Source organism: Streptomyces antioxidans, assembly GCF_000968685.2.
Taxonomy (GTDB): Bacteria; Actinomycetota; Actinomycetes; order Streptomycetales; family Streptomycetaceae; genus Streptomyces; species Streptomyces antioxidans.
Genome location: NZ_LAKD02000094.1, coordinates 1 through 42,545, shown reverse-complemented (window position 1 = coordinate 42,545; position 42,545 = coordinate 1). Strand labels below are relative to the sequence as shown.

The window sequence follows — 42,545 nt, the reverse complement described above, 5'->3', positions numbered from 1 at the left end:
CGGATGCCGCGGCCAACCTCCATGAGCTGACGCGCGATCTCGACCTGTCCGCGTTCGTGCTGTTCTCCTCGACCAGCGGCACCGTGGGCGCCGCCGGTCAGGCCAACTACGCCGCCGCGAACGCCTTCCTGGACGCGCTCGCCGAGCGCCGCCGGGCCGAGGGGCTGTCCGCCACCTCGGTGGCCTGGGGCCCGTGGGCCGAGGGTGGTATGGCCGCCGACGACGCGCTGGAGCAGCGGATGCGCCGCGCCGGGGTGCCGCCGATGGCGGCGGACCTGGCCATCGCCGCGCTGCAGCGCGCGCTGGACCTGGACGAGACCGCGGTGACGGTCGCGGACATCGACTGGGAGCGGCTGGCTCCCGGCTTCACCGCGTCCCGGCCGAGCCCGCTGCTGCTGGAGCTGCCCGAGGTGCGTACGGCGCTGGCGGCCGAGGGCGGCCGTACCGCCGGTACGGGCGGTGACGGCGCGGACGAGTCCTCGCTGGCCCAGCGGCTCGCCGGGGTCCCGGCGGCGGAGCGCGAGCGGATGCTGCTCGACCTGGTGCGCTCGGCCGTGGCCGATGTGCTGGGCCACTCCGACGCGGAGGCCGTCGAGGCGGACCGGGCCTTCCGGGACCTGGGCTTTGACTCGCTGACGGCGGTGGAGCTGCGCAACCGGCTGAACACCGTCACCGGGCTGCGGCTGCCGCCCACCCTGGTGTACGACTACCCGTCGTCCTCGGCGCTCGCCGCCCACCTCCGTACGGAGATCCTGGGCGAGGAGGGCGTGGCCGCTCCGGTGACCGGTGTGCCGTCCACGGCGGTGGCCGTCGCCGACGATCCGATCGCGATCGTCGGGATGGGCTGCCGCTTCCCGGGCGGGGTGCGGTCGCCGGAGGAGCTGTGGCGGCTCCTGGTCTCCGGGCGGGACGCGGTGACGGGCTTCCCGGCCGACCGCGGCTGGGACCTGGAGGCGCTGTACGACCCGGACTCGGCCACCGAGAACACCAGCTATGTCCGCGAGGGCGGATTCCTGGCGGACGCCGGGGAGTTCGACGCGGCGTTCTTCGGGATCTCGCCGCGTGAGGCGCTGGCGATGGACCCGCAGCAGCGGTTGTTGCTGGAGACGTCGTGGGAGGCGTTCGAGCGGGCCGGGATCGATCCGACCACGCTGCGCGGCCAGCAGGTCGGCGTGTTCGCGGGCACCAACGGCCAGGACTACATGTCGCTCGTCCTCCACTCGCCGGACGGCGGCGATGGCTTCATGGGGACGGGTAACGCGGCGAGTGTGATGTCGGGTCGGGTGGCGTATGCGCTGGGTCTTGAGGGGCCTGCGGTGACGGTGGATACGGCGTGTTCGTCGTCGTTGGTGGCGTTGCACTGGGCGATTCAGGCGTTGCGGGCGGGTGAGTGCTCGTTGGCGTTGGCTGGTGGTGTGACGGTGATGTCGACGCCGGGTTCGTTCGTGGACTTCAGTCGGCAGCGTGGGTTGGCGGCTGATGGGCGGATCAAGGCGTTCGCTGCGGGTGCGGATGGTACGGGGTGGGGTGAGGGTGTGGGCATGCTGCTGGTGGAGCGGCTGTCGGATGCCCGGCGTCATGGTCATGAGGTGTTGGCGGTGGTGCGTGGCAGTGCGATTAATCAGGATGGTGCGTCGAATGGGTTGACGGCGCCGAATGGTCCGTCGCAGCAGCGGGTGATTCGTCAGGCGTTGGCGGGTGCGGGGTTGTCGGCGTCCGAGGTGGACGCGGTCGAGGCGCACGGTACGGGTACGACGCTGGGTGACCCGATCGAGGCCCAGGCGCTGCTCGCCACCTACGGCCAGGACCGAGAGGAGGGCCGACCGCTGTGGCTCGGCTCCATCAAGTCCAACTTCGGCCATACGCAGGCCGCGGCCGGTGTCGCCGGTGTGATGAAGATGGTGCTTGCGCTGCGCCACGGTGTGCTGCCGCCGACGCTGCACGTGGACGAGCCGACGCCGCATGTCGACTGGTCCGCCGGTGAGTTGGAGCTGCTGACCGAGGCGCGGGAGTGGCCGGAGACCGGACGCCCGCGCCGGGCCGCGGTGTCGGCGTTCGGCATCAGCGGCACCAACGCCCACACCCTGCTGGAGCAGGCCCCGGAGCCGGAGGAGCGGCCCGCCGCCACCCCGGCGGTGGAGCTGCCGACGGTGCCGTGGGTGCTGTCGGGCAAGTCCCCGGCCGCCGTACGCGGGCAGGCCGAGCGGCTCCTGGCCCACCTGGGCGGCGAAGCCGCACCGGCCGCCACCGATGTGGCCTACTCGCTGGCCACGACGCGCGCCGCCCTGGACCACCGGGCCGTGCTCACCGCGGGCGGCGGGGACGGGCTCCGGGCCGGTCTCGCGGCGCTGGCGCGCGGCGAGTCCGAGGTGCCGGGCCTGGTCGAGGGCTCGGTGACCGGTGGCAAGGTGGCGTACCTGTTCACCGGGCAGGGCAGTCAGCGGCTGGGGATGGGTCGTGAGTTGTACGACGCCTTCCCGGTGTTCGCGGACGCGCTGGACGAGGTGTGCGCGCACTTGGACGGACACCTGGAGAGGCCGCTTCGTGAGGTGCTGTTCGGGGATGACGCGGCGGTGCTGGATCGGACGGGGTTCACTCAGCCCGCGCTGTTCGCGGTTGAGGTGGCGTTGTTCCGGCTCGTTGAGTCGTGGGGTCTGAAGGCGGACTTCCTGTCCGGGCATTCGATCGGTGAGGTGGCCGCCGCGCATGTGGCGGGTGTGCTCTCGCTGGCGGACGCCGCGAAGTTGGTGGCGGCGCGTGGGCGTTTGATGCAGGAGCTTCCGGCGGGTGGTGCGATGGTGGCGGTGCAGGCGTCGGAGGACGAGGTGGCGCCGCTGCTGACCGACCGTGTCTCGATCGCCGCGCTCAACGGTCCGGCCTCCGTGGTCATCGCGGGCGACGAGGACGCGGCCGTACAGATCGCGGCGTCGTTCGAGGCGCAGGGCCGTAAGACCAAGCGGCTCACGGTCAGCCACGCCTTCCACTCGCCCCTTATGGACGGGATGTTGGAGGCGTTCCGGGAGGTTGCGGACGGGCTTGCGTACGAGGCCCCGCGCATTCCGATCGTCTCCAACCTCACCGGGGACGTGGTCTCCGCCGAGGAGATCACCACCCCCGGCTTCTGGGTCCGCCATGTCCGCGAGGCCGTCCGTTTCCTGGACGGCGTACGGACGTTGGAAGCCCGGGGCGTCACCACGTATGTCGAGCTCGGCCCCGACGGTGTCCTCACCGCCATGGCGCAGGACTGCCTGGCCGAGCCCGACGCGGCCGAACTGCTGCCCGCGCTGCGCAAGGGCAGGCCGGAGGCGGAGGCGGTGACCGGCGCGCTGGCCCGGCTGTACGTCCGTGGCCAGGCCCCGGACTGGGAGGCGTTCTTCGCCGGTACGGGTGCCCGGAAGGTCGCCCTGCCGACGTACGCCTTCCAGCGCGCCCGCTACTGGGTCGACGCCCAGCTGAGCCTGGACGAGGTGGCCTCGGCGGGGCTCGGCTCGGCCGATCACCCGCTGCTGGGCGTGGCGGTGGAACTGCCCGACGCGGACGCGTACGTGTTCTCCGGTCGGCTGTCGCTCGCCTCGCACGCCTGGCTGGCGGACCACACGGTCGCGGACACGGCCGTGCTGCCGGGCTCCGCGCTCGTGGAGCTGGCGGTGCGCGCCGGGGACCATGTGGGCTGTGCGCTGCTGGAGGAGCTGACCCTGGACGAGCCGCTGGTCCTGCCGGAGCGCGGCGGGGTGCGGCTGCGGGTGTCGGTCGGCGAGCCGGACCGTGACGGCCGCCGCCCGCTGGCCGTGTACGGGCGCGATGAGCGCTCGGCGGACACGGACCGGCGGTGGACCCGGCACGCCGCCGGTGTGCTCGCGTCCGGCGAGGCGCAGGCGGGTGGCGCCTTTGTAGGCGGCGGTGCCGAGTCGCTGTCCGTCTGGCCGCCCGCGGACGCGGAGGCGGTCGACACCGATGAGCTGTACGCGGGCATGGCGCGCGCCGGGCTGCTGCACGGCCCGGCGTTCCAGGGCCTGCGCCGCGCCTGGCGGCGTGGCGAGGAGGTGTTCGCGGAGGTGGGTGTCGCGGAGGAGCGGCGGCCCGAGGCGGCCCGCTTCGCCCTGCACCCGGCCCTGCTGGACGGTGCGTTGCAGCCGTTGGCGCTGGACGCGGGCGGTGCCGTGGTGGCGCGCTCCTGGCGTGGGGTGAGCCTGTACGCGGTGGGCGCCGAGGCGCTGCGCGTACGGCTCGCGCCGACCGGGGACGGCGCGGTGTCGATGGTGGCGGCCGATGAGTCGGGCGCGCCGGTGGCGTCGGTGGACGCGCTGGTGACCGGGGCGCTGGAGGTGGACCGGATCGCCGGTGCGGGCGCCTCCGACCGCCATGAGTCGCTGTTCCGCATCGACTGGGCGCCGGTGGCGGCTGATGTGCTCCCGGACGCCGCGTCGGCGGGCTTCGCCGTCATCGGCGGCGATGAGCTCAAGCTGAGCGTGGCCCTGGAGACGGCCGGGTTCCGCGCCACGGTCCATGACGACCTCGGCTCGCTGAACGCGGCGGTCGAGGCGGGCGGGCCCGCGCCGGACACCGTGCTGGTGCCGTTCCCGCCGGAGCCGGGCGCCACGGAGGGCGGCCTCGCCGCCGGTGCGCACGCGGCCACCCACCGCGTCCTGGCCCTGGTCCAGGAGTGGCTGAACGGCGGTCGGCCCGGTGCGGCCCGGCTGGTGGTGGTCACCCGTGGCGCGGTAGCGGCGGCCGGTGACACGGCGGTGACGGACCTGGTGAACGCCCCGGCGTGGGGTCTGCTGCGCTCCGCGCAGTCGGAGAACCCGGGCCACTTCGTCCTGCTGGACGTGGACGGCGAGATGTCGTACCCGGCGATCGCGACAGCGCTGGCCTCGGACGAACCCGAACTGGCCCTACGCGCCGGCACGCCCTACGCCCCACGCCTGACCAGGATCGAGCCAGCCAAGGCAGCCGGGACCAGCAAGCCCATCGACCCCGATGGCACCGTGCTGATCACCGGGGCCACCGGTGGCCTCGGCAGGCTGTTCGCTCGCCATCTGGTCACCGCCCACCGGGCGCGCCATCTGCTGTTGGCCAGCCGTAGCGGTCCCGCCGCCGACGGGATGGCCGAACTGGTCGCGGAGCTGGCCGCGTTGGGCGCGCGGGCCACTGTCGTCGCGTGTGACGCGGCCGACCGGGAGGCGTTGGCCGGGCTGCTGGCCGCGATTCCCGCCGACCGTCCGCTGACGGCCGTGGTGCACACCGCGGGCGTCCTCGATGACGGCGTCATCGACCTGCTGACGCCCGAGCGGGTGGACGCGGTGCTGCGGCCCAAGGTCGACGCGGCCGTCAACCTCCATGAGCTGACCCGCGATCTGGACCTGTCCGCGTTCGTGCTCTTCTCGGCCGCGGCCGGGACGCTGGGCGGCGCGGGCCAGGGCGGCTACGCGGCGGCGAACGTGTTCCTCGACGCCCTCGCGGGACACCGCCGCGCCACCGGCCGTACCGCACAGTCCCTGGTCTGGGGCATGTGGGCCGAGGAGCGCGGCATGGGCGGCAGGCTCGGCGCGGCCGACCAGAAGCGGGCGGCGCGCGGCGGGGTGCTGCCGCTGTCCGCCGAGGAAGGGCTCGCCCTGTTCGACGCGGCCCACGCCGTGGCCGACGAGGCGGTCCTGGTGCCCGTACGGCTGGAGATGGCGACGCTGCGCGCCGCCGCCAGCACCGGCGAGCTGCCGCCGCCGTACCGCGGCCTGGTGCGCACGCCGGTGCGCCGCGCCGCGGCGGGTGGCCCCGCCGCCCCCGAGGCCGTGGCGGACACCGGCGAGGGCACCCTGGCCCAGCGGCTGGCCGGGCAGTCGGAGGCCCAGCGGCAGCGGACCGTGCTGGACCTGGTCCGCCGTCAGGTGGCGGCCGTACTGGGCTACGCCTCGAAGGACCAGGTGGGCGCCGAGCAGGCGTTCAAGGAGCTGGGCTTCGACTCGCTGACCGCCGTCGAGCTGCGGAACCGGCTCAACGCGGCCACCGGGCTGAAGCTCACTGCCACGCTGGTCTACGACTACCCGACCCCGGTCGCGCTCGCGAGCCACCTGCGCCAGGAAGTGGCGCCGGAGGCCGAGGGCCCCGGAGTGTCCGTACTGGAGGAGCTGGAGCGGCTGGAGAACAGCCTGTCCTCGCTGACACCGGATGAGCTGGCCTCGGTGACGGAGGACGAGGCCGCGCATGCGAACATCGCGGTGCGCCTGCAGACGCTGCTGGCGAAGTGGAACGACGTGCGACGCACCGCGGACGACGCCGGGGCGGACGCCGAGGCGGAAGCGTTCGAAGAGGTCAGTGACGACGAGCTCTTCGACTTCATCGACAAGAGGTTCGGTAACGGCTGAAGCGCGGCGGCACCCTCATCCGGACCCCCCGACGATCAAGAGCATTGCGAATAGGTGAACGTCCATGGCGACTGCGAACGAAGCCAAGCTCCGCGAATATCTGAAGAAGGTCACCACCGACCTCACCGCCGCCCACCGGCGGCTGCAGGAGGCCGACGACCAGGCCCATGAGCCGATCGCCATCGTGGGCATGAGCTGCCGCTTCCCCGGAGGGGTCAGCAGCCCCGAGGAGCTGTGGCAGCTCATGGCCTCCGGCGGCGAGGGGCAGACGGAGTTCCCGGCCGACCGTGGCTGGGACCTGCGGAACCTCTTCGACTCCGACCCGGACACCCCGGACACCACCTACACCCGCGAGGGCGGGTTCCTGAGCGGCGCCACCCGGTTCGACGCGGCGTTCTTCGGGATCTCGCCGCGCGAGGCCATGGCGATGGACCCGCAGCAGCGGCTGCTGCTGGAGACCTCGTGGGAGGCGTTCGAGCGGGCCGGGATCGACCCCGCGTCCCTGCGCGGCAGCCGGACCGGTGTCTTCGCGGGCATGAACGCCTCCGACTATCTGACGGTGGCGATCGACGCCGACGACGACTTCGGCGGCCACCTCGGCACCGGCAACGCCAGCAGCGTCGTCTCCGGCCGCCTCTCCTACGTCTTCGGCCTGGAGGGCCCGGCCGTCACCGTGGACACGGCCTGCTCCGCGTCGCTGGTGGCGCTGCACCTGGCCGTCCAGTCGCTGCGGCTCGGCGAGTGCTCGCTCGCGCTCGCGGGCGGCGTCCACGTGATGTCCACCCCGGGTCTGTTCATCGAGTTCAGCCGTCAGCGCGGGCTGTCCGAGGACGGCCGCTGCAAGGCGTTCTCGGCGGACGCCGACGGCTTCGGCCCGGCCGAGGGCGTGGGCGTCCTGCTGCTGGAGCGGCTTTCTGACGCCCGCCGCCTGGGCCACGAGGTGCTGGCCGTGGTGCGCGGCTCCGCCGTCAACCAGGACGGCGCGTCCAACGGTCTGACCGCGCCCAACGGCCCGTCCCAGCAGCGCGTCATCCAGCAGGCGCTGGCCAACGCGCGGCTGTCCACGGGCGACGTGGACGTCGTGGAGGCCCATGGCACGGGCACCTCGCTCGGCGACCCGATCGAGGCGCAGGCGCTGCTGGCCACCTACGGCCAGGACCGGACCGGGGAACAGCCCCTGCTGCTCGGCTCGGTGAAGTCCAACATCGGCCACACCCAGGGCGCCGCGGGCATCGCCGGAGTGATGAAGATGGTGCTGGCGATGCGGCACGGGGTGGTCCCCGAGTCGCTGCACATCGCCGAGCCGTCCCCGCACATCGACTGGTCCTCGGGGAAGATCGCGCTGGTCAGGTCGGCCACGCCATGGCCCGAGACCGGCCGTCCGCGCCGCGCCGCGGTGTCCTCCTTCGGCTTCAGCGGCACCAATGCGCACACCATCGTCGAGCAGGCGCCCGCCGAGGAGCCGGGCCCGGTCGAGCTGGTGTCCAAGCAGCCGGGTGTGCTGCCGTGGGTGCTCTCCGGCAAGAGCGAGGCGGCGCTGCGCGCCCAGGCGTGGCGGCTGCTGGACCGGCTCCACGACGAACCGGCGCTGCGCCCGGTGGACATCGGCCTGTCGCTGGCCACCACCCGTGCCGCGCTCGACCACCGCGGTGTGGTCCAGGGCCGGGACCGCGAGGAGCTGATGGCCGGGCTGACCGCACTCGCCGAGGGCGGCATGGCCGCCGGTGTGGAGCGGGGCGCGGTGGTTGCTGGGCAGACGGCGTTCGTCTTCCCCGGGCAGGGGTCGCAGTGGGTGCGGATGGGCGTGGGGCTGATGGACGCCTCGCCCGTCTTCGCGGCCCACATCGAGGAGTGTGCGGCGGCGCTGGCGGAGTTCACCGACTGGTCGCTGGTCGATGTGTTGCGCGGTGCGGAGGGCGCGCCGTCGCTGGAGCGGGTGGATGTGGTCCAGCCGGTGCTGTTCGCGGTGATGGTGTCGCTGGCGGAGCTGTGGCGCTCGCTGGGTGTCGTGCCCGCCGCGGTGATCGGTCACTCGCAGGGTGAGATCGCCGCCGCGTATGTGGCGGGAGCCCTGTCGCTGAAGGACGCCGCCCGTGTGGTGGCGCTGCGCAGTCAGGCCATCGGCCGGGTGCTCGCGGGCAAGGGCGGCATGGTGTCGGTGGCGCTCCCGGTGGCGGAGGTGCGCGAACGCATCACACCGTGGGGCGAGGGGCGGATCTCCATCGCGGCGGTCAATGGGCCGTCGTCGGTGGTGGTTTCGGGTGAGCCGACCGCGCTGGAGGAGTTGCTGGCGTCGTGTGAGGCCGATGAGGTGCGGGCGCGCCGGGTCCCGGTGGACTACGCCTCGCACTCGGCCCAGGTCGAGCTGTTGCGCGAGGAGCTGCTGGGGCTGCTGGCGCCCGTACAGCCGAAGGACGCCCAGGTGCCGTTCCTGTCGACGGTGACGGGGGAGTGGGTCGAGGGTCCGGAGCTGGACGCGGAGTACTGGTTCACCAATCTGCGGCGCACGGTTGAGCTGGAGGGCGCGGTCCGGCGGCTGCTGGACGAGGGCTTCGGCGTGTTCATCGAGTCCAGCGCGCATCCGGTGCTGACGATGGGGGTGCAGGAGACGGCCGAGGACGCGGGCCGTGAGGCCGCCGCGATCGGGTCGCTGCGCCGTGACGAGGGCGGCCTTGACCGCTTCTGGGCCTCCGTCGGCGAGGCGTGGTCGCGCGGCGTGGCCGTGGACTGGGACGCGGTGTTCGAGGGCACCGGCGCCCGCCGCATCGAGCTGCCCACGTACGCCTTCCAGCAGCAGCGCTACTGGCCCGAGGCCGCGCCCGCGCGGGCGGCCGGGGAGAGCGGGCACAACGCGGTGGAGGCGAAGTTCTGGGCCGCGGTGGAGGCGGAGGACTGGCAGGCGCTGGCCGCCGAGCTGACGGTCGAGGGCGATCAGCCCATGAGCGCCGTCCTGCCCGCCCTGGCGTCGTGGCGCAAGCAGGCCCGTGAGCAGTCCACGGTGGACGGCTGGCGCTACCGCGTGGCGTGGAAGCCGCTCGCCGAGGAGCGGTCCGCGCGGCTGACCGGCGGCTGGCTCGTCGTCGCCCCGGACACCGAGGACACCTGGACCGACGCCGTGGCCGGTGTGCTCGCCGAACGCGGCGCCGACGTACGGCGGATCGCGGTGGACACCACCGTCGACGGCCGGGAGGAGCTGGCCGGGCGGCTGCGCACCGCCCTCGCCGAAGCCGGAGCCGAAGGCAACGCCGAAGCCCACGGCGCCGCGTTCGCCGGAGTGGTCTCGCTGCTGGCCCCGGCCGGGGACGCCCACCCCGAGCACGCCTCCCTGCCCGCCGGAACCGCCGCCCAGCTCGCGCTGGTCCAGGCCCTCGGCGACGCGGGGATCGGCGCGCCGCTGTGGTGCCTCACCCGCGGCGCCGTCTCCGTGGGCGGCGCGGACCGCCCGGCCGCGCCCGAGCAGGCCCTCGTCTGGGGCCTTGGCCGGGTGGCCGCGCTGGAGCACCTGGAGCGCTGGGGCGGCCTGATCGACCTGCCCGACACGCCCGACGAGCGCGCCCTGACCCGGCTGGTGGGTCTCCTCGGCTCCGGCGGCGACGATGACCAGGCCGCGATCCGTGCCACGGGCGTCTTCGGGCCCCGCCTGGTGCGCGCCCCGCTGGCCGACACCTCCGCCGTACGGGCCTGGAAGCCGACCGGCACCACGCTGGTCACCGGCGGTACGGGACGGCTCGGCGCACAGGTCGCGCGGTGGCTGGCCCGCAACGGCGCCGACCACCTCGTCCTGGTCAGCCGCCGGGGCCCGGACGCCCCGGGCGCGGTCGAGCTGGAGGCCGAGCTGACCGGGCTCGGCACCAAGGTCACCCTCGCCGCCTGCGATGTGACCGACCGCGCCGCGCTCGCCGACACCCTCGCGGCCATCCCGGCCGACCAGCCGCTGACGGCCGTCGTGCACACCGCGGCCGTCATCGACGACGGGGTGATCGAGGGGCTGACCCCGGACCAGGTCGAGCGGGTGCTGCGGCCGAAGGTGGACGCCACGCGCCAGCTGCACGAGCTCACCCGGGACCTGGACCTGACCGCGTTCGTGCTGTGCTCACACTTCTCCGCCACCTTCGGCGCACCCGGGCAGGGCAACCAGGCGCCCGGCAACGCCTTCCTGCACGCCTTCGCCGAGCAGCGCCGCGCCGACGGGCTGCCCGCCACCGCGCTGACCTTCGGCCCGTGGGGCGACGGCGGCACGGTGGACGGCGCCGTCGGCGACCGGATGCGCCGCCACGGCATCAACGAGATGGCGCCCGAGCCGGCCACCGCCACCCTCCAGCACGCGCTGGACCGGGACGAGACCGCGCTGACCGTCATCGACATGGACTGGCGGCGCTTCACCCTCGCCTTCACCGCCGACCGGCCGCGTCCGCTGCTGTACGACCTGCCCGAGGCCCGCGAGGTCGTCGAGGAGATGGCCGCCGCCGAGACCGACGACCCGGGCGCGGCCGGTGCGGCCCTGGCCGGGCAGCTCGCAGGCCTGCCGGAGACCGAGCGGGAGCGGGTGCTGCTGGACCTGGTGCGCAGCGCGGTGGCCGCCGTGCTGGGCCACTCCGGCGCCCAGGCCATCGAGGCCGGGCGGGCGTTCAAGGAGCTGGGCTTCGACTCGCTCACCGCGGTCGAGCTCCGCAACCGGCTGGGCGCCGCGAGCGGGCTGAAGCTGCCCCCGAGCCTGATCTTCGACCACCCCACCCCGGCCGCCGTGGCCGCCTATCTGCGGGCCGGGATCGCGCCCGACGAGGCGGCCGACGGCACCGCGGTGCTCGACGAGCTCGACAAGCTGGAGTCCGCGCTCACCGGCACCGCGCCCGACAACATCACCCGGGCCCGGATCACCATGCGGCTGCAGTCGCTGCTGGCGAAGTGGCACGAGTCGGACGGCACGGCGGTCACCGCCGAGCCCGCCGCCGCGGCGGCGCCGGAGCGCCCGGCGAAGGAGACGGTGGACGCGGAAGAGCTCCAGTCGGCCAGCGACGAAGAGCTCTTCGCATTCATCAACAAGGGCCTCGGAAGGGCTTAATACTCCAGCTGCAACACCGTCGAGTTTGGCCTGGTGGTGACGTGTCAAGGGGGTTGAACGACGCAACGGAACCCGGTGGATTAACTTTCGACCAAGAGAGTTGATCCACCGGGTTCCGTTGTAGGAGCAGTCTGTCATCACCCGCGAGATCGCGGTTGCTTACCGAGGTGAGCCGTGAATGTCGGCTTTGGGAGTCAGTCTGCCCAGTAGTCAGACAGCATCTCCCCGGGCCATGTCGGTTGGCGAACTTCGCCACGGGGCCCCATTTCCTTAAAGTACGGGGCCAGGTCGTAGATCGGGCTTCCGTCGACCGCGTCCAAGTCCGTGACATGGAGGTCAAGACCTTCGGCCTTCAGCAGCCGCGGGAAAGACTGGGCGAGCTGGTTCGGGCGGCGATGGTTGCGGTGTGCGAACGTGCCGGTCGCTGGCCACCGAGGGTCGTTCCGGGGGCTCCGTGCATGGAAAGCGACGTCACCGGGAGAGGCCAAGTGGAACTGCCAGACCACCAGGAGGTGTGAGAACTCCTCCAGACCTTGGACGACCTCGACGGGGAAGTCCGGGTTCAGGCGGATGATCGCCGTGCCGGTCCAGTGGTCGTCGGTCGGCTCTGTGCGCCCGCCGACGACTGTGCCAATGGGCGTGATCTCCAGCGACTTCATGCGCTTCCCCTTGATCGGGTGGCCACGATGTACTCAATCTACTCGGGCCAAGTATGAGGCGGCCCGTGCGTCCAGCTCGGCTACAACGGGGATTCCACGATGCCGGTACGGCGAGAGCAGTTTGCGCACGTCGTAGACCGCCTGCCGGGCCCGTCCGGAGTAGATGCCCTCTTCCATGGCGTCGAGGAGTCCGCTCCAGGTGGCGCAAGCCTCCTCGACGCTTCTGTTGGCGATCTGTGTGGCTCCCAGGTAGCCGAGTGTGACCGCATGAGTGCGGCGAAAGGCGGCCCCTCGGGTACGGATGCTCTGGCGGAACTGACGGATGGCTCCCCCACGGTCGCCGCAGTCGCGCAAGGTGCAGGCGGTCTCGTGAGCCAGTGCGGCGCCTGAGAAGAAGAACGTGCGGTGTGGTTCGTGGATGCCGTCCCGAGCCGAGGCAAGGTCGTCCTCGGCTTTCAGCAGCGACTGTGCTGCGGCCTGTTGCTGGCCGTTTGTGGCGAGGCCACGAGCGTGGACGACACCGAGCAGGGCGCGCTCCCTTGGGGTAGCCGCAGCGTACCGCTGGCCTTCCAGAGAGGCTGTGGACAGCTCTAGGGATTCTTTGAAGAACCCGAGGTCAAGAGCTTGATGAGCCATGGCACGCAGAATGTGACCGACCAAGGGAGGATTGTCCGCCCGCGCAGCTAGTTTGGCTGCCAGGACGAAGTACCGCTGCGCAACGGCGTGCTCCGCGTTGTCAAACGCCATCCAGGCGGACAGGTAGGCCAGCTCGCCGGCTGCCGAGAACATATCGCGCCTGACCTGATCACTGGGGAACTTGCCCTGGAGGAAATCAGCGACATCAGAGTGCAGGTACTGCACGACCGCCGTGCGCCCGTGGCCGCCGCCACGCTGCTGGTCCATGCGGGAGAATGCCACCGTCAGCTCTTCAACCATGGTGACATCCCCGCGCCCCACCTGCTGCTGCCGGGGCGTTGTCCGTTGCGACGCCTGGGTCATCGCCTGCCACCATCGCTCTCCGGGCAGGGTGAGAGGAGCCACGGAGTACACAGCGCCACCTATGAGCTTTCGGCGGTCCGCATCCAAGTCAATTCTCCCCAGGTCGGTCAGAACGATCAGAGGGTCGACATCCCAATCCAGCGTTCCCTGCGCAGGTGAATGGGGGCTAGCGAACCCGAGCTCATCTGGCGTGATGGCACGCTTCAATCGCCGAGACAGTGCCTGGCACAAGATAGCGGGCGCTGCGCCGGAAGGTTCCGTCCCTCCCACCCACATGCTGACATGCGACCGCCCGATGCTCGTGTAGTCGAGCAGCTTGTTCTCCTGGGCCACCCTGTTGAACGCGCTCGCGGCCTGCGCCCGTGACCAGCCAGCTTCCTCGAGTAACTCTGCGAGTCGTTCGTTCCTTCTGCGTGCCATGGCGGGAACCCCTGCACTCAAACGATCTTTGACCACTTTGGCCAGCGTGGGCTGGCCTAGCTCTGACCTCACCTGGTGAAGGTCACCGTAGTCGCTGTACTCGTACCCAGATGTCAGATACCGGAGGCTCACTCCCTCCGTGGGGCGACTGCGAATGATCTTTGACCACTTTGACCACTCGGTCGTCCTTGACCCCGTTCCCAGCATGACCCGAACGCGGTTCGCTCTACGTGTCCATCACGTGAACGTGGGCAGCGGCGCCGCGATTTCCGGCCCAGCGCCCCCACGTCGCGCTGTCCGTCTGAGCTGCGGAGGAGCGAGTATGGCTGTCACCACCGCAACGGGCGCGGAGATCCTTGTGGAGGCCAGCGCCAAGAGTGCGACGGACCCCTTGCCGACCGTTCTCGACGACCTGTCGCTGACCATCAAGCGCCCGGCCCTACCGGAGGGCAGAGACGCGGTGGCGGCTGCCGGTGTCTGGGTGGGCGTTCTACGCCACATCGGTGCCGCGAAGCTCAACTACTGGGGTTTACCGGATCTGGTGGAGAACGGACGGCTGTTGATCAGCGAACTCGTCACCAACGCCTTGCGACACGGCAAGGGCCCGGAGGTCGTGTTCCGCTTCATCATCGGCGTCGATCTGATCGTGCTGGAGGTAGACGACGGTTCACCCGGCCGACCGGAGGTCCGAGTGGCGGAACCAACCGAGGAGAACGGTCGGGGCATGTTCCTCGTCGACTCCATCGCGAACTCCTGGGGCGTTAGCGAGGACGGGACGAGGACCTGGTGCACGCTGGCGGCGCCCGCATCGGCGAGGAGAGGCCGACGCCACCGTGGCTCCGAGACAGGCGGCCGGCATGGAGGGGGGAACTGATGCGGTACGAGTTGATCAGCGCATGGGCTCCGGGAAAGAGAGCGTCTATGGGTCTCGGCCGTACGACCCAGTCCGAAAAGACTGTGGCCTGACAGACGACCGCCCCGGTCAACCGGTTGATTCGAGCCCGGTTCATTGGGGCGGCGCAAGAACTCCGACCCGGGGATAAGCGGCCCACACATTCGCACTCGTGGGGGCATGGCACCTCGGGCCGGTGGCTGGGAACTCTCCCTGCGGCGTAGTTGTCTCAATACGCTCCGCACGTAGGCGCTCGGCAGTACCAACGTCCGCAATGCACGACGAATGCAAGGGAGTTGGCATGAGGCCCAACAACACGCACACCACGAAGGCGAGCCCGCCGCCGATCGCGGGCACCGCCGCATCGGATGGTTTCCACCTTGACGTCGCTCTGGTCGAGGTTGCCGACGTCGCCGGTCTGATCAGCCTGACGGACGACGGTTGCGGCGAGACCTGCGGCGCCTGCACCACGAACGTGGCCTGACCCAAGGCGCACGTCATCTCAGGTCGGCGTCTTCGCGACTCATAGCGCGAAGGCGCCGGCCGCCCGCCTGGACCACGGAGGTTGTGATGGCTTCGAGCACCGATTTCCGCGCCAGTAAGACCGCGCTTGTCCGTGCGGTCGCCCGCCCGGAGCTTCCCGTTTCTCCGTGTCCCGACCTTGATGACCCTTCCCCCCGCGGCGCGGCTGCGCGGCTTGCGTGGTTGCGGGAGGTGTGGTCCGAGGAGGACGTTGCCGAGGCCGTCGAGCACGCCAGCCCTGCCCTTGCCTCTCAGGTGCGCGCCTTGTGCTCATCCGGCAGCCCGGCCATGCGTGATGTGCGCCGTGCAGTCGCCTCTGTGGTCCGCTACGTGCTGCGTGCCGAGCACCGGGCGACTCCGTTTGGCCTCTTCGCTGGTGTGACCTCAGCCGCGCTCGGGGCACGAGCGGCCGCAACTTGGGGCTCGGGCCACGCGGTCATTGGCCGGGCGAGCGCGGAGTGGTTGATGGCCGTTGTCGAGCGGCTGGAGTCGTGCCCAGAACTGCTTGGGCGCCTTCCGGTAGTCCTCAATAACGCCGTGGCGAGACGCGGTAGTCGGCTGATTGTGCCGTACAAGTCCGACACCCGAGGTGATTGGAGGCGTGCGGTCGAGGCATCCATTGGCTTGACCGAGCAGGTGCGGGTGGTAGTGGAGGCGGCCCGGTCACCGATCCGCGTCGGTGCTCTGGCCGACAAACTTTCCTCGGAGTTCCCCGTAGCGGTGCCGGCCAAGGTACATCGGTTCGTGCAGGAGTTGATTCGGCACAAAGTACTGATCACCAGCCTGCACGCACCAAGCACCGAGACCGATGCCCTGGAATACCTGTTGGGCCAGCTCGACGCCCTGGACGCTAACAACTTGGTTGCGGTCGCCGGTACAGTCCGTGAACTGCACGTCGTGCAGGCCGATTTGCGCGGCTGTGACTCCCGCGCTGGCCGGAAACACGCTGCGGCGCGAATGCGAGCTCTGCTTCCAGACGTTCGCCACCATCCCCTCGCTCTTGATCTCCGCCTGGATGCCCGGATCGAGCTGCCCGAAGCGGTTGCCCGCGAGATCGAGCGAGCCGCCGGGGCCTTAACCCGGGTCTGTGCCCTCCCGTACGGGACGGCGGCATGGAAGGCGTATCAGCGGCGGTTCTACGAGCGGTACGGCATCGGCACGATGGTGCCGCTCAAGGAGGTCATTGCGGACAGCGGCACTGGTTTCCCTGACGGGTATCCGGGTGTTCCTTCCGACGTTCGTCGCCCCCGGCTCTCCGCACGGGACGAAACCTTGGTGCGCCTCGCGCAGGCCGCCGCGCTCGACGGCCGCAACGAGGTCGCCCTCACCGACGGGTTGATCGCCGCAATGGACATAGGGCCCGAGCACCCAAGGGTGCCGCCGCACCTGGAGATCGGTGTCCGAGTGCACGCCGACAGCGTCGAGGAGCTGGGCCGCGGACGGTTCCGGCTGGAGATCGTGAGCGTGTCCCGCGGCGTCGGCGTCACCACGGGCCGGTTCCTCGGCGTGCTGGCCTCCGAGGACCGCGAGCGTCTGGCTGCGGAACTAGCCGATCTACCGACTGCGGATGCCGGGACCGTCCCCGCCCAGTTGTCCTTCCCGCCGCTGCTGTCCACGAGCGCCCATGTCACTCGCGCCCCACAGGTCCTGACCACCGTGATCAGCGTGCAAGAGCACCGCCCCACTGGCGGCGATGTACTCACGCCTGGCGACCTGGCGGTGGCCTGTGACGGTCGTCGCATGTATCTGGCCGCACCCGAGCGCGGGCACCGGATCGAGGCCGTGGGGATGCATGCGCTGAACCTCAAGAAGCACACCCCGCCGCTGGTGCGGTTCCTCGCCGAGCTGTCCCGCGCTCAGTGCGCGCAGGTCACCTTGTTCGACTGGGGCGCCGCAAACACGATGCCCTTCCTGCCGCGGCTGCGCTACGGGCGCACGGTGCTCACTCCAGCACGGTGGCGATTGGAAGCGTCCGAGCTGCCCGACCGTGACCGCCCCCAGACCGAGTGGGACACAGTCCTTATCGACTGGCGGAGCCGTCGGCGGCTGCCGCGGTGGGTCTATCTTGCAGAGGACGACCGTCGCCTGTTCCTCGACCTCGACCAGGCCGGACACCGAAGCCTGCTGCGCCAGCACCTGAATCGTTCCCGCCTTGCCGTTCTCGTCGAAGCGCCGGAAGCCAACGCATACGGCTGGTGCGACGGCCGCGCACATGAGGTCGTCGTGCCAGTGAAAGCGACGCGATCACCAGCGTGGCCGACCCTGCCGACCCCCACCGCGGCCCGCACCTTTTCCCGGGCGCAGATCCAGACTCCCGGAGCCTCGTCCCTGCTGCTGGCCACCCTGTATGGAGACCTGCGCCGTCAGGACACCCTGCTGGCCGAGCATGTCCCGGACCTGCTGGAGCGGCTTGGTGGCCCGCCGTGGTGGTTCATTCGCTTCCGTGACCCCAATCAACACCTGAGGATGCGCATCGCCCTGCCTGACTCCAATGCCTTCGCCGAGACCGCCCGCACGGTCAGCACCTGGGCCGACGAGCTGCGCGCTGCTGGTCTGCTGTCGGATCTACGTCTTCCCACCTCATATCGCGAGATGGGACGTTGGGGCTCCGGCGCCGCCTGGGAGGCTGCAGAGGAAGCGTTCCGCGCAGACTCGCGTGCCGTCGTCACTCAGCTCTGCCAGGCCCAGCGCCCGCCCCAGCGCGCGCTAGTGGCCGCGCACACCATCGCTATCGCCACCGCGTTCCTCGGCAGCACCGAAGCGGGTATGCGCTGGCTGATCGACCACATTCCGCGTACCGCGCCCGCACCCGTGACCCGCTCGCAGTTCACCGAGACCGTGCGGCTGGCCGATCCATCCGACGGCTGGGCGGCACTGCGTGGCGTGCCCGGTGGGCACGCCGTCGTGGAGGCATGGGCATATCGCGACGTGGCGCTCGCCTCCTACCGACCCCACTTTCCCGGCCCGGACACCCAGGGAATCCGCCTGGACGACGTCCTCTCCTCACTGCTGCATGTCCACTTTGTAAGGCACGTCGCGGTCGACTTTCCCGAGGAAGAAGTCTGCCTCTACCTCACACGCGCCGCTGCCCTGGCTTGGATGGCCCGGAGGACACGGTGACCCACTCCCTCGCGCTCAAGGTGGCGGACGCCGTCGCCGACCTCCTGGCCGACCCCGCCACCGCGCCGCCGGGATCGGGCGCCGCGCCCTCGAACCGTCAGCACCTCGCGTACGGGCCGACCGGCATCGCGCTGCTCCATATGGAGCGCGCCGCGGCCGGCCTGGGTTCGTGGCAGCGTGCTCATGACTGGCTCGCCGCAGCCGCCAGGGCCCCTTTCACCAGCGGCCCCGACAGCCATCCCTTCTACGGGGCGCCCGCCCTCGCGCAGGTATTGGGCTGTGCCGCCGACCACCTGCCCGGCGCCTACCGGCGTTCCCTGGACACCCTGGACCGGCAGATGGCTGCGGACGTCCGCCGCCGCCTCGCAGCCGCGCACCGCCGCATCGACGCTGGGCGCCTGCCGGAGATCGCCGAGTTCGACACGATCCGGGGCCTGGCGGGCTACGGCGCCTACTTCATGCGCCTCGACCCCACCGGCGCCGAAGTACGTGCCATCCTCGACTACTGCGTACGCCTCACCGAACCCGTTGTCCACGTCAGCGAGGCGCTGCCAGGCTGGTGGACGTCAACCGGCCCCTCCGGCCGGGCGGACGACCGTTTCCCGGGCGGGCACGCCAACAGCGGCATGGCGCACGGCGTCGGCGGTGTGCTCGCACTGCTGGCCCTCGCCGCCCGACACGGAATCACAGTTGACGGCCATCGAGAAGCCCTACGCATGATCGTGGCGTGGCTGGACCGCTGGCAGGAAGAGACCGGTCGTGGCCTCGTCTGGCCGTACTGGGTGACACGAGACGAGCTGCGCACCGGCCGCCTCGCCCCATCCGCGCCAAGGCGACCGTCGTGGTGCTACGGCACCGCTGGTCTGGCCCGTGCCCGGCAGCTCGCCGCGCTCGCCATCGGCGATGCCGACCGCCAGATCGAGGCGGAGACCGCACTCGTGGCAGCCCTCACCGATCCCGCGCAGCTCAAGGCCACCACGGACAACGGCCTGTGCCACGGCTTCGCCGGCCTGGCTCACGTCGCTGCCCGGACTGCCGACGACGCGCATCCCTCGACCGTTGGTCAACTCAGGGCGGCCATCCCGCCGCTGCTCACTACGGTCTGTCCACCGGGCACCGTCCCGGAAGACGCGGCCATGGCCGCCATCCGGGACGACGAAGCGGGGCTCGGCTTTCTCAACGGCGCCGCCGGAATCGCCCTGGCGCTCCTGGCTCCTGCCACGGCCGCCCCGCCCCGCTCCGCTTGGGATGCCTGCCTACTCATCGCCTGACCTGCCGACCGAAGGACCACTGCTATGCCCCCGGAACGTTGGCACCAGCACAACGTCACCTTCGCCGACCGTGAGACCGGCAAGCGCGCCATCACCGCACGCGTCGGTCCCATCCTGGTCGAGGCCGAGAATGACGGACAGCTCACCGCCTGGTGGTTCATGAACAAGCAGCCCTGGCCACTGCGCTACCGCGCTGCCGAGCCGTCTGCGCTGATCGAGTCCCTGCTGAGCGACCTTGTCGGCGACGGCACGGTTCGGTTGTGGACGCCTGGCATCTATGAGCCCGAGACCTCCGCCTTCGGCGGTAGAGAAGCCATGGACGTCGCCCACGACCTGTTCCACGAGGACAGCCGTCACCTACTCGGCCATCAGCCCGGCGCCGGGCGGCTGGGCCGCCGGGAGACCGCCGTTCTCCTGATCAGCGCCATGATGAGGGCCGCCAACCTGGACTGGTTCGAGCAGGGCGATGTGTGGGCGAAGGCCGCCGCACTCCGACCGGCAACCGAACTTGCTCCCGAGCGGGTCGCCGCCCTGGTTCCAGCGATGCGGAAGCTGATGACGGTCGATGGCCGCGGCCTGTGCCGCCCGAGCGGCCCGCTCGACGGGCACGCCGAGTGGGTGGCCGCCTTTGAGCGGGCCGGTACGACGCTCGCCTACCTCGCCACCGGGGGCGGGCTCACGCGCGGTCTGCGAGCCATCATCGTCCACCACGTGATCTTCCACGCCAACCGCGCAGGTCTTCCCCTAGAAGACCAAAGCGCCCTGTTCAACACCGCACGAGAGGCAGTCATGGGATCGAGCGACAACATCGCGTCGTCCGCCGAGGGCACGTCCGGAACCACTAGCGTCGGGGCGGTGAAAACCGACACGATCGCCACCCCCGAGTCCGAGGCCGCACGGCTCCGCAACGCCCTGGTCGACAAGATCCGCGAATCCGGGCACGCCCGCACGCCCGCTGTGGAGACTGCGCTGCGCACCGTACCCCGCCACCTGTTCGTGCCGGACGCTTCGCTCGAAGACGCCTACGCCAACGTGCCGGTCAACATCAAATACGACACCGACGGCACATCGATCTCCTGCGCCTCCCAGCCCGGAGTCGTCGCTCTCATGCTGGACCAATTGGAGGCCCAGCCCGGTGACCGCATTCTCGAACTCGGCGCCGGCACTGGCTACAACGCCGCCCTCATCGCCTACCTGGTCGGCGAGTCCGGTCACGTCACCACCATCGACGTCGACGACGATCTCGTGGAAGGAGCCCGTGCGCACCTCGCCGCCACCGGGTTCACCAACGTCGAGGTCCTGACCCGCGACGGGGCTCTTGGCCACGCCGACGGCGCCCCGTACGACCGGGTCATTGCCACCGTCGGCGCGCACGGTGTGCCGCACGCTTGGACGCAGCAACTTGCGCCCGGCGGACGGCTCCTGGTCCCCCAGCGCCTCAAGGGCAGCGTGTCCCGTTCCATCGCCTACGAGCAGCGCGACGGCCGCTGGATGAGCATCAGCAGCAAGATGAACACCTTTATGCCGCTGCGAAGGGGCATCGCCGACGACGACCGCCGTGTCGTCCCGCTCAGCATGGACGGCTCGGTACGGCTCCAGGCCTCTGCCGGGCAGCACATCAATGCCGAGGCCCTGGCTGGAGTGCTGGAGCAGCCGCGCACCGAGGAGTGGACCGGCATGATGGTGCGCGCCATGGAGAGCCCTGAGTGGATGGAGCTGTTTGTCTCCTGCAGCCTGCCGTCGGGCCTGATCCGCATGCTCTTCCCCAAGGAAGTCAAGGGCACGGTCCTGACTGAAGACCCCTATCCCTCCTCGACTGCCGCCGTCGACAAGGGCGCCGTAACCTACCTCGCTCGGCGTCTGTCGGAGAAGAAGACCGCGGAGGGCGGCAAGCTCTGGGAATTCGGCGTCATCGGTCATGGCCCCGGCAGTGACGAGCTGGCCGCAAGGGTCGCGGACGCCATTCGTACTTGGGACCGCGAGTACCGCGGCCGTGAGGTGAAGTTCGAGATCCAACCCCTCGACGCCCTCGCGATCGAGCGGCGTCCCGGCCTCTTCGCTCTCGACACCCCACTGAACCGCATCGTCGTCGAATGGCGTTGATGCCAGCCTGGGGTGTGAAGGAGGTGGTGCCCGTCGGCGTGGCCGACGGGCACCACCAGTCCGTACTCATTCCATCGCGCCACTGTCGCTTCTGGGGGACACATGGATCCGCACGGTCCGATAGCAAGGCGTTTCCCACTCGTCGCCCGGTTCCGGCCCGCCTGCCTGCCGTTGCCAGTCCGTGTGCGGGCCCTGGTCGAGCTGGCGGACAGGGCTGGGAACCAGGGTGAGCAAGGGTTGGCCTCCGCCGTCTTCAACCAGGCGGCGCTTGTCGCCTCCGATCTCGGTCTTCCCGACACCGCTCGATCGATGTGCCATCGGCACGCCGAGGCCTACCTGCGGGCGTGCCCACTGTCGGCCATGAGCACCATCCGCGGGCTGGAACCCTTGGTCAACCTCGCTCGCTTGCAGATCCGCGCTGGCCACACCGACGACGGCCGCCAGCGACTTCTGGACCTGTACGAGGCCGTTGGTACGGGCCTTACAGTTGCCTTTGATGGCATTACCGTGCCGGCCGACCTCACCCACACCGCCGAGGACCGACGCGAAGTGCACGCCTGGCTGTGGCGCGTCCTACTCGCCGACGGCACGCGCACCCTCACTACCACAGGCCGTTGGCCTGAAGCCTTGGCTCATATCGAGCAGCACCGAGGCGTGGGAACACGGATGCTCGACGGGCGCCAAGTTGCTGTGGTCGCGGCACTCACCGCTGGCGATACTGAACGCGCTGCGGAACTGCTCACCGATACGGCTCCTGGCGCGCCGTGGGAGCAGGCCGTTACCGCCTGCCTGACTGCGCTGTGCCACCGTGAAGCAGGACAGTACGTTGACGAGGACGCAGCCGAGGTGCTGAACACCTATCTGGACCACGAGGCCAAACCGGGCTTGACCGTCTTCGACATCCGCCTCGGCCTCACCGCCCTCGACGCGATCGGGTCCCGGCATTCCGGAGCACGCCGCCTCGTCGAGGACCTGATCCGACGAACTACGAAATCGCGTGACGGATACGCGGCCCGCGAAGTTCTGGCGCACCCGGCGTTCATCGCGCTCACCACGGAGAGCCAGGCCCAGGAGTACAAGGACTTGGTCCGTGTATGTGGTCTCGATGCAGGGGATCTCTCGGACGGACTGGATCGCGACCTTTCAGCCGCTCTTGAGTCCGCTGAAGGTGTGATCGCCTGCCCCTGACCGTAGCGGCGGCATCGAAGAGTCCGATTCCGTGAGGACGGCTCGAAGAATTTGGCCTACCAGTGGACGTGACTGTACTCGAACGCTTGTTCGTGCGCGGCGATCGATCCGGAGGGAGTACGCGGAGTTGGAGTGCCGTGCGGCCCAGCCTCGCCGAGTGACCACCGCGGATCCGACGGGTTCACCACGTCGGCGAGAAGCGACCGGTAGAACCGGGAGAGCTCAACGACATCGGCGCAGTCCAACGCCACACGCTGCAGCTTGGCGATCACGAGCGGCGGCATCTCACGACACCTGATCGTGATCTGCGGCTGGAGTGTCAACGAGAATCTCGCTATTGACGTCGTATCCAATGTCGGCCAGGATTTTCGCTATCCTTCAATAGAGTTTCGAAATAGCGGGTTGCCCCCTATCGCTCCTTGGGTCTCCAGGGGGTCATAGGGGGCATCTAGGGGTTGTTATGAGGGTTAGTTCACGCATAGCCTCTCAGCGAGAAGTCGACTGATTTGGTTGTTGGTTACCGGCTCCCATTGAGGATCTGTGGAGCATTTCCGATGCCGTCTGCCGTAATTGGATTGCGTAAATGGCGAATGAAGAGACGCTGCGGGACTACCTCAAGCTGGTAACGGCGGATCTGCACCAGACTCGCCTCCGCCTGCAGGAGGCCGAGGCGAAGAACCACGACCCCATCGCCATCGTGGGGATCGGCTGCCGTTATCCCGGAGGCGTCTCGTCACCCGAGGACCTGTGGCGCATCGTCAGCGAGGGCGTCGACGCGGTCAGCGAGTTCCCGCTGGACCGCGGGTGGAATGTCGACACGATGTACCACCCGGACCCGGACCACCCCGGCACCAGCTATGTGCACGAGGGCGGATTCGTCGACGGCATAGCCGATTTCGACCCCTCCCTGTTCGGCATCAGCCCCCGGGAAGCGCTCGGCATGGATCCGCAGCAGCGGATGCTGCTGGAGACCTCCTGGGAGGCGTTCGAGCGCGCCGGAATCGACCCGGCCGCGGTCCGCGGCCGGCAGATCGGCGTCTTCGTCGGCACCAGCAATCACGATTACCTGGGCGCGATCCTCAGTTCCCATGAGAACTTCGAGGGCTACTTCGGCACCGGTAACGCCGCGAGCGTCGCCTCCGGCCGCCTTTCCTACACCTTCGGTTTCGAGGGCCCGGCCGTCACCGTCGACACCGCCTGCTCCTCCTCGCTGGTGGCGCTCCACCTCGCCGTCCAGGCGCTGCGCAACGGCGAATGCTCCCTCGCCCTCGCCGGTGGCGCCACCCTGATGTGCGCGCCCGGCGTCTTCGTCGACTACAGCAAGATGCGCGGACTGGCTCTCGACGGCCGCTCCAAGCCCTTCGCCCCGGAGGCCGACGGCTTCTGCCTGGGCGAGGGCGTCGGCATGCTGCTGGTCGAGCGGCTGTCGGACGCCCAGCGCAAGGGTCACCCGGTGCTCGCCGTGGTCCGCGGCTCCGCCGTCAACCAGGACGGCGCCAGCAACGGCCTCACCTCGCCCAACGGCCCCTCGCAGCAGCGCGTCATCCTCCAGGCGCTGGCCAACGCCCGGCTCACCCCCGACCAGGTGGACGCCGTCGAGGCTCACGGCACCGGCACCGCCCTCGGCGACCCGATCGAGGCGCAGGCGCTGCTGGCCACGTACGGCCAGGACAGGTCCGAGGGCAAACCGCTGCTCATCGGCTCCATCAAGTCCAACATCGGCCACGCACAGGCGGGCGCCGGTGTCGGCGGCATCATCAAGATGGTCATGGCGTTGCGGCACGGTGTGCTGCCCCAGACCCTCCATCTCACCGAGCCCACCCCGCACGTCGACTGGACGGCCGGGGACGTCGAACTGCTCACCGCCCCCCGCGAATGGGCCCAGGACCCCGAGGGCGCCACCCCGCGCCGGGCGGGCGTCTCGTCGTTCGGCATGAGCGGCACCAATGTGCACACCATCCTCGAAGAGGCCCCGGCCCTCATCGAGAACACCGGGGGCGACGAGCCGGAAGGGGCCGAACCGCCCCTCGTCCCGGTCGTGCTGTCCGGCAAGGACGAACAGGCGCTGCGCGCCCAGGCCCTGCGGCTGCGGACCCATCTGGCCGCCCACCCCGGCCACCGCCTCGCCGACATCGGCTACTCCCAGGCCGTCACCCGCGCCGCCCTCGACCGCCGCGCCGCGGTCGTCGCCGCCGACCACGACGAACTGCTCGCGGGCCTCGACGCGCTCGCCGAGGGCCGCCACCACCCCGAGGTGGCCGAGGGCCTTGCCACCGAGGGCAAGGTCGCGTTCCTCTTCACCGGCCAGGGCAGCCAGCGGCTCGGCATGGGCCGTGAGCTGTACGCGGCCTACCCGGTGTTCGCGGAGGCGCTGGACGCGGTCTGCGGCCAGCTCGACCGCTTCCTCGACCGGCCGCTGAAGGACGTGCTGTTCGGCGACGACGCCGCCACCCTCGACCTGACCGGCTACACCCAGCCCGCCCTCTTCGCCGTCGAGGTGGCCCTCTTCCGCCTCGTCGAATCCTGGGGGCTGCGGCCCGACTTCCTCTCCGGCCACTCCATCGGCGAGCTCACCGCCGCCCATGTCGCCGGGGTGCTCTCGCTCACCCACGCCTCCGCCCTGGTGGCCGCGCGCAGCCAGCTGATGCAGCAACTCCCCACCGGCGGCGCCATGATCGCGGTGCAGGCTGCGGAGGACGAGGTGGCGCCGCTGCTGACCGAGCGGGTGTCCATCGCCGCCATCAACGGCCCGACGTCGGTCGTCATCGCCGGTGACGAGGGTGCGGCGGAGGAGATCGCGGCCGGCTTCGAGGCGCGGGGCCGCAAGACCAAGCGGCTCACCGTCAGCCACGCCTTCCACTCCCCGCACATGGACGGGATGCTGGAGAACTTCCGTCAGGTGGCCGAGCGGCTGACCTACGAGGCGCCGAAGATCCCGATCGTCTCCAACCTCACCGGTACCCTGGTCAGCGCCGACGAGATCACTACGCCCGAGTTCTGGGTCCGCCACGTCCGCGAGGCCGTGCGCTTCCTCGACGGTGTGCGCCGCCTCGAGGACCACGGCGTGACCACGTTTGTGGAGCTCGGCCCCGACGGGGTGCTCTCCGCGATGGCCCAGGAGTGCGTGAGCGGCGGCCGTAACCGTACGTTCGCCTTCCTGCCCGCCCTGCGCTCCGGCCGCCCCGAGCCCCGCACCCTGAGCCACGCGCTCGCCCAGGCCCATGTCCGCGGCCTGCCCGTGGACTGGGCCACGTACTACGCGGGCACCGGCGCCCGCCGCGTCGAGCTGCCCACCTACGCCTTCCAGCGGCAGCGCTACTGGCCCGCCAACCCCTTCTCGTACGGCGTCGACTCCGCCGCCGCAGAGGCGGCCGCACCGGCCCTGGCCGACGCCCGGTTCTGGGAGGTCGTGCACAGCGAGGACCTGCCCGCCCTGGTCGAAACCCTCGGCCTCGACGGCGACCGGCCCCTCAGCGAGGTGCTGCCCGTCCTCTCCGCCTGGCGCAGGCAGAGCCACGTGGACACCACCGTGGACGGCTGGCGCTACCGCGTCACCTGGACACCGCTGCCGCCGACCCCGGACAAGCCCCTCACCGGCACCTGGCTCGTGGTCACCCCCGAGGGACACACCGACGACCCCTGGGTGGCCGAGCCGCTGCGGCTGCTGGCCGAACGCGGCGTCACCGTCCACCGGATCGACGTCGACGGCACCACCGCCGACCGCGCCGCACTCGCCGAGCGGATCCGCACCGCCCTGGGCCCGGACCCGGCGGGCGAGGCCGACGCCGCGCGCCCCGACGCCGTGTCCTTCGACGGTGTGCTCTCCCTGCTCGGCCTGGACGAGCGCCCCCACGGCCACCACCCCTCCCTCACCGCGGGGCTCGCGGGCACCCTCACCCTCGTCCAGGCCCTCGGCGACGCCGACCTCGACGCCCCGCTGTGGGCCGCCACCCGCGGCGCGGTCTCCGTCGGCCGCTCCGACCGGCTCAGCAGCCCCGAACAGGCCCAGATCTGGGGCCTCGGCCGCACCGCGGCGCTCGAACACCCCGACCGCTGGGGCGGTCTGATCGACCTGCCGGAAACCGCCGACGACCGCGCCCTCGGACGGCTCGCCGACATCCTCGCCGGGCCCGAGGGCATCAGCGGCGAGGACCACCTCGCCATCCGCCCCCAGGGCATCCACGCCCGCCGACTGGCCCGCGCCCCGCACCACGAGACCACCGACGACGGCTGGACCACCCACGGCACCGCGCTGATCACCGGCGGCACCGGCGCCCTCGGCGGCCATGTCGCCCGCTGGCTCGTGGCCCACGGCGCCCAGCACATCCTGCTCACCAGCCGCCGTGGCCCCGACGCGCCCGGCGCCGCCGGACTGCGGGACGAACTCACCGCCCTCGGCGCCCGGGTGACCGTCGCCGCCTGCGACGTGGCCGACCGCGACGCCCTCGCCGGACTGCTCGCGACCGTCCCCGCCGACCTCCCGCTGACCACGGTCGTCCACGCCGCCGGAGTGCTCGACGACGGGGTGCTCGACGCCCAGACCCCGGGGCGCATGGCCGAGGTGCTGCGCGCCAAGGCCGATTCCGCCCGCCATCTGCACGAGCTCACCCGCGGCCTCGGCCTGTCCGCCTTCGTGCTCTTCTCCTCCATGGCCGCCACCTTCGGCGCCGCCGGACAGGCCAACTACGTGGCCGCCAACGCCTACCTCGACGCGCTCGCCGAACAGCGCCGCGCCGAGGGGCTGCCCGCCACCTCGATGGCCTGGGGCGCCTGGGCCGACAGCGGCATGGCCACCGACGGGCTGGTGGCCGAGCGGCTACGGCAGTCCGGGCTGCCCGCCCTCGCCCCCCAAGCGGCCACCGCCGCCCTGGGCGCCGCGCTCGACCTCGACGAGACCTTCTCCCTCGTCGTGGACATCGCATGGGACCGCTTCGCGCCCGGCCTCCCAGGGCACCGCCCGAACCCGCTGCTCGCCGACCTCTCCGAGGCCAAGCGCGCCATCGAAGCGGCGCGCACCGCCACCGGCGGCCCCGCCATCCCCGGCCAGCCCACCTCGCTGGCCCAGCGGCTGACCGACGCCGGAACCGACGAGGAACGCGACCAGATCGCCCAGGACTTCGTCCGCACCCAGGTGGCCGTCGTCCTCGGCCACCCCGGGCCGGACTCGGTGGAGCCCAGCCGCGCCTTCCGCGACCTCGGCTTCGACTCGCTGACCGCGGTCGAGATCCGCAATCTGCTCGCCACGCTCACCGGGCTGAAGCTGCCCGCCACCCTCATCTTCGACTACCCCACCCCGATCGCCCTCGCCGACCACCTCCAGGCCGAACTCATCGGCTCACGCCCGGCGGTGACCGGAGCGTCGTCGCTGGGCGCGGCCCTGGACGACGACCCCATCGCGATCGTCGGCATGAGCTGCCGCTTCCCCGGTGGGGTGCGGTCGCCTGAGGAGCTGTGGCGGCTGCTGGCGTCCGGCCAGGACGCGGTGGTCGGCTTCCCCGCCGACCGCGGCTGGGACCTGGAGACGCTGTACGACCCGGAGGGCGCGGGCGAGCACACCAGCTATGTCCGCGAGGGCGGCTTCCTCGCCGACGCCGCCGAGTTCGACCCCGTCTTCTTCGGCATCTCGCCGCGTGAGGCGCTGGCCATGGACCCGCAGCAGCGGATGCTGCTGGAGACGTCGTGGGAGGCGTTCGAGCGGGCGGGCATCGACCCGACCACGCTGCGCGGCCAGCAGGTCGGCGTGTTCGCCGGTACCAACGGCCAGGACTATCTGCCCGTGATCCTCTCCGCCCCCGATGGCTCCGAAGGCTTCATGGGGACGGGTAACGCGGCGAGTGTGATGTCGGGTCGGGTGGCGTATGCGCTGGGTCTTGAGGGGCCCGCGGTGACGGTGGATACGGCGTGTTCGTCGTCGTTGGTGGCGTTGCACTGGGCGATTCAGGCGTTGCGGGCGGGTGAGTGCTCGTTGGCGTTGGCTGGTGGTGTGACGGTGATGTCGACGCCGGGTTCGTTCGTGGACTTCAGTCGTCAGCGTGGGTTGGCGGCTGATGGGCGGATCAAGGCGTTCGCTGCGGGCGCGGATGGTACGGGGTGGGGTGAGGGTGTGGGCATGCTGCTGGTGGAGCGGCTGTCGGATGCCCGGCGTCATGGTCATGAGGTGTTGGCGGTGGTGCGTGGCAGTGCGATTAATCAGGATGGTGCGTCGAATGGGTTGACGGCGCCGAATGGTCCGTCGCAGCAGCGGGTGATTCGTCAGGCGTTGGCGGGTGCGGGGTTGTCGGCGTCCGAGGTGGACGCGGTCGAGGCGCACGGTACGGGTACGACGCTGGGTGACCCGATCGAGGCCCAAGCGCTGCTCGCCACCTACGGCCAGGACCGCGAGGAGGGCCGACCGCTGTGGCTCGGCTCCATCAAGTCCAACTTCGGCCATACGCAGGCCGCGGCCGGTGTCGCCGGTGTGATGAAGATGGTGCTGGCCATCCAGCACGGACTGCTGCCGCAGACCCTCAACGTCGATGAACCCACCCCGCACGTCGACTGGTCGACGGGCGCGGTCGCCCTGCTGACCGAGGCGCGGGAGTGGCCGGAGACCGGACGCCCGCGCCGGGCCGCGGTGTCCTCGTTCGGCATCAGCGGCACCAACGCCCACACCATCATCGAGCAGGCCCCGGTGGACGCGGACGAGACCGAGGACACGGCGCCCGTCGCCGCGCCCCGGTCCGGCCTCCCCGCCGCCTGGGTGCTCTCCGCCAAGTCCCCCGAGGGCCTGCGCGACCAGGCCGTACGGCTGCGCGCCCACCTCGATGAGCGGCCCGAGCTCGACCTCACCGATGTGGCGTTCACCCTCGCCACGCGCCGTACCTCCTTCGAGGAGCGGGCGGCGCTGGTCGCCGAGGACCGGGACGGGTTGCTGTCCGGCCTGGCGGCGCTCGCCGAGGGCCGCACGGCGGCGGGGCTCGTCAAGGGTTCGGTGGCCGGTGGCCGGGTGGCGTTCCTGTTTACGGGGCAGGGGAGTCAGCGGCTGGGGATGGGGCGTGAGCTGTATGACGCCTATCCGGTGTTCGCGGATGCGCTGGACGCGGTGTGCGATGAGCTGGACGCGCATCTGGAGCGGCCGTTGCGGGATGTGTTGTTCGGGGATGACGCGGCGGTGCTGGATCGGACGGGGTTCACTCAGCCTGCGTTGTTCGCGGTTGAGGTGGCGTTGTTCCGGCTCGTTGAGTCGTGGGGTCTGAAGGCGGACTTCCTGTCCGGGCATTCGATTGGTGAGCTTGCTGCCGCGCATGTGGCGGGTGTGCTCTCGCTGGCGGACGCCGCAAAATTGGTGGCGGCGCGTGGGCGGTTGATGCAGGAGCTGCCGGTCGGTGGCGCGATGATCGCGATCCAGGCGTCCGAGGACGAGGTGGCGCCGCTGCTCACCGAGCGTGTCTCGATCGCCGCGCTGAATGGGCCCGTGTCCGTGGTCGTCGCGGGTGATGAGGACGCGGCTGTCGCGATCGCGTCCGGTTTTGAGGCGCGGGGCCGTAAGACCAAGCGGCTCACGGTCAGCCATGCGTTCCACTCGCCGCGTATGGACGGGATGTTGGAGGCGTTCCGGGAGGTCGCGGAGGGGCTTACGTATGAGGCCCCGCGCATTCCGATCGTCTCCAACCTCACCGGGGACGTGGTCTCCGCCGAGGAGATCACCACCTCCGACTTCTGGGTGCGCCACGTCCGCGAGGCGGTCCGCTTCCTCGACGGCGTACGGACGTTGGAGGCGCGGAACGTCACCAACTTCATCGAGCTGGGCCCCGACGGCGTCCTCACCGCCATGGCCCAGGAGTGTGTGACCGGCGAGGACGCCGCCTTCGCCGCCGCGCTGCGCAAGGACCGCCCCGAGGCCGAGGCGCTGCTGTCGGCCGTCGCGCGGGCGCATGTGCGTGGCGTGGCGGTGGACTGGGCGGCCCACTACGCCCGTACCGGCGCCGCGCAGGTCGCGCTGCCCACGTACGCCTTCCAGCGGCAGCGCTACTGGCCGAAGGTCTCGTCGCTGTTCCTCGGCGACGTGGCCGCGGTCGGGCTGGGCGAGGCGGGGCATCCGCTGCTCGGTGCCAGCGCCGAACTGCCGGACGCGGACGGGATGTTGTTCACCGGACGGCTGGCGCTGTCCACACACCCGTGGCTCGCGGGCCACACCATCCTGGACACGGTGCTGCTGCCCGGCACCGCGTTCGTGGAGCTGGCGATCCGCGCCGGTGACCAGGTCGGCTGCGACTACCTGGAGGAGTTGACCCTCGAGGCGCCGCTGGTGCTGCCCGCGCAGGGCGGTGTCCAGCTGCGGCTCTCGGTCGGCGCGGCCGACGAGACGGGCCGCCGCCCGCTGTCGCTGCACTCCCGGCTGGAGAGCCTGTCGGCCGAGGAGCCGTGGACCCGGCACGCCGCCGGTGTGCTGGCGTCCGGCGGCCGTCCGGAGGCGTCGTTCGAGCTGAGCGCGTGGCCCCCGGCGGACGCGGCCGAGGTGGCGCTGGACGGCCGCTACGAGGGCCTGCTGGACATCGGCTTCGCCTACGGCCCCGCGTTCCAGGGGCTGCGCAGGGCGTGGCAGCGCGGTGGCGAGGTGTTCGCCGAGGTGGCGCTGGACGAGGAGACGGCCGAGGAGGCCACCGCGTTCGGGCTGCACCCGGCGCTGCTTGACTCCGCCCTGCACGCCATCGGGATGGGCGGTCTGGGCAACACGGGTGGCGAAGGGCGGCTGCCGTTCGCCTGGACCGGCGTGTCGCTGTACGCGAGCGGCGCCACGGCGCTGCGGGTGCGGCTGGCCCCCGCGGGCACCGACGGCGTCCGGCTGGAGATCGCCGACACCACCGGTGCGCCGGTCGCGGCCGTCGAGACGCTGGGGCTGCGCCCGGTCTCGGCCGAGCAGATCCAGAGCGCCCGCACGGCCTACCACGAGTCGCTGTTCCGCCTGGAGTGGGCGGCCACGACCGGGCCCGCCGACGCGGCCGTGGCGGACGTTCCCGCCGACGGCCGGTGGGCGGTGCTGGGCGCCGATCCGCTCGGGCTCGGCACCTCGGCGTACGGGGACCTGGAGACGCTGGCCGGGGCGGTCGCCGCGGGCACTGCGCCCGCGCCCGAGTACGTCGTCGTATCGCCGTCCGCCGAGGTCGGTGAGCAGGTGGCCCGCGGGGCGCACCGCGCCGCCGCCGTGGCGCTCTCCGTCGTCCAGCGGTGGCTGGAGGAGGAGCGGTTCGGGGACGCCCCGCTGGTCGTGGTGACGCGTGGCGCGGTGGCCGTCGGGGACGGCGAGCCGGTGGCGGATCTGGCCGGTGCGGCCGTGTGGGGTCTGCTGCGCTCGGCGCAGTCGGAGAACCCGGGCCGTTTCGTGCTGGTGGACACCGACGGCGCGGACGCGTCGCTGCGGGCGCTGCCCGCCGCGCTGGCCTCGGGCGAGCCGCAGTTGGCGATCCGCCAGGGCGCGGTGTCCGTACCGAGGCTGGCCAGGGTGCCGGTCGCGGAAGAGGCGACGGCGGCGTTCGACCCCGAGGGCACGGTGCTGGTGACCGGCGCGTCCGGTTCGCTGGGCGGACTCGTGGCGCGGCACCTGGTGGCGGAGCGTGGGGTACGGCGTCTGCTGCTGGTGAGCCGCCGTGGCGACCAGGCCCCGGGTGCGGAAGAACTCACCGCTGAATTGGGCGGGTTGGGTGCCGAGGTGGCGTGGGCGGCGTGTGATGTGGCCGACCGGGACGCGCTCGCCGCGGCCCTCGCCACCGTTCCCGCCGAGCACCCGCTGACGGCGGTCGTGCACACCGCGGGCGTGCTGGACGACGGTGTGATCGGCTCCCTCACCGCCGAACGCGTCGACCACGTCCTGCGCCCGAAGGTGGACGCGGCGTGGAACCTCCACGAGCTCACCCGCGAACTGAACCTGACCGCGTTCGTGCTGTTCTCGTCCTCCTCCGGGGTGTTCGGCGGTCCGGGCCAGGGCAACTACGCCGCCGCCAACGCCTTCCTGGACGCCCTCGCCCAGCACCGCGCCGCCCAGGGCCTCCCCGCCACCGCGCTGGCGTGGGGTCTGTGGGCCGGGGCCGGTATGGGCGGCACCCTGGACGAGGCCGATATCGCCCGGATGCGGCGCGCCGGACTGCCGCCGCTGCCGGCGGCCGAGGGCCTTGCGCTGCTCGACACCGCGCTGACCGTCTCCGAGGCGTCGCTGGTGCCCATGCGGGTGGACCTCGCGGCGCTGCGCAACCAGCCCGCGATCTCGCCCCTGTTCCGCGGTCTGGTGCGGGGCCCGGCGCGGCGCGCGGTGGACGCGGTCGCGGCGGGCGGCGAGTCCGGTCTGGCCGGGCGGCTCGCCGGGCTGTCGGAGCCGGAGCAGGAGCGGCTGTTGCTGGACCTGGTGCGGGCGCAGGTGGCCACCGTGCTCGGCTATGCCGGTGCGGAGACCATCGGTTCTGGCCGGGCGTTCAAGGAGCTGGGCTTTGACTCGCTGACCGCCGTGGAGCTGCGCAACCAGCTCAACGCGGTCACCGGGCTGCGGCTGCCCGCCACGCTCGTCTTCGACTACCCGGACCCCCGGGTGCTGGCCCGCCACCTGCGCACCGAGCTCATCGGCGCGCAGGCCCCGGTGGTGCACACACCGGTGTCTGTCGTGGCCGCCACCGACGACGAGCCGATCGCCATCGTGGCGATGAGCTGCCGCTACCCCGGCGGGGTCAGCACCCCCGAGGAGCTGTGGCAACTGCTCGCCGCGGGCGAGGACGGCATCTCCCGCTTCCCGGACAACCGTGGCTGGGACCTCGAGGCGCTCTACGACCCGGACCCGGAGACCCAGGGCACCTCCTACGCCCGCGAGGGCGGATTCCTGCATGACGCGGCCGAGTTCGACCCGGCGTTCTTCGGGATCTCGCCGCGTGAGGCCCTTGCCATGGACCCGCAGCAGCGGCTGCTGCTGGAGACGACGTGGGAGGCGTTCGAGCGCGCCGGGATCGACCCGCTGTCCGTGCGCGGCAGCAGGACCGGCGTGTTCGCGGGCGTCATGTACCACGACTACGGGTCCCGGCTGCACGCCGTCCCCAGCGAGGTCGAGGGCTACCTCGGCACCGGCAGCTCCAGCAGTGTGGTGTCCGGCCGCGTGGCGTACACCTTCGGTCTTGAGGGCCCGGCCGTCACGGTCGACACGGCCTGCTCGTCCTCGCTGGTCGCGCTGCACCTGGCGGCACAGGCGCTGCGCCAGGGCGAGTGCTCGCTGGCGCTGGCCGGTGGTGTCACGGTGATGTTCACCCCGGGCACGTTCATCGACTTCAGCCGTCAGCGCGGACTGGCCAGGGACGGCCGCTGCAAGTCCTTCGCGGCGGCGGCCGACGGCACCGGCTGGGGCGAGGGCGCGGGCATGCTGCTCCTGGAGCGGCTGTCGGACGCCCGGCGGCACGGCCATGAGGTGCTGGCGGTCGTGCGCGGCTCGGCCGTCAACCAGGACGGCGCGTCCAACGGTCTGACGGCGCCCAACGGCCCGTCCCAGCAGCGCGTGATCCGCCAGGCCCTCGCCAACGCCCGACTGACCACCGGTGAGGTGGACGTGGTCGAGGCGCACGGCACCGGCACCACGCTGGGCGACCCGATCGAGGCGCAGGCGCTGCTGGCCACCTACGGCCGGGAACGGGACGCGGAACGGCCCCTGTGGCTGGGCTCGGTGAAGTCCAACCTGGGCCACACCCAGGCCGCCTCCGGTGTGGCCGGTGTCATCAAGATGGTGCTGTCGATGCGGCACGGTCTGCTGCCGCGGACGCTGCACGTGGACGAGCCGTCGCCGCACGTGGACTGGTCGTCGGGTGGCGTGTCGCTGCTGACCGAGGCGCGGGAGTGGCCGGAGAGCGGCCGTCCGCGGCGGGCCGCGGTGTCCTCGTTCGGCATCAGCGGCACCAACGCCCACGCCATCATCGAGCAGCCGCCCGCCGCCGAGCCGGGCGAGCCCGGGTCCGCGGCCGGGCCGACCGAGCCCGGGCCCGCGTCGGAGCCCGAGGCCCTGCCGTACGTGCCCGTGCTGCTGTCGGCCCGTACCGAGGACGGGGTCCGGGCCCAGGCGCGGCGGCTGCGCTCGCGGATCGCCGCCGAACCCCGCGCCTCCCTCACCGACCTGGGCTTCTCGCTCGCCACGACCCGCGCCGCGCTGGAACACCGCGTCGCCCTGGTGGCCGGGGGCCATGACGAGGCGCTGACCGCGCTGGACGCGCTGGCGCGCGGTGAGCACCCGGCGCAGGCGCTGCGCGGGATGGCCACCGAGGGCAAGCTGGCGTTCCTGTTCACCGGTCAGGGCAGCCAGCGGCTCGGGATGAGCCGCGAGCTGTACGGGGCGTTCCCGCGCTTCGCGCAGGCGCTGGACGAGGTGTGCGACGCGCTGGACCCACATCTCGAACGGCCCCTTCGTGAGGTGCTGTTCGGGGATGACGCGGCGGTGCTGGATCGGACGGAGTTGACCCAGCCCGCGCTGTTCGCGGTCGAGGTGGCGCTGTTCCGGCTGGTCGAGGCGTGGGGTCTGACGCCGGACTACGTGTCCGGCCACTCCATCGGCGAGCTGGCCGCCGCGCATGTGGCGGGCGTGTTCTCGCTCGCGGACGCGGCGCGGTTGGTGGCGGCGCGTGGGCGGTTGATGCAGGAGCTGCCCGTCGGTGGCGCGATGGTGGCGGTGCAGGCGTCGGAGGACGAGGTGGCGCCGCTGCTGAATGAGCGGGTCAGCATCGCCGCGCTGAATGGGCCGTCGTCGGTGGTCATCGCGGGTGATGAGGACGCGGCTGTCGCGATCGCGGCCGGTTTCGAGGCGCGGGGCCGTAAGACCAAGCGGCTCACCGTCAGCCACGCGTTCCACTCGCCACATATGGACCCGATGCTCGCGGACTTCCGCAAGCTGGCCGAGCGCCTGACCTTCAACGCCCCGAAGGTCCCGCTGGTGTCCTGCCTCACCGGCACGGTGGTCTCCGCCGAGGAGATCCGCCTGCCGGAGTTCTGGGTGCGGCACGTCCGCGAGTCCGTCCGCTTCGCCGACGGTGTCCGCACCCTGCGCGAGCAGGGCGTGACCACGTATCTGGAGCTCGGCCCGGACGGGGTGCTCTCCGCGCTGGGCGAGGACTGCCTCGCCGGGGCGGAGACCGAAGCCGGGGCCGGGGCCGGTGCCGACGGTGACACCGACGCGGCGTTCGTCCCCACCCTGCGCGCCGGTCGCTCCGAGGCCCAGGCGCTCGCCACCGCCCTCGCCCACCTCCACGTCCGCGGCGCGGCCCCGGACTGGGCCGCGGTCTACGCCGGGCGCGGCGCCCGCCGCGTGGAGCTGCCCACCTACGCCTTCCAGCGTCAGCGCTACTGGCTCGACGTGGGCATCTCCGTCGAGGACGTGATCTCCGCGGGCCTCGGCACGGCCGACCATCCGCTGCTGGGCGCGGCGGTGGAACTCCCCGACACCGGTGGCTTCGTGTTCACCGGGCGGCTGTCGCTGCTGACCCACCCCTGGCTGGCCGACCACGCCGTCATGGACACCGTGCTGCTGCCCGGCACCGCCTTCGTGGAACTCGCGCTGCGCGCGGGCCACGAGGCGGGCTGTGACACGGTCGATGAGCTGACCCTCCAGGCCCCGCTGGTCCTGCCCGAACAGGGCGCCGTCCAGCTGCGGCTGGAGCTCGCGGCGGCCGACGACACCGGGCGGCGCCAGCTCACCCTGCACTCCCGCCGGGAGGACGTGCCCGCCGACGAGCCGTGGATCCGCCACGCCACCGGCTTCCTCGCCCCGAGCGGTCAGGGCGCCCCGGCCGGGGACGTACCTGAGCAGGTGGACCTGAGCGCCTGGCCCCCGGCCGACGCGACGGCCCTGGTGACCGAGGAGTTCTACGAGGGCGCGGCCGCCGCCGGACTCGGCTACGGCCCGGTCTTCCAGGGGCTGCACACCGCCTGGCGGCGCGGCGAGGAGCTGTTCGCCGAGATCCGGCTGCCCCAGGGCTACGAGCCGCAGGCCGCCGCGTACGGGGTGCATCCGGCGCTGCTGGACGCCGCCCTGCACACCCTCGGCCTCGATCCGGAGGGCGAGGGCGGCGAGGGCGCGCGGCTGCCGTTCGCCTGGACCGGCGTACGGCTGCACGCCGGCGGTGCCGCATCGCTGCGCGTACGGCTGCGGCCCGGCGCCGACGGGGTGTCGCTGCACCTCGCCGACGGCACCGGCGCCGCCGTGGCCACCATCGACGGCCTGGTGCTGCGCCCGCTGGCGGCCGAGCAGCTGGACGCCTCGCGTGCCGGACACCACGAGTCGCTGTTCCGCCCGGAGTGGGTGGCCCTGCCCGTGTCCGCCACCGATGTCCCGCTCGGCGAGCGCTGGGTGACCCTCGGCGCCGCCACCGGCTTCACGGTCGGCGGCGAGCGGCTGGACGACCACGCGGACTTCGCGGCACTGACCGCCGCCCTCGACGGCGGCGCATCGGCCCCCGACGTGGTCGTGGCCCTCTTGCCCGACGCCGGTGGCGCGGCGCCCCTGTCCGCGACCGGTGGCGCGACGCTTCCCACTGCCACTGACGGCGCGCCGTCCCACACCTCGACCGACGGCGCGGCGCCCCTGTCCGCGACCGACGGCGCGGCCCCGCTCACCGGGACGGGCGAGGCGGCGTCCCTGCCCTCTACCGGCGGCGTGGCGCCTCTCACCGCCACCGTCACCGCCACCGGCGGCATCGCGTCGCTGCCCGACGCGGCGCGGGGCGCCGCCCGGGGCGCGCTGGACCTGGTCCAGAGCTGGCTGAACGACCAGCGGCTCGCCGACACCCGTCTCGTCCTCGTCACCCGTGGCGCGGTCGCGGCGGTCCCCGGCGAGGACGTCGCCGACCTGGCCCACACCACCGCGTGGGGCCTGGTGAAGTCCGCGCAGTCGGAGAACCCCGGCCGCTTCGTCCTCGTGGACGTCGACGGTACCGACGCCTCCCAGCGGGCGCTGCCGTCGGTGCTCGCCACCGATGAACCGCAGCTCGCCCTGCGCTCCGGCACCGGCCACGCCTACCGGCTCGCCCGGGTCCCGGCCCTGGCGGACGCCCCGGGCCCGGCCGGGCTCGGCGACCCGGAGGGCACCGTGCTGCTGAGCGGCGCCACCGGCGCCCTCGGCGGGCTCTTCGCCCGCCACCTGGTGGCCGAGCGCGGAGTGCGGCATCTGCTGCTGGTCAGCCGCCGCGGTGGCGAAGCCACGGGCGCGGCCGAACTCGCCGCGGAACTGCGCGCATTGGGCGCCGAGGTCACCTGGGCGGCCTGTGACACCGCGGACCGGGACGCCCTGGCCGCCACCCTCTCGGCCATCCCGGCGGAGCATCCGCTGACCGCCGTGGTGCACACCGCGGGCGTCCTGGACGACGGGGTGATCAGCTCGCTGACCGGTGAGCGGATCGACACCGTACTGCGCCCCAAGGTGGACGCGGCGTGGAACCTCCACGAGCTGACCCGCGATCTCGGCCTGTCGGCGTTCGTGCTCTTCTCCTCGGCGGCCGGTGCCTTCGGCAGCTCGGGACAGGGAAACTACGCCGCGGCCAACACCTTCCTGGACGCGCTCGCCCAGCACCGCCACGCCCAGGGCCTGCCCGCGAGCTCGCTCGCCTGGGGCCTGTGGGCGACGGCCGACGGCATGGCCGGAAGCCTCGAGGCCTCCGATGTCACCCGCATCTCGCGCGGTGGCTTCGCGGCGCTCGGACAGGACGAGGGCCTGGCGCTGTTCGACGCGGCGGGCACCCTGCCCGAGGCGGCGCTGGTACCGATCCGCCTCGACACGGGCGCACTGCGCGGCCAGGCCGCCGCCGGGCTGCTGCCGCCGCTGCTGCGCGGCCTCGTCCGCACCCCCGTGCGGCGCTCCGCCGACACCGGGACCACCGGTACGGCCGGGGGCGCCGTGGCCGACTCCGGCGCGGGCTCGCTCGCGGAACGGCTCTCCGGGCTCTCGGAGGCCGAACGCGACCGCGAGCTGCTGGAGGTCGTCCGCGCCCATGTGGCGGCCGTCCTCGGCCACGCCACCCCGGACGACGTGGACGCCGGACGCGGCTTCCTGGACCTCGGCTTCGACTCGCTCACCGCCGTGGATCTGCGCAACCGACTGGGCGCCGCCGCCGGGCTGCGCCTGCCGGTCACGCTGATCTTCGACTATCCGACGCCCACCGCGCTCGCCGGGTATCTGCGCGAGGAACTGGGCCTGGACGGTGCGGCCGGCGCGGCCGGACACCAGCCCGTACACGCGGAGCTCGACAAGCTCGAGGCGATCCTCGCCACGATCGCGCCGGACGACATCGAGCGCCCCGGCATCACCACCCGCCTTCGCGACCTCCTGTCGAAGTGGAATGAAACGCACAGTGCTACGGACAGCACCGCAGAAGACCGTGAAATCCAGTCCGCGACCGCAGACGAGATCTTCGATCTCCTCGATGACGAGCTCGGGCTCTCCTGACCTGCTCCACAAGAGCTCATCGACTCACCTCAGCACCGCGGGGACGGCGTAATGGCGACGGCGAACGAAGAGAAGTACCTCGACTACCTCAAGCGGGCCACCACCGACCTGCGCGAGGCGCGGCGGCGGCTGCGCGAGGCCGAGGAGCGCGAGCAGGAGCCCATCGCCATCGTGGCGATGAGCTGCCGCTACCCCGGCGGGGTCCGCACCCCCGAGGAGCTGTGGCAACTCGTCGCCAGCGGCGGTGACGCGGCCACGCCGTACCCCACCAACCGCGGCTGGGCCACCGACGTCCTCTTCGAGCCGGACCCAGACAGCGGCCAGGAGCCGTACGTCCACGAGGGCGGATTCCTGCACGACGCGGCCGACTTCGACCCCGCGTTCTTCGGGATCTCGCCGCGCGAGGCGCTGGCCATGGACCCGCAGCAGCGGCTGCTGCTGGAGACCTCCTGGGAGGCGTTCGAGCGCGCGGGCATCGACCCGACCACCCTCCAGGGCAGCCAGACCGGTGTGTTCGCGGGCGTGATGTACCACGACTACGCCTCCCGGCTGTTCTCCGCGCCCGAGGACGTCGAGGGCTTCCTCGGCAACGGCAGCTCCGGATCCATCGCCTCCGGCCGCGTCGCCTACACCTTCGGCCTGGAGGGCCCGGCCGTCACCATCGACACGGCCTGCTCCTCCTCCCTGGTCGCCCTGCACTTCGCCGCGCAGGCGCTGCGCCGCCGGGAGTGCTCACTGGCGCTGGCCGGTGGTGTCACCGTCATGTCCACCCCCGGCACCTTCACCGAGTTCAGCCGCCAGCGCGGACTCGCCGCCGACGGCCGCTGCAAGTCGTTCGCGGCGGCGGCGGACGGCACCGGCTGGGGCGAGGGCGCGGGCATGCTGCTGCTGGAGCGGTTGTCCGACGCCCGCGCCAACGGCCACCAGGTGCTGGCCGTCGTCCGCGGCAGCGCCATCAACCAGGACGGCGCCAGCAGCGGGCTCACCGCGCCCAACGGCCCCTCGCAGCAGCGCGTCATCCGCCAGGCCCTGGCCGCCGCCCGGCTCGCCCCCGGCCAGATCGACGTGGTCGAGGCCCACGGCACGGGCACCACGCTCGGCGACCCCATCGAGGCCCAGGCCCTGCTCGCCACGTACGGGCGCAACCACAGCGAGGACCAGCCGCTGTGGCTGGGCTCCATCAAGTCCAACATCGGACACACCCAGGCCGCCGCCGGTGTCGCGGGCATCATCAAGATGGTCATGGCGATGCGCCACGGAGCGCTGCCGCGGACCCTGCACGTCGACCAGCCCACCCCCAACGTCGACTGGTCGGCGGGCGCCGTCTCGCTGCTGACCGAGGGGCGCGCCTGGCCCGACACCGGGCAGCCGCGCCGGGCCGCGGTGTCCTCGTTCGGCATCAGCGGCACCAACGCCCACACCATCCTGGAGCAGGCGCCGGAGCCGGAGGGGGCCGAAGCCGCGAAGACGGCTGACGACGCCCCGGCCGCCGAAGCCCGCGCCGCCACCGCGCTGCCGCTGTGGACCGTGGCCGCCAAGAGCCGCCCCGCGCTGCGCGCCCAGGCCGCCAATCTGCGCGCCCACCTCGAGGCCCACCCCGAACAGCGCCTCACCGACGTCGGCTTCTCGCTCGCCATCGGCCGGGCCGCCTTCGAACACCGCGCGGCGATCGTCGCCGACGACCGCGAGGGCCTGATACGGGCCCTCGACGCACTGTCCCGCGAAGAGCCCGCGACCGGGCTGGTCGAAGGCAAGGTCGCGAGCGGCAAGGTGGCGTTCCTGTTTACGGGGCAGGGGAGTCAGCGGCTGGGGATGGGGCGTGAGTTGTATGACGCCTATCCGGTGTTCGCGGATGCGCTGGACGAGGTGTGTGCGGAGCTGGACCGGCACCTTGAACGGCCGCTTCGTGAGGTGTTGTTCGGGGATGACGCGGCGGTGCTGGATCGGACGGGGTTCACTCAGCCCGCGCTGTTCGCGGTTGAGGTGGCGCTGTTCCGGCTGGTCGAGGCGTGGGGGCTGCGGCCCGACTTCCTCTCGGGGCATTCGATCGGTGAGGTGGCCGCCGCGCATGTGGCGGGTGTGTTGTCGCTCTCCGATGCCGCCAGGCTGGTGGCGGCGCGTGGGCGGTTGATGCAGGAGCTTCCGGCCGGTGGTGTGATGGTGGCGGTGGAGGCGTCGGAGGATGAGGTGGCGCCGCTGCTGAATGAGCGTGTCTCGATCGCCGCGCTGAATGGGCCCACGTCGGTGGTCGTCGCGGGTGATGAGGACGCGGCTGTCGCGATCGCTTCCGGTTTTGAGGCGCGGGGCCGTAAGATCAAGCGGCTCGCCGTGAGCCATGCGTTCCATTCGCCGCGTATGGACGGGATGTTGGAGGCGTTCCGGGAGGTGGCGGAGGGGCTTGCGTACGAGGCTCCGCGTATCCCGATCGTGTCGAATCTGACCGGTGGCGTGGTGTCCGCCGAGGAGATCACGACGGCGGACTTCTGGGTGCGCCACGTCCGCGAGGCGGTCCGCTTCCTGGACGGCGTACGGACGTTGGAGGAGCGTAACGTCGCGACGTTCGTGGAGCTGGGCCCGGACGGTGTGCTCACCGCGATGGCCCAGGACTGCCTGACCCGCGACGACGCCACCCTTGTGTCCACGCTGCGCTCCGGCCGCCCGGAGCTCCAGAGCCTGGCCACCGCCGTCGCCGGGGCGCATGTGCACGGTGTCTCCCCGGACTGGGCCGCGGTGTTCGCCGGGACGGACACGGCCCGTACGGACCTCCCGCTCTACCCCTTCCAGCGCGAGACCTACTGGCTCGACACCGGCTACTGGGCGGGCGACATGGCGTCCGCCGGGCTCGGCGTGGCGGACCACCCGCTGCTGGGCGCCGCGGTGGCCCTCGCCGACTCCGACGGCTTCCTCTACACCGGCCGACTCGCCCTGGACACCCATCCGTGGCTGGCCGATCACGCGGTGGCGGGTTCGGTGCTGCTGCCCGGAACGGCCTTCGTGGAACTGGCGATCCGCGCTGGTGACCAGGTCGGCTGCGACCTGCTGGAAGAGCTGACGCTGGAGGCGCCGCTGGTGCTTCCGGAGGCGGGCGGCGTCCAGCTCCAGCTCTCGGTGGGCGCGCCCGACGATTCGGGACGGCGCGCACTGACGGTGTACTCGCGTCCCGAGGACGCGCCGGTCGACGAGCCGTGGCTGAGGCACGCCTCGGGTGTGCTGAGCTCGGGTGCGTCGGCGGCGTCGTCCGACCTGACGGCGTGGCCTCCGGCGGGTGCGTCGGCGCTGCCGGTTGAGGGTCTGTATGAGGGTTTGGCTGGGGCGGGGTTGTCGTATGGCCCGGTGTTCCGGGGGTTGAGGTCTGCCTGGCGGCTGGGTGATGAGGTTTTTGCGGAGTTGGAGTTGCCGGAGGGGGTGCGGGCTGAGGCGGGTGGGTTTGGTCTGCATCCGGCGTTGTTGGATTCGGCGTTGCATGCGGTGGGGTTGGGTGGCCTGGTCGAGGGCGAGGGTGCCCGGCTGCCGTTCTC

The 42,545-nt window shown here is 71.8% G+C and carries 12 protein-coding genes; 10 read left to right on the top strand and 2 right to left on the bottom strand.

From position 1 onward, the window contains the following. Together VT50_RS28840 and VT50_RS28835 are read left to right on the top strand one after the other, a co-directional pair. Positions 1-6,362 (top strand): type I polyketide synthase (locus VT50_RS28840; protein WP_143645289.1); only part of this gene is annotated, 6,362 nt, incomplete at its 5' end. 64 nt (positions 6,363-6,426) lie between these two features. Next, entirely contained in the window at positions 6,427-11,424 is a 4,998-nt protein-coding gene (locus VT50_RS28835) for a type I polyketide synthase (protein ID WP_046089402.1), read from the top strand. 194 nt (positions 11,425-11,618) lie between these two features. Here the strand turns inward: VT50_RS28835 and VT50_RS28830 are convergent, their stop codons facing one another. Together VT50_RS28830 and VT50_RS28825 are read right to left on the bottom strand one after the other, a co-directional pair. Beyond that, positions 11,619-12,083, bottom strand: a complete 465-nt coding sequence (locus VT50_RS28830) for a TrmO family methyltransferase domain-containing protein (protein WP_046089401.1) — start codon at positions 12,081-12,083, stop codon at positions 11,619-11,621. Positions 12,084-12,116: 33 nt separating this feature from the next. After that, on the bottom strand, positions 12,117-13,538 hold the full coding sequence (locus tag VT50_RS28825) for an NsdA family TPR-like regulatory protein (RefSeq protein WP_240529349.1): 1,422 nt from the start codon (positions 13,536-13,538) through the stop codon (positions 12,117-12,119). 286 nt (positions 13,539-13,824) lie between these two features. Here VT50_RS28825 and VT50_RS28820 point away from each other — a divergent pair, with 286 nt between their 5' ends. The 8 genes from VT50_RS28820 to VT50_RS39760 all read left to right on the top strand — a co-directional run. Continuing rightward, positions 13,825-14,376: an ATP-binding protein gene (locus tag VT50_RS28820; protein ID WP_053048766.1), complete on the top strand. Its 552-nt coding sequence runs from the start codon at positions 13,825-13,827 to the stop codon at positions 14,374-14,376. Between the two features lie 319 nt (positions 14,377-14,695). Continuing rightward, the gene (locus VT50_RS28815; protein WP_046089400.1) at positions 14,696-14,878 is read left to right on the top strand and encodes an FxLD family lanthipeptide; all 183 of its coding nucleotides are present in this window, start codon (positions 14,696-14,698) and stop codon (positions 14,876-14,878) included. An 86-nt stretch (positions 14,879-14,964) separates the two neighbouring features. Then, entirely contained in the window at positions 14,965-18,036 is a 3,072-nt protein-coding gene (locus VT50_RS28810; protein ID WP_078840930.1) for a lantibiotic dehydratase, read from the top strand. Then, a complete protein-coding gene (locus tag VT50_RS28805) occupies positions 18,033-19,307 on the top strand; it encodes a lanthionine synthetase C family protein (RefSeq protein ID WP_046089399.1) in 1,275 nt (424 codons plus the stop codon). Before VT50_RS28810 ends, VT50_RS28805 begins: the two co-directional genes overlap by 4 nt. A gap of 24 nt (positions 19,308-19,331) precedes the next feature. Continuing rightward, positions 19,332-21,410: a methyltransferase, FxLD system gene (gene fxlM / locus VT50_RS28800; protein WP_046089398.1), complete on the top strand. Its 2,079-nt coding sequence runs from the start codon at positions 19,332-19,334 to the stop codon at positions 21,408-21,410. Positions 21,411-21,512: 102 nt separating this feature from the next. Further along, a complete protein-coding gene (locus VT50_RS28795; protein ID WP_078840929.1) occupies positions 21,513-22,598 on the top strand; it encodes a hypothetical protein in 1,086 nt (361 codons plus the stop codon). A gap of 583 nt (positions 22,599-23,181) precedes the next feature. After that, positions 23,182-39,027 carry a type I polyketide synthase gene (locus tag VT50_RS28785; RefSeq protein ID WP_079343920.1) on the top strand — a complete coding sequence of 5,282 codons (15,846 nt, stop codon included), beginning with the start codon at positions 23,182-23,184 and terminating at the stop codon, positions 39,025-39,027. Positions 39,028-39,078: 51 nt separating this feature from the next. Then, positions 39,079-42,545: type I polyketide synthase (locus VT50_RS39760; RefSeq protein ID WP_167396635.1), on the top strand; the 3,467-nt coding region annotated here is incomplete at its 3' end.

Excerpts from the sequence above, each read along its gene's own strand:
- VT50_RS28835 (WP_046089402.1), top strand. The coding sequence starts at position 6,427 with ATGGCGACTGCGAACGAAGCCAAGCTCCGCGAATATCTGAAGAAGGTC.
- VT50_RS28795 (WP_078840929.1), top strand. The coding sequence starts at position 21,513 with ATGGATCCGCACGGTCCGATAGCAAGGCGTTTCCCACTCGTCGCCCGG.
- VT50_RS28810 (WP_078840930.1), top strand. The coding sequence starts at position 14,965 with ATGGCTTCGAGCACCGATTTCCGCGCCAGTAAGACCGCGCTTGTCCGT.
- VT50_RS28830 (WP_046089401.1), bottom strand. The coding sequence starts at position 12,083 with ATGAAGTCGCTGGAGATCACGCCCATTGGCACAGTCGTCGGCGGGCGC.
- fxlM (WP_046089398.1), top strand. The coding sequence starts at position 19,332 with ATGCCCCCGGAACGTTGGCACCAGCACAACGTCACCTTCGCCGACCGT.
- VT50_RS28820 (WP_053048766.1), top strand. The coding sequence starts at position 13,825 with ATGGCTGTCACCACCGCAACGGGCGCGGAGATCCTTGTGGAGGCCAGC.
- VT50_RS28815 (WP_046089400.1), top strand. The coding sequence starts at position 14,696 with ATGAGGCCCAACAACACGCACACCACGAAGGCGAGCCCGCCGCCGATC.
- VT50_RS28785 (WP_079343920.1), top strand. The coding sequence starts at position 23,182 with ATGGCGAATGAAGAGACGCTGCGGGACTACCTCAAGCTGGTAACGGCG.